The 57671-nt window shown below is 53.5% G+C and carries 55 protein-coding genes (1 of these 55 only partly in view); 29 read left to right on the top strand and 26 right to left on the bottom strand.

Annotation, left to right across the window (positions count from 1 at the left end; genetic code table 11):
* Positions 1-13: 13 nt before the first annotated feature.
* From pdxT to guaB, 4 genes are all read right to left on the bottom strand, one after another.
* Positions 14-601 (bottom strand): pyridoxal 5'-phosphate synthase glutaminase subunit PdxT, encoded by a 588-nt coding sequence (pdxT, locus tag JQC72_RS01460; RefSeq protein ID WP_205492348.1) that lies wholly within the window; start codon positions 599-601, stop codon positions 14-16.
* 16 nt (positions 602-617) lie between these two features.
* Positions 618-1514 (bottom strand): pyridoxal 5'-phosphate synthase lyase subunit PdxS, encoded by an 897-nt coding sequence (gene pdxS, locus JQC72_RS01455; protein WP_205492347.1) that lies wholly within the window; start codon positions 1512-1514, stop codon positions 618-620.
* Between the two features lie 245 nt (positions 1515-1759).
* Positions 1760-3004, bottom strand: coding sequence for a D-alanyl-D-alanine carboxypeptidase family protein (locus JQC72_RS01450; RefSeq protein WP_205492346.1), 1245 nt, complete (start codon positions 3002-3004; stop codon positions 1760-1762).
* A 137-nt stretch (positions 3005-3141) separates the two neighbouring features.
* Entirely contained in the window at positions 3142-4599 is a 1458-nt protein-coding gene (guaB, locus tag JQC72_RS01445; RefSeq protein WP_205492345.1) for an IMP dehydrogenase, read from the bottom strand.
* A 194-nt stretch (positions 4600-4793) separates the two neighbouring features.
* On the opposite strand from guaB, the gene JQC72_RS01440 reads away from it, so the two are divergent.
* Both JQC72_RS01440 and JQC72_RS01435 read left to right on the top strand, forming a co-directional pair.
* A complete protein-coding gene (locus tag JQC72_RS01440; RefSeq protein WP_205492344.1) occupies positions 4794-5831 on the top strand; it encodes a YaaC family protein in 1038 nt (345 codons plus the stop codon).
* A gap of 263 nt (positions 5832-6094) precedes the next feature.
* On the top strand, positions 6095-6709 hold the full coding sequence (locus JQC72_RS01435; RefSeq protein ID WP_205492343.1) for a PH domain-containing protein: 615 nt from the start codon (positions 6095-6097) through the stop codon (positions 6707-6709).
* Between the two features lie 445 nt (positions 6710-7154).
* Here JQC72_RS01435 and gyrA read toward each other — a convergent pair whose 3' ends face one another.
* The 7 genes from gyrA to dnaA form a co-directional block, all read right to left on the bottom strand.
* A complete protein-coding gene (gyrA, locus tag JQC72_RS01430; RefSeq protein ID WP_205492342.1) occupies positions 7155-9605 on the bottom strand; it encodes a DNA gyrase subunit A in 2451 nt (816 codons plus the stop codon).
* A gap of 28 nt (positions 9606-9633) precedes the next feature.
* Positions 9634-11547, bottom strand: a complete 1914-nt coding sequence (gene gyrB / locus JQC72_RS01425) for a DNA topoisomerase (ATP-hydrolyzing) subunit B (RefSeq protein ID WP_205492376.1) — start codon at positions 11545-11547, stop codon at positions 9634-9636.
* Positions 11548-11600: 53 nt separating this feature from the next.
* The gene (gene remB / locus JQC72_RS01420) at positions 11601-11879 is read right to left on the bottom strand and encodes an extracellular matrix regulator RemB (RefSeq protein ID WP_302104396.1); all 279 of its coding nucleotides are present in this window, start codon (positions 11877-11879) and stop codon (positions 11601-11603) included.
* Positions 11870-12985, bottom strand: coding sequence for a DNA replication/repair protein RecF (gene recF, locus JQC72_RS01415; protein WP_205492341.1), 1116 nt, complete (start codon positions 12983-12985; stop codon positions 11870-11872). Before recF ends, remB begins: the two co-directional genes overlap by 10 nt.
* A 14-nt stretch (positions 12986-12999) precedes the next feature.
* Positions 13000-13248 carry a S4 domain-containing protein YaaA gene (gene yaaA, locus JQC72_RS01410; RefSeq protein ID WP_205492340.1) on the bottom strand — a complete coding sequence of 83 codons (249 nt, stop codon included), beginning with the start codon at positions 13246-13248 and terminating at the stop codon, positions 13000-13002.
* A gap of 217 nt (positions 13249-13465) precedes the next feature.
* Positions 13466-14599 (bottom strand): DNA polymerase III subunit beta, encoded by a 1134-nt coding sequence (dnaN, locus tag JQC72_RS01405; protein ID WP_205492339.1) that lies wholly within the window; start codon positions 14597-14599, stop codon positions 13466-13468.
* A gap of 371 nt (positions 14600-14970) precedes the next feature.
* The gene (gene dnaA, locus JQC72_RS01400; protein ID WP_205492338.1) at positions 14971-16320 is read right to left on the bottom strand and encodes a chromosomal replication initiator protein DnaA; all 1350 of its coding nucleotides are present in this window, start codon (positions 16318-16320) and stop codon (positions 14971-14973) included.
* Positions 16321-16931: 611 nt separating this feature from the next.
* On the opposite strand from dnaA, the gene rpmH reads away from it, so the two are divergent.
* The 8 genes from rpmH to rsmG all read left to right on the top strand — a co-directional run bounded on the left by rpmH (position 16932) and on the right by rsmG (position 23717).
* Positions 16932-17066, top strand: a complete 135-nt coding sequence (gene rpmH, locus JQC72_RS01395; RefSeq protein WP_205492374.1) for a 50S ribosomal protein L34 — start codon at positions 16932-16934, stop codon at positions 17064-17066.
* Positions 17067-17181: 115 nt separating this feature from the next.
* A complete protein-coding gene (gene rnpA, locus JQC72_RS01390) occupies positions 17182-17559 on the top strand; it encodes a ribonuclease P protein component (protein ID WP_205492337.1) in 378 nt (125 codons plus the stop codon).
* On the top strand, positions 17556-17765 hold the full coding sequence (gene yidD, locus JQC72_RS01385) for a membrane protein insertion efficiency factor YidD (RefSeq protein WP_205492336.1): 210 nt from the start codon (positions 17556-17558) through the stop codon (positions 17763-17765). The genes rnpA and yidD overlap by 4 nt, the downstream gene beginning before the upstream one ends.
* Before the next feature lie 91 nt (positions 17766-17856).
* On the top strand, positions 17857-18561 hold the full coding sequence (locus JQC72_RS01380; RefSeq protein WP_205492373.1) for a YidC/Oxa1 family membrane protein insertase: 705 nt from the start codon (positions 17857-17859) through the stop codon (positions 18559-18561).
* On the top strand, positions 18558-19184 hold the full coding sequence (gene jag, locus JQC72_RS01375; protein WP_205492335.1) for an RNA-binding cell elongation regulator Jag/EloR: 627 nt from the start codon (positions 18558-18560) through the stop codon (positions 19182-19184). Before JQC72_RS01380 ends, jag begins: the two co-directional genes overlap by 4 nt.
* Before the next feature lie 202 nt (positions 19185-19386).
* Entirely contained in the window at positions 19387-20763 is a 1377-nt protein-coding gene (gene mnmE / locus JQC72_RS01370) for a tRNA uridine-5-carboxymethylaminomethyl(34) synthesis GTPase MnmE (protein WP_205492334.1), read from the top strand.
* A 14-nt stretch (positions 20764-20777) separates the two neighbouring features.
* Positions 20778-22667, top strand: a complete 1890-nt coding sequence (gene mnmG, locus JQC72_RS01365) for a tRNA uridine-5-carboxymethylaminomethyl(34) synthesis enzyme MnmG (protein ID WP_205492333.1) — start codon at positions 20778-20780, stop codon at positions 22665-22667.
* Positions 22668-22997: 330 nt separating this feature from the next.
* A complete protein-coding gene (gene rsmG / locus JQC72_RS01360) occupies positions 22998-23717 on the top strand; it encodes a 16S rRNA (guanine(527)-N(7))-methyltransferase RsmG (RefSeq protein ID WP_205492332.1) in 720 nt (239 codons plus the stop codon).
* A gap of 44 nt (positions 23718-23761) precedes the next feature.
* Here the strand turns inward: rsmG and JQC72_RS01355 are convergent, their stop codons facing one another.
* The 3 genes from JQC72_RS01355 to JQC72_RS01345 form a co-directional block, all read right to left on the bottom strand.
* Positions 23762-25177 (bottom strand): UDP-N-acetylmuramoyl-tripeptide--D-alanyl-D-alanine ligase, encoded by a 1416-nt coding sequence (locus JQC72_RS01355; protein ID WP_205492331.1) that lies wholly within the window; start codon positions 25175-25177, stop codon positions 23762-23764.
* A gap of 221 nt (positions 25178-25398) precedes the next feature.
* Positions 25399-26763 (bottom strand): FAD-dependent oxidoreductase, encoded by a 1365-nt coding sequence (locus JQC72_RS01350; RefSeq protein WP_205492330.1) that lies wholly within the window; start codon positions 26761-26763, stop codon positions 25399-25401.
* A gap of 209 nt (positions 26764-26972) precedes the next feature.
* Entirely contained in the window at positions 26973-28148 is a 1176-nt protein-coding gene (locus tag JQC72_RS01345; protein ID WP_205492329.1) for a ParM/StbA family protein, read from the bottom strand.
* Between the two features lie 662 nt (positions 28149-28810).
* On the opposite strand from JQC72_RS01345, the gene noc reads away from it, so the two are divergent.
* The 6 genes from noc (at position 28811) to JQC72_RS01315 (ending at position 33429) form a co-directional block, all read left to right on the top strand.
* Complete coding sequence (noc, locus tag JQC72_RS01340) at positions 28811-29638, top strand: nucleoid occlusion protein (RefSeq protein ID WP_205492328.1); 828 nt, start codon at positions 28811-28813, stop codon at positions 29636-29638.
* An 89-nt stretch (positions 29639-29727) separates the two neighbouring features.
* The gene (locus tag JQC72_RS01335; protein WP_205492327.1) at positions 29728-30492 is read left to right on the top strand and encodes a ParA family protein; all 765 of its coding nucleotides are present in this window, start codon (positions 29728-29730) and stop codon (positions 30490-30492) included.
* Entirely contained in the window at positions 30482-31339 is an 858-nt protein-coding gene (locus tag JQC72_RS01330; protein WP_205492326.1) for a ParB/RepB/Spo0J family partition protein, read from the top strand. The genes JQC72_RS01335 and JQC72_RS01330 overlap by 11 nt, the downstream gene beginning before the upstream one ends.
* 69 nt (positions 31340-31408) lie before the next feature.
* Positions 31409-31654 carry a hypothetical protein gene (locus JQC72_RS01325; protein WP_205492325.1) on the top strand — a complete coding sequence of 82 codons (246 nt, stop codon included), beginning with the start codon at positions 31409-31411 and terminating at the stop codon, positions 31652-31654.
* A 36-nt stretch (positions 31655-31690) separates the two neighbouring features.
* A complete protein-coding gene (locus tag JQC72_RS01320; protein WP_205492324.1) occupies positions 31691-32833 on the top strand; it encodes an aminotransferase class V-fold PLP-dependent enzyme in 1143 nt (380 codons plus the stop codon).
* A gap of 56 nt (positions 32834-32889) precedes the next feature.
* The gene (locus JQC72_RS01315; RefSeq protein ID WP_205492323.1) at positions 32890-33429 is read left to right on the top strand and encodes a DUF4446 family protein; all 540 of its coding nucleotides are present in this window, start codon (positions 32890-32892) and stop codon (positions 33427-33429) included.
* 571 nt (positions 33430-34000) lie between these two features.
* On the opposite strand, the gene JQC72_RS01310 is transcribed toward JQC72_RS01315, so the two are convergent.
* Together JQC72_RS01310 and yyaC are read right to left on the bottom strand one after the other, a co-directional pair.
* Positions 34001-34750 (bottom strand): alpha/beta fold hydrolase, encoded by a 750-nt coding sequence (locus JQC72_RS01310; protein WP_205492322.1) that lies wholly within the window; start codon positions 34748-34750, stop codon positions 34001-34003.
* Between the two features lie 985 nt (positions 34751-35735).
* Positions 35736-36323, bottom strand: coding sequence for a spore protease YyaC (yyaC, locus tag JQC72_RS01305; protein WP_205492321.1), 588 nt, complete (start codon positions 36321-36323; stop codon positions 35736-35738).
* Between the two features lie 103 nt (positions 36324-36426).
* Here yyaC and JQC72_RS01300 point away from each other — a divergent pair, with 103 nt between their 5' ends.
* Positions 36427-37476 carry a YkvI family membrane protein gene (locus tag JQC72_RS01300; RefSeq protein ID WP_205492320.1) on the top strand — a complete coding sequence of 350 codons (1050 nt, stop codon included), beginning with the start codon at positions 36427-36429 and terminating at the stop codon, positions 37474-37476.
* A 155-nt stretch (positions 37477-37631) separates the two neighbouring features.
* Here the strand turns inward: JQC72_RS01300 and JQC72_RS01295 are convergent, their stop codons facing one another.
* Together JQC72_RS01295 and JQC72_RS01290 are read right to left on the bottom strand one after the other, a co-directional pair.
* On the bottom strand, positions 37632-37787 hold the full coding sequence (locus JQC72_RS01295; protein ID WP_205492319.1) for a hypothetical protein: 156 nt from the start codon (positions 37785-37787) through the stop codon (positions 37632-37634).
* A 15-nt stretch (positions 37788-37802) separates the two neighbouring features.
* On the bottom strand, positions 37803-38768 hold the full coding sequence (locus JQC72_RS01290) for a hypothetical protein (protein ID WP_205492318.1): 966 nt from the start codon (positions 38766-38768) through the stop codon (positions 37803-37805).
* Between the two features lie 967 nt (positions 38769-39735).
* Here JQC72_RS01290 and JQC72_RS01285 point away from each other — a divergent pair.
* The 11 genes from JQC72_RS01285 (at position 39736) to JQC72_RS01235 (ending at position 49474) form a co-directional block, all read left to right on the top strand.
* Positions 39736-39948, top strand: coding sequence for a DUF951 domain-containing protein (locus tag JQC72_RS01285; protein WP_205492372.1), 213 nt, complete (start codon positions 39736-39738; stop codon positions 39946-39948).
* A gap of 81 nt (positions 39949-40029) precedes the next feature.
* On the top strand, positions 40030-41133 hold the full coding sequence (gene ychF, locus JQC72_RS01280) for a redox-regulated ATPase YchF (RefSeq protein WP_205492317.1): 1104 nt from the start codon (positions 40030-40032) through the stop codon (positions 41131-41133).
* Between the two features lie 199 nt (positions 41134-41332).
* Entirely contained in the window at positions 41333-41623 is a 291-nt protein-coding gene (gene rpsF / locus JQC72_RS01275; RefSeq protein ID WP_205492316.1) for a 30S ribosomal protein S6, read from the top strand.
* Between the two features lie 48 nt (positions 41624-41671).
* A complete protein-coding gene (gene ssb, locus JQC72_RS01270; protein WP_205492315.1) occupies positions 41672-42124 on the top strand; it encodes a single-stranded DNA-binding protein in 453 nt (150 codons plus the stop codon).
* Between the two features lie 48 nt (positions 42125-42172).
* Positions 42173-42400 (top strand): 30S ribosomal protein S18, encoded by a 228-nt coding sequence (rpsR, locus tag JQC72_RS01265; protein WP_205492314.1) that lies wholly within the window; start codon positions 42173-42175, stop codon positions 42398-42400.
* Positions 42401-42522: 122 nt separating this feature from the next.
* Complete coding sequence (locus JQC72_RS01260) at positions 42523-42834, top strand: MazG-like family protein (RefSeq protein WP_205492313.1); 312 nt, start codon at positions 42523-42525, stop codon at positions 42832-42834.
* 7 nt (positions 42835-42841) lie between these two features.
* Positions 42842-43741, top strand: coding sequence for a DUF2232 domain-containing protein (locus tag JQC72_RS01255; RefSeq protein WP_205492312.1), 900 nt, complete (start codon positions 42842-42844; stop codon positions 43739-43741).
* Between the two features lie 239 nt (positions 43742-43980).
* A complete protein-coding gene (locus tag JQC72_RS01250; protein ID WP_205492311.1) occupies positions 43981-45954 on the top strand; it encodes a DHH family phosphoesterase in 1974 nt (657 codons plus the stop codon).
* Complete coding sequence (rplI, locus tag JQC72_RS01245) at positions 45951-46397, top strand: 50S ribosomal protein L9 (RefSeq protein WP_205492310.1); 447 nt, start codon at positions 45951-45953, stop codon at positions 46395-46397. The genes JQC72_RS01250 and rplI overlap by 4 nt, the downstream gene beginning before the upstream one ends.
* A 70-nt stretch (positions 46398-46467) precedes the next feature.
* Positions 46468-47814 carry a replicative DNA helicase gene (dnaB, locus tag JQC72_RS01240; protein WP_205492309.1) on the top strand — a complete coding sequence of 449 codons (1347 nt, stop codon included), beginning with the start codon at positions 46468-46470 and terminating at the stop codon, positions 47812-47814.
* Positions 47815-48187: 373 nt separating this feature from the next.
* Complete coding sequence (locus JQC72_RS01235) at positions 48188-49474, top strand: adenylosuccinate synthase (protein ID WP_205492308.1); 1287 nt, start codon at positions 48188-48190, stop codon at positions 49472-49474.
* 21 nt (positions 49475-49495) lie between these two features.
* On the opposite strand, the gene rlmH is transcribed toward JQC72_RS01235, so the two are convergent.
* The 3 genes from rlmH to JQC72_RS01220 form a co-directional block, all read right to left on the bottom strand.
* Positions 49496-49975: a 23S rRNA (pseudouridine(1915)-N(3))-methyltransferase RlmH gene (rlmH, locus tag JQC72_RS01230; RefSeq protein ID WP_205492307.1), complete on the bottom strand. Its 480-nt coding sequence runs from the start codon at positions 49973-49975 to the stop codon at positions 49496-49498.
* A gap of 271 nt (positions 49976-50246) precedes the next feature.
* Complete coding sequence (locus JQC72_RS01225; RefSeq protein WP_205492306.1) at positions 50247-50456, bottom strand: CxxH/CxxC protein; 210 nt, start codon at positions 50454-50456, stop codon at positions 50247-50249.
* Between the two features lie 97 nt (positions 50457-50553).
* Positions 50554-51780, bottom strand: coding sequence for a S1C family serine protease (locus JQC72_RS01220; protein ID WP_205492305.1), 1227 nt, complete (start codon positions 51778-51780; stop codon positions 50554-50556).
* Positions 51781-52213: 433 nt separating this feature from the next.
* On the opposite strand from JQC72_RS01220, the gene JQC72_RS01215 reads away from it, so the two are divergent.
* Positions 52214-52450: a hypothetical protein gene (locus tag JQC72_RS01215; protein ID WP_205492304.1), complete on the top strand. Its 237-nt coding sequence runs from the start codon at positions 52214-52216 to the stop codon at positions 52448-52450.
* Between the two features lie 10 nt (positions 52451-52460).
* Here JQC72_RS01215 and JQC72_RS01210 read toward each other — a convergent pair whose 3' ends face one another.
* The 5 genes from JQC72_RS01210 to yycF all read right to left on the bottom strand — a co-directional run.
* A complete protein-coding gene (locus JQC72_RS01210) occupies positions 52461-53264 on the bottom strand; it encodes an MBL fold metallo-hydrolase (RefSeq protein WP_205492303.1) in 804 nt (267 codons plus the stop codon).
* A gap of 231 nt (positions 53265-53495) precedes the next feature.
* Positions 53496-54239: a two-component system regulatory protein YycI gene (gene yycI / locus JQC72_RS01205; RefSeq protein WP_205492302.1), complete on the bottom strand. Its 744-nt coding sequence runs from the start codon at positions 54237-54239 to the stop codon at positions 53496-53498.
* 6 nt (positions 54240-54245) lie between these two features.
* Positions 54246-55595, bottom strand: coding sequence for a YycH family regulatory protein (locus JQC72_RS01200; protein WP_205492301.1), 1350 nt, complete (start codon positions 55593-55595; stop codon positions 54246-54248).
* A complete protein-coding gene (locus JQC72_RS01195; protein WP_205492300.1) occupies positions 55592-57409 on the bottom strand; it encodes an ATP-binding protein in 1818 nt (605 codons plus the stop codon). The genes JQC72_RS01200 and JQC72_RS01195 overlap by 4 nt, the downstream gene beginning before the upstream one ends.
* Positions 57410-57413: 4 nt before the next feature.
* Positions 57414-57671, bottom strand: the end of a protein-coding gene (yycF, locus tag JQC72_RS01190; RefSeq protein WP_205492299.1) for a response regulator YycF. Its footprint extends 456 nt past the window's final position; only the last 258 of its 714 coding nucleotides appear in the window; the start codon falls outside the window, past its right edge; its stop codon occupies positions 57414-57416.

The raw sequence follows: 57671 nt of genomic DNA, 5'->3' as shown, positions 1-57671 counted from the left end.
CAACATCCCGCATTTAAACCGTCGGGACTTGCAGGGATTCCTTGACCATGTCCACGAAATAGGCGTGTACCCGTACGTCATCAGTCAGCTCAGGATGGAATGCGGCACCGAGCAGGTGACCTTGGCGGGCCGCCACGATTTTTCCGTCAATCTCGGACAATACTTCCACTCCGTCACCCACTTGTGTGATGTACGGCGCCCGGATGAACACCGCACGGAAGTCATCGGCCACCCCGCGAATGCTCAGATCGGCTTCAAAACTTTCACGCTGACGGCCGAATGCATTCCGTTCCACGGCGATATCCATTAAACCCAAATGGTGGGTATCCGTCCCTTCGATGCGTTTGGCCAGCAGGATCAGACCGGCGCAGGTACCGAACATCGGTTTCCCCGCTTCGGCCATCCGTTTGACCGGCTCCACAAGGTCGTATTTGTGCATCAGCTTGCTGATGGTGGTGGATTCCCCGCCCGGAATGACCAAGCCGTCCAGATCGGCCAGCTGGTCGGACCGTTTCACCGGCACCGCGTCGGCGCCGGCCATTTCCAACAGACGCAGATGCTCCCGAACGGCTCCCTGCAAAGCGAGCACCCCGATTTTCATCGTGCCATTCCTCCCATTACCAGCCGCGTTCCTGCATGCGGTCTTCTTTGGCGAGGCGGGAAATTTCGATTCCCGTCATCGCGCCGCCCAACCCTTTGGAAAGATGGGCGATCAGCTCAAAATCTTCGTAGTGCGCCGTCGCTTCCACGATCGCACGGGCATATTTTTCCGGATTCTCCGATTTGAAAATCCCCGAACCGACGAAGACGCCGTCGGCACCCAGGTGCATCATCAACGCCGCGTCCGCCGGTGTCGCCACACCGCCTGCGGCGAAGTTGACGACCGGCAGGCGCCCGGTTTCGTGCACTTGCAACAACAGCTCATACGGCGCCCCCAGCTGTTTGGCTTCCGCCATCAGCTCATCGCGGGACATCGATTGCACCTTGCGGATCTGGCTCTGCATCATCCGCATATGGCGGACGGCTTCGACGATATTGCCGGTGCCGGGTTCCCCTTTGGTCCGGATCATTGAAGCGCCTTCTCCGATCCGGCGCAGCGCTTCGCCCAAATCCCGCGCTCCGCAGACGAATGGCACGGTAAACTGCGTTTTATCGATATGGTACACGTCGTCCGCCGGCGTGAGCACTTCACTCTCGTCGATGTAGTCCACGCCCAGCGCTTCCAACAGACGTGCCTCCACGAAGTGTCCGATGCGCGCTTTGGCCATGACCGGAATGCTCACCGCATTCATCACTTCTTCGATGACGGTCGGGTCCGCCATCCGCGCCACGCCGCCCGCGGCCCGAATATCTGCCGGGACGCGCTCCAGCGCCATGACGGCCACCGCGCCGGCGGCTTCCGCGATTTTGGCCTGTTCGGCATTGACGACATCCATGATGACGCCGCCTTTTTGCATTTCGGCCATGCCGCGCTTGACACGGTCCGTACCTGTGATCACGGTTTTCTCAGCCATTGCTTCTCCCCCTGCTCTTTCCGATCCCGATGGGTCTCCATCCAATGCATGTATGCTTGATCGTTGATTGTATTCTCGCACTCAGTATATTTATTATACCAAATAACCGTGGAGCTGTGAGAGACCAACCCCCGGGATGACTGATCAACCCATCCCCACAAAGAGAAGTTACTTGCCGGGAAAAGGCTGTTTGATCAGACACATCCTGACGATAGTCGACAAATCGGTTTCACCGGTTGTCATCATCAGGAAAACAGACCACTGACTTCCTCACCGATTTTCCGGAAAAACAGCTCCCACCAGCTGGCTTTTTCCACATCCTGAAGAACCTTGACGGGAATGGGATCTGGATTTTTCATCTCTTTCCCATCATACAAAATTCGCAGTGTACCGACTACCTCTCCGGCACGAAGCGGTGCTTCCAGTTTTTTTATGTAATGCACTTGCAAGTCGAACCGGCCCTCTTGGCCTTTTTCAACCGGAAACACGACAGGACGATCTGTCACCAGTGGAATCTCGGGCACCGCACCGTCCGTTACCGGCACACGTTCGTATCCTGGTATCACTTGCCCGCCCGCAAGAATCGTTTTCAGGGTGAATTGGCCGAAACCGTAATCCAACAGTTGCTTCGTGGCTGTAAATCGGGTGCTTTCGGCCGGTGTATCCATCACAACGGTGATCAACCGCATCCCATTTTTCACGGCGGTTCCGGTAAAACAATATCCCGCGTTTCTGGTGTGACCGGTTTTCAATCCGTCCACGCCGGGGTAATAAAATTTGAGTCCCGGCAACATAAGATTCCAGTTGGTCAGACGTTGTTGGCGCGATTCCCCTTTTCGAAACACGATACGCGGTTGGGAAATGATCTTGGTCACTTCCGGATAATCTTTCAACAACCGACGTGCCAAAAGCGCACAGTCACGGGCGGACATGACATGGGAGCCCGGCACGTTGGGCGGATCGTCATACAAATGGTTGTCCAGCCCCGTCGCATTGTGGTAATGCGTCCGGGTCATTCCCAATTCCCGGGCCTTGCGGTTCATCAATTCCACAAACGCTTCTTCGCTCCCGCCGATTTTTTCGGCCAAGGCAACGGTCGCGTCGTTGGCCGAATAGACCGACATGGCCGTAAACAGCTCCAATACGGTCCGCTTTTCACCTTGCACCAAATTCACTTGGGCCTCGTTCACACCCGCGGCGTGCTTGCTTACCGTCACCTGATCTTCCCAATGAAGTTCCCCTCGCCGAACCTTTTCCATGACGATGTATTCCACCATCATCTTGGTCATGCTGGCCGGCGGACGAGGTACATCCGCTTCTTTCTCCGCCAGCACCCGGCCGGATTGGAACTCCATCACGATGTAGGAAGCAGCGCGAACCTGAGGCGGTTTTGAAGCGGCCTGTGCCGGTACGAGGGAGGGAAGCAGACAAAAGATCAGTAGGAGTGCGGCGATTTTTCTCTTTGGAGCACTCCGAAACCAGCGACGCAAACGGGTCACCTCCGGCGACAATTGGAAAAATTGAACACAAGCATATCTCCATTTTACGTTCGCGATTGTGCAGAATCAATGACAGAAAAAAGACAAGAAAAAAGCAGGGATAATTCCCTGCCGAATTTCGCCATATCTCACAGATGGTAGTTGGGTGCTTCTTTGGTAATCTGGATGTCGTGCGGATGGCTTTCGCGCAACGATGCATTGGTGATCCGGATGAACCGTGTGTTTTCACGCAGCTCGTCCAGATTTTTCGCCCCGCAGTAACCCATGCCGGCCCGAAGTCCGCCGATCAGCTGGTACACCGTGTCTGCCACCGGTCCTTTGTATGGCACGCGACCTTCGATGCCTTCAGGTACCAGCTTGCGTTCATTTTCCTGGAAGTAGCGGTCTTTGCTGCCCGCCTGCATCGCGCCGAGCGAACCCATGCCACGGTACACCTTAAACCGGCGCCCTTGGTAAATCTCCGATTCACCCGGGGATTCCTCACAACCAGCGAACAGACTGCCCAACATGACCGCGTGCGCGCCTGCGGCGATCGCTTTGACGATGTCGCCGGAATAACGGATTCCTCCGTCGGCGATAATCGGGACACCGTATTCGCGTGCCGCCGTGGCACAATCGTAGATGGCCGTGATTTGCGGTACGCCGATACCCGCCACGATGCGCGTGGTACAGATCGAACCGGGACCGATCCCCACTTTGACAATGCTGGCACCGGCCTCGATCAGATCGCGGGTCCCCTCAGCCGTCGCCACATTTCCGGCGATGATGACCAGATCGGGGAACATCTCCCGCAACTTGGCCACCGTCTCCAGCACACCTTTGGAATGGCCATGCGCGGTATCCACCACCAACACGTCCACTTCCGCTTCCACAAGCGCTGCCGCCCGCTTAAACGTATCCTGCGATACACCGACCGCCGCACCGGCCAACAGGCGGCCTTGGTCATCCTTGGCGGCATGGGGGAACAATGTGGCTTTTTCAATATCCTTGATGGTGATGAGTCCTTTGAGTACACCGTTTTCGTCCACCAAGGGCAATTTTTCGATCTTGTGTTTTTGCAGGATGCCTTCCGCTTCTTTCAGCGTGGTGCCGACCGGCGCCGTGACCAGATTCTCTTTGGTCATCACTTCGCTGATCGGCGTCGAATAATCGTGGACAAAGCGCAAATCCCGGTTGGTGATGATCCCTACCAGTTTCCGCTTTTCATCCACAATCGGCACACCGGAAATCCGGTATTTCGACATCAATTCTTCCGCTTCATACACTTTGTGATCGGGATGGAGATAAAACGGATTGGTGATGACCCCGCTCTCGGAACGCTTGACGCGATCCACTTCTTCTGCCTGTTCCTCGATTTTCATGTTCTTGTGGATGATACCGATACCGCCTTGCCGGGCCAACGCGATGGCCATCGGCGCTTCCGTCACCGTATCCATGCCGGCACTGATCAACGGGATGTTCAACCTGATCTTGTCCGCCAGCTTGGTGGAAACATCCACGTCGCGCGGCAACACGTCCGTCTTGTTGGGTATCAGCAATACGTCGTCAAACGTGAGACCTTCCTTGGCAAATTTGTCATCCCACATGGGTACATCCGATCCCCTTTTTTGTTTAAGTTTCCGAATGACAGTTTGTGCAAGTGTAACAGACACTTACTCGGTCCGTCAAGACAAACCCCCTTATTTTCATGGAGTTTTGCAAGGTTGAATTTTCTAAACAAAGCATGACTTTCCACGAAACGGGCAGACTAACGAAACCCTGACATTCGAGGTGTATCCCAGTGATCCAACCGACGGAGGAAACCGTCTGGTCGTTGTTTTTGCGGTTGGAAAACGAACCGGCGGCCAAGCGGTTTTTGACCGAACGCTACCGGGAACAGGGAGTGGAAAATGCGGAAAGGGCGGCATTTCTCAGTTCCCAACCATTCCGCTATTACCTCAAATTGGGCCGGGAGACCATCTACTCCATACGGACATGTGACCCGCTGATTCAACCACTTCCCGCCTACTATGGCATGATGCATTTGATGAAGGCGCTCGTACTGTCACGGGTGCCCGATTATCCCCAAAACACTTCGGTCCTGCGGCACGGACTCTCCACACGCAAACGGAAAAAAAGCCTGTTCCGCTTTCGGGACGAAGAAGTTCGTGTGCAAAAGGAGGGTTTGTTTCCGTTACTGCTTGGCCTGTTTGGAATATGGGGACTGACTGGCGAAGTATTGCCCCTGAAGGAATTGTGGGGGTTGATTCCGGAATTGCAGGAAACGTACCGGTTTCTCTATGGGCGGACCACGCTGTACCCGATCGTCTGTCACGATAAGGATGTGACAACCCCTTTTTCCTTCTCGGTTTCCGAAACATTGCTCGATGCGTTGCACTTGACACCTGCCGGCTGGATTCGACGTTTGAACGAACCACGGGCAGCAGGGAACCATACCTTTATCCTCTTATCCGCCGACAACGGCCGCGTTTCCTTTCAACTGCAATCCGATCATGGCAAACCGGCCCGGCCGGAAGGGGTTCACCCCTGGTTTCGAACTTCCCTGGCGAATCAAACTTTCGTATATTCAGGTGAAAACACCGTATGCGGACTCCTCCCCGAGCTGTTGGTCCACTATGCCATCCTGTTTGCGCTCAGTATGCTCTGCCGCTATGAAACACCGTTGTGGGCGGAGATGAATCTCGAAGGTACGGCCGAAGAGACGGCGTTGATCCGTTCGTTTTTATTTCTGGTACGGGTCAAGACGCCGTTGTTGGTATGGGAAGCCCTGTGGGGCCGGAACGGATGTTTCCACAGTTCCTCCACGGGTTGTGGATAACTCTGTGGATAACCTGTGGGAAACCCGATATGAGGCTGGGTTTCAACCTCCATATCACCTTCCAAGGGCAAGAATCTCATTTAAAGTTCTTATCACAACCAATATGCTAACATAAGCCGGGGACACAGAACTTCGTCAGGACCCAATACTTCCTGTATAAAATCCTTTCTCTCGTATATGACAATTCTTCCATTCATGTTATAATCATGGTTGAATAGAGCGAAAAATATGACGATCATCCTCAAAAAGAAAGGTTGGGAATCATGTTCGGAAAAGTGGCAGCCGACGTATTGGGATTGAGCGATATCGGGTCTGTGATCTATCCGAAGGATTACGACAAGGTGGACGCCGATGATTATTTGATGCATGAAGACGGCGAGAAAATCTATTTTCTGATCAAGTCGAAATCGGATGAGTACTGCTTTACCAACAAGGCGTTGATCCACCTGGACGGCACCAGCGCGACCAGCAAAAAGCGGGTGCTCCGCCGCTTTGATTACGTGACGCACAAAATCTCCAATGTTGTGCTTGAAACCGCCGGTACGATGGACATGGACGTGGAAATCAAATTCAATATCGGTTCCCAACACTACTCCATCGATGTACACAAAAAGCATCTGGAAGAGTTGAAGGATTTATACAAGGCGTTGATCAAAATCGCGGAAATTACCCACGAAAATGAAGTGTTGCTGTCCTATGCCAAACAAAGCCTGGAGCTGGCTTCCCAAACGCTGAGCCGGGTAGCGAGCACGGAAAGCGGATTGGTCAATCAGTTCAAAGAGTTGAACCAGGCTTCCTTCCAATGGCTGGTGGACACCACCAAGCAATATCGCGTCAAGGATTTCGGTTTCGTCTTTGAGCGTTATATCAATAACTGACGGATGTCGACAAAAAGGAGGTCTCCCATCAAAGGGAGGCCTCCTTTCATGCCAAAGGCCGCAAGTTCCAATCCGGGTCCATATCACGTGACTTGCCCCACACGCTGAGCACCATAGGCACTCCCCCCGGTCGCCTTGTGCTTCTCGCTTCATCCGGCGCGGCAACCCACATCCTTCCACGATGGCTTCGTCCAGGCCCCGGGATTTTTCATTTCACGAGTTCTTGCTCGCATAGCCGTTTCCAGTGTTTGTGTACTTCTCGGCTTGGTTGCACCCAAATGCTGTCGGACTTGCGACAGGGACCAATCCCTCCCGCGTCCGACGCTCGCGTTCATCCCAACCTTGAAGGGAGGGGTTTCCCGCTCGCTCTTTATCAATGGCCAGACACGCCCTCAGCTTGCCATCAGTCACGGAGCCTCCCATCAAAGGGAGGCTCCGATCGTTCCTACTCATTTGTCTCTTCTCCGTTTTCCTCTTCTTTGTGAACCGGGGCGACGGTGGCCACTTCCTCGCCCTCTTTCAGGTGAATCAGCTTGACACCCTGGGCATAGCGTCCCTGCGTGGAGATACCCGCGATTTTCTGCCGGTTCACGACGCCGCCTGTGGTGACGATCATGAGGTCTTCTTCCGGCGATACCACTTTATGTCCGACAACATATCCCTTTCGCTTGTTCAGACTGAGCGTCTTGATTCCCTTGCCGCCACGGGATTGTACGCGATACTCTTCCAGCGGGGTCCGTTTGCCGTACCCTTTGGAAGTGACGATCATCACGTCCAGTCCATCCGTGGCGATGTCCATGTCGATTACTTCATCCCCTTCGGCCAGGGTGATCCCTTTCACTCCGGTTGCCGCCCGGCCCATTTCCCTGACTTCCTGCTCGGGGAAACGGATGGACATACCGTGCTTGGTTCCCAGCACGATCTCCTGGTTGCCGTCGGTCAGGTGGACGCCGACCAGCTCGTCACCTTCACGCAGGTTAATGGCGAACAAGCCGTTGCGCCGGATGTTCTCAAACTCCTGCAACGCCGTCTTTTTCACGACACCGTGTCGGGTGGCGAAGAAGAGGAATTTGTCTTGAGCGAACTCCTTGACCGGGATGACCGCATGGATGTATTCATCCTGATCAATCTGGATCAGGTTGATGATCGGCGTTCCCCGGGCCGTCCGCCCCAGCTCCGGCACTTCATACGCTTTGAGCCGATAGACTTTCCCCTTGTTGGAGAAGAACAAGAGGTGGTTGTGTGAATGGGTGACGAACAGGTGCTGGACGAAATCGTCTTCCCGCGTGCCCATGCCAGTGACACCGCGCCCTCCACGCTTTTGCGCGCGGTAGGTGGACAGCGGCATCCGCTTGATGTACCCGCGGTGGGTGAGCAGGATCGCCACCTCTTCTTCCGGAATCAGATCTTCCTCATCGATCTCGTCCGCCTTGGCGCGAATCCGCGTCCGCCGGTTGTCCCCGTATTTCTCGCGGATTTCCAGCAGTTCCTCGCGTACCACCCCGCGAATCTTTTCTTCACTGGACAAGATGTCGCGCAAGTGAGCGATCAATTTTTGCAGTTCCTGGTACTCGTCTTCAATTTTTTCCCGCTCCAAACCGGTCAAACGTTGCAGACGCATGTCCAGGATCGCCTGTGCCTGCTTCTCGGACAAACCGAACCGTCCCATCAGCCCGTCGCGCGCTTCCTGTGCGGTGCGCGAGCCGCGAATCAGGGCGATCACTTCGTCGATGTGATCCAGCGCGATGCGCAGCCCTTCGAGGATGTGAGCCCGCTCTTCCGCTTTGCGCAGATCGTAAGCCGTGCGGCGGCGGATCACCTCGATCTGATGCTCCAGATAGTGATGGAGCAGTTGCTTGAGGTTGAGAATCCGCGGCTGGCCGTCCACCAAGGCCAGCATGATCACACCGAAGCTGGTTTGCAAAGCGGTGTGTTTGAACAAGTTGTTCAAGATGATTTGCGGGTTGACATCCCGGCGCAATTCGATGACGACACGCATGCCGTTGCGGTCGGATTCATCGCGCAGGTCGGTAATGCCTTCGATCTTTTTGTCCCGCACCAGTTCGGCGATTTTCTCCACCAGTTTCGCCTTGTTCACCTGGTACGGCAACTCTTCGACCACGATGCGCATCTTGCCGTTGTTGGCTTCTTCGATCCTTGTTTTGGCCCGGATCTGAATGCTTCCCCGGCCGGTCCGGTAGGCCTTCTTGATGCCATCCTTGCCCATGATGATGCCGCCGGTGGGAAAGTCCGGTCCTTTGATCTTTTTCATCAATTCATCGATCGTCACATCGGGATTGTCAATCATCAGGATCAGGCCATCAATTGCTTCCCGCAAGTTGTGCGGGGGAATGTTGGTGGCCATCCCGACGGCGATGCCCGATGCCCCGTTGACCAGCAGGTTGGGGAAACGAGCGGGCAACACCAGCGGTTCTTCCTGTTGACCGTCGTAGTTGGGACCGAAGTCGATCGTGTCTTTGTGGATGTCCCGCAGCAACTCCAAAGTGATCGGCGCCATCCGGGCTTCGGTGTAACGCATCGCGGCGGGCGCGTCCCCGTCAACGGAACCAAAGTTGCCATGGCCGTCCACCAGCATGTAACGGTAGGAGAAATCCTGTGCCATGCGAACCATCGCGTCGTACACGGCCGCATCACCGTGCGGGTGGAACTGAGCAGTCACGTTCCCGACGACACGGGACGATTTTTTGTACGGTTTGTCCGGGGTCATCCCCAAATCAAACATGGTGTAGAGAATCCGGCGGTGCACCGGCTTCAATCCGTCTCGGACGTCCGGCAGGGCCCGGCTGACGATGACGCTCATCGCATAGTCCAAAAACGAGTTGCGCATCTCCTGGCTGATATTCACTTCGTGTATACGCTCGGTTCCCTCAGGCATATCTCTATTCCCTCCGATTCACGCCGTATCAGACATCCAGGTTGCGTACCTGTTTGGCGTATTCCTGGATGAATTCGCGGCGCGGCTCTACTTTGTCTCCCATCAGCGTTTCAAAGACCGTATCCGCATCCATCGCGTCTTCCAGTGACACTTTGAGCAAGGTGCGGCTTTCGGGGTCCATTGTCGTCTCCCAAAGCTGGGTGGCGTTCATTTCGCCCAACCCTTTGTACCGCTGAATTTCGATTTTGCCCTTGCCTTCCATATCGCGGACCATTTGCTCTTTCTCCCGGTCGTTGTAGGCATAGCGAATCGTTTTGCCCTGCGTGATTTTGTACAGGGGCGGCTGGGCGATATAGACGTACCCCGCCTCGATGAGCGGCCGCATGTAACGGTAGAAGAACGTCAAGAGCAAGGTACGGATGTGTGCACCGTCCACGTCTGCGTCCGTCATGATGATGATCTTGTGGTACCGGGCCTTGTCCAATTGGAAGTCTTCACCGATCCCCGTGCCCAACGCCGTGATGATCGTACGAATCTCTTCGTTGGACAAGGCTTTGTCAAGACGCGCCTTTTCGACGTTGAGGATTTTTCCGCGCAAAGGCAAAATCGCCTGGAACATGCGGTCGCGCCCTTGCTTGGCGGTACCGCCCGCGGAATCCCCCTCAACCAGGTACAACTCGCTGATGGAAGCATCCCGGGACGTGCAATCAGCCAGTTTCCCCGGCAGAGAACTCACTTCCAACGCGTTTTTGCGCCGGGTCAACTCGCGCGCCTTCCGGGCGGCCTCCCGTGCCCGTGCCGCCATCACCGCCTTGTTGATGATCTTTTTCGCTTCGGTCGGATGCTCATCCAGATACATCCCAAAATGCTCAGCAAACAGGGTTTCCGTCACCGTCCGGGCTTCACTGTTGCCCAGTTTGGTCTTGGTTTGCCCCTCAAATTGCGGATCGGGGATCTTCACACTGACGATGGCGGTCAGGCCTTCACGCACGTCGTCCCCGGTCAGGTTGCTGTCGTTGTCTTTGAGCAGATTGTTCCGCCGGGCGTAATCGTTGATCACCCGGGTGAGCGCGGATTTGAAACCGGCTTCGTGCGTCCCGCCCTCATGCGTGTGAATGTTGTTGGCGAACGAGTAGATGTTGGACGAGTAGGAATCGTTGTATTGCAGGGCGATTTGCACCTCGAGACCTTCCTTTTGCCCCTCAATGTAAATCGGGGGTTGATGCAGCACTTCCCGGTTGCGGTTCAAATGCTCGACAAACTGGATAATCCCCCCGTCGTACTTGAACGTCTCGGCCTTGCCTTCGCCCCGCTCGTCCCGCAAGGTGATCTTCACGCCGCGGTTCAAAAACGCCAGCTCCCGAAGCCGCTTTTGCAGGACGTCATAATCGTAAACGGTCGTCTCTGTAAAAATTTCCGGATCGGGTTTGAACGTCACGGTTGTACCGGTCTCATTCGTTTCCCCGATGACCTGCAGGTCGAATTCCGGCACGCCGCGACGGTAACGCTGCCGGTGCACCTTGCCGTCCCGCTTGACGATGACCTCCAGCCATTCGGACAGGGCGTTGACGACGGAAACACCCACCCCGTGCAATCCGCCGGAGATTTTGTATCCGTCGCCGCCGAATTTCCCGCCGGCATGGAGGACGGTCATCACCACTTCCACCGCGGGCCTGCCCATTTTGGGATGGATCCCGACCGGAATCCCGCTCCCGTTATCCTCCACGGTAACGCTGTTGTCTTCGTGCACCGTCACTTCGATTGTATCGCATCGTCCGGCCAATGCTTCGTCGATACTGTTGTCCACCACTTCCCACACCAAGTGGTGCAGCCCGCGGCTGCTGGTGGAGCCGATGTACATCCCCGGACGCTTGCGAACAGCTTCCAAACCTTCAAGTACCTGAATCTGTGTTTCGTCATAGTTGGTTTTTTGTGCTGACACCAACTTCACCTACTCTCTCCTATGTGAAAACTTGCCGTCGGCTTGCGGAAAATTCAAGATGATCGATGAGAACTGTTTCGGGGCGGTTGTGCCCGTTTCATCAGCGTGGTCGATGAGATCGGCGAGGGATAGATCGCCTCTTTCGTCACCACGTAGGACTTAACCTCTTCATGCGAAATGGTTTCCATGCGCCCGCTCGCCTGTGCCGCCTCCAAAAACGGCGCGAGCGAATGGGGTGCTCGACGCGTTCCTGCATCCAAGATGGCCACCACCTCGGTGGAACGAATCATCTTGTTGCCACCCAAGTGAATATACACCCGGATCACCTCCATTCGGAAAGGGTCCCCTGCTTGACCGCGTACACTTGCGCCCGTGCCAACGTGTCGGAGCCGATTCCTTCCAAGCCGGTCGCGGTGACAAACGTCTGCACCTTTCCACGGATCGCTTCCAACAGGTGCGTTTTGCGGTGATCGTCCAATTCGGACAGGACATCATCCAAAAGAAGAATGGGATAATGACCGGTTTCCTGTCGAATCAGTTCAATCTCCGCCAATTTGAGCGAAAGTGCGGCCGTTCGCTGTTGTCCTTGGGAACCGTATGTATGAAGGTCCGTTTCACCGACCGCAAGCTGCAGATCATCCCGGTGCGGTCCGATCGATGTGCTGCCCCGGGCGATTTCCTTTTCACGCACCCTTTCCAACTGACGGACCAAACGTTCGGCCAACACGGGTTCCTCCTCTTCGGACCCGACGGGAATGGAGGGGCGATACCGGAGTTGCAGCCGTTCCTGCCCTTGGGTGATGGCCCGGTGGATCTCTTCTGCCCAAACGGCCAACCGCCCAATGAACGCGGCCCGCTTCTTCCATACAACGGCAGCGGCTTGCGCGAGCTGATGGTCCAACACTTCCAACAGGGTGAATTGGCGACGGTTGCGGAACAATTCTTTGAGCAGATGGTTCCGCTGGACCATCAGTTTGTTGTATTGCGACAGATGATGCACATAGGCGGGGCTGACCTGGCCGATTTCCATGTCCAGAAACCGGCGACGAACCTGCGGGCTTCCCTTGACCAGCGCCAAATCCTCCGGGGCGAACAACACCGCCGTCAGCGTGCCGATGTATTCGGACAGCCGGCGCTGCTCCAACCCGTTTCGGCTGGCCTTTTTCCCCTGTTCCGTCAAACGGATTTCCAGCCGTTCTGTTCCTTCGCCGCGCATGACGCGCGCATTCAGTTGGGCAAACGGTTGATCCCACTGGATCAATTCCTTGTGGGAACGCGCGCGGTGCGACTTGCCCAAAGCCAGTACGTACAGGGATTCCAGGATATTGGTTTTCCCTTGTGCATTGGGACCGATGAAGAGGTGGAGTTCCCCCGGACACGTCAAGTCGAGGTGGTCGATGTTGCGATAATGGCGAAGTTGCAAACGTTGTACACGCAAAACGGTCCCTCCTGTCAGTCCGCCACCACGCGCACCGGCTCCAACCCGTCGATCTCCACGATGTCCTGTGGATAAATTTTGCGTCCGCGGCGGTCCTCCTCTTCGCCGTTCACTCTCACGACGTGTTCGGCGAGAAACCATTTGGCCTGCCCGCCGGTCTGGATCACATCCAGCACTTTTAGCAATTGACCAAGCGTAATATAGGGGGTGTCGATCTTGACGATTTCCACGGGGTCTTCACTCCAACTCCTTCTTTTCCTCATCCGCAACCGTTCGCTTGTGGCGTGTTCGGTGAATATCGTCCGTTATCCCGGCTCGCTCCACCTTTGTCCTGTGAGGAAGAAATGCAGGACGCGGGCAAAGTAGGCTTCACTTACAGAATTTTGCCCGCGACCCCATCCCTGCTTTTCGGTTCTCGTTCGGTCGGGCTTCGTTTTCACCCGCCCGGAAACACGTGCCGCCTCATGGACATCACACACCCTAGCGCGTGCGGATCGGAACAATCAAGTGAAGGGCGTCCTCACGGTCGGCCGGTTGGATGACGAACGGCGTCATCGTCCCCGTGAAGGTGATGCGGATCTCTTCGCTGTCCACGGCCCGAAGGGCCTCCATCATGTATCGGGCGTTAAACGAGATGGTCAGTTCTTCACCGCTCACCTTGGCGGGAACCTCTTCGGTCGCCACACCGACATCCTGTGCGGCCGAAGTGACTTCCACATGCCCTTCGGCTTTCACAGTCCATTTTATCACATTATCACGTCCATCCCGACTAATTAATGAGGCACGCTCCACCGATTCCAGCATTTCGCGCGTGGACGTGACCATCTCCGAGATGCCGCCTTGGGGAATGACCCGGTTGGTGTCCGGATAATTCCCTTCCAGCAGTCGGGAGAAGAACATCAGGTTGTCCGCTTTGACCAGGATTTGGTTGTCCGCGACGACCACGTCCACCCAACCGTCCTGATCCGCCAAAATCTTGGCCAGCTCTGACAAGCTTTTGCCGGGGATGATGACATTGTGCAAATCCAGTTCCGGATTGGCTTCCACCTCGGCTTCCCGGCGGGAGAGTCGGTGACTGTCGGTGGCGACGAAGATCAGGCGTCCCTGTTTCAGCTGGCACAACACCCCCGTCAGCACGCCCCGTGCTTCTTGTGTTGAAACGGCAAAACCGGTTTGCCGGATCATGGATTTCAACAGGTCCGCCTGCATGCTGAACGTTTGATGTTCCTCCAGTTGCGGCAGACGCGGATATTCCTCGGCATCCAGCCCGTTCAGCTGGAACCGGGCCTGACCCGAGCGAATCGTGGTGATCAGACGCTCTGCCGTCCACTCCACTTCATCACCCGGCAATTTGCGTACGATGTCTCCCAAGATGCGTCCGGGCAAGACGATATTTCCTATTCTTTCCACATTTACTTGTTCTTTATCATCCGCCCGGTGTGGAATTCGCACTTGAATCGTCAGATCGGAGTTCATCCCGGTCAACGTCAAACCTGCGTCGTCAGCCGAGACTTTGATCCCCGTCAATATGGGGATCGTCGTTTTTTGCGATACCGCTTTGGACACTTGGGACACGGCTTCCACCAATGCCGCGCGTTTTACGCGAAATTTCATGGGAATCCTCCTTTTTTCGACTTTTCCTCTGTTGATGTGAAAGTTTTGGGGATCACCGGGTTTGTTGGCGTATCTCAAAGAAGCGGTCGGTGAAAACGGAGAGGATGTTCTCGGGCGGTTCCGGTTCTGTTTTCTATATTGGATTAATATAAATAAAAGCAGAAGTACTAGTAATAGGGCCTGTGGATAATGTGTATAAGTGGCGTAAACCCAGATGTGACGGTATTTTTGGATGTGGATAACGTGTGTACAAGCTGGGGATAAACACCAATGGTTATCCACATTCATCCACAGCCCTGTTTCCGCGGTGACAGCGGACACTCAGAAAAGAAAAGTGATCCACAGGTTTTCTGTGAATAACATGTGAATCACTAGGTCGTCCGCTGACGGATACGGTTTTTCAAATCTTCGATCGCCTGTTGCAGATGGGGATCGTTTTCGACGATCTTGGCAATTTTTTCATGAGCGTGAATCACCGTTGTATGATCCCTTCCACCGAACTCTTCCCCGATTTTCGGCAGGGAATAGTCGGTCATTTCCCTGGACAGATACATGGCGATCTGTCGGGGGAACGCAACGCTTTTCGTTCGTTTTTTTCCTTTGAGATCCTCCAATTCCAACCGGTAATAGTCGCTGACCACTTGTTGGATGTCCCGAATCGTGATCGCCCGCGGTCCCGATTGGGTGACCAAGTCCTTGAGCGCTTCTTCCGCCAGTTCGGCCGTAATCGGTTTGCTCATCAATGCCGAATATGCGACGACGCGGATCAGTGCCCCTTCCAGCTCCCGAATGTTGGTGTCGACACGGTTAGCGATGAAAATCAACACTTCATTGGGAATGTTGAGGTTGTCCGCAATCGCTTTTTTGCGCAGAATGGCGATTCGCGTCTCCAGATCGGGAGGCTGGATGTCCGTGATGAGTCCCCATTCAAATCGGGAGCGGAGCCGGTCTTCCAATGTGGGAATCTCCTTGGGCGGCCGATCGCTGGAGATGACGATCTGTTTGCTTTCCTCATGCAACGCATTGAAAGTGTGGAAAAACTCTTCCTGTGTCTGTTCCTTGCCCGCGAGAAATTGGATGTCGTCGATCAGCAACACGTCCACATTGCGGTATTTGTTCCGGAAGTCCACCGTTTTGTTGTCTCGGATTGAATTGATGAATTCGTTGGTGAATTTCTCGGACGACAGATACACCACACTGCTGCTCGGATTATGACTCAATACATAATGCCCGATTGCGTGCATCAGGTGCGTTTTGCCCAACCCGACGCCACCGTAGATAAACAGGGGATTGTACGCTTTGGCGGGTGCTTCTGCCACTGCCAGCGAAGCCGCATGTGCAAAACGGTTGCCCGAGCCGATCACGAATGTGTCGAACGTATACCGGGGATTGAGCATCGTCTTGGGTGAATCGTCCATTTCCCCCGGTTCATCCGTCGACGAAACGGTTTCGTCGTCGTCGTTCGCCTTCGATGAGTGTGTGACGAACTGTACGCCGATCACCGACCCCGTTACTTCGCGCAAGGTTTCCCGCACCAAGTTGGAATAGCGGGATTCCAGCCAGTCACGGGCAAATTCGTTGGGCGCCGCGATGATCAGCGTCTCATCCCGGTAATCCACCGCCTCTGTGGATTTCAACCATGTTTCATAACTGGGTTTGCTCAGTTTCTCCTGGATATACTGCAAAGCACGATCCCATAACTGTTGATAGTGGGTTTCCATCTTCTCCCCCCTTCCGACACTGTCCACAGGTTTATCCACAAAAATGGGAAGCGGTTTGCTCGATCATATCAACAAAAAAAGAGAGTTACCCACAGTATCCACAGCCTGTGGATAACTTTTTCCACACCTGTGGATAAACACCCACAGAGTTATCCACAATCTGTGGATAAAAGGAGTGAGAGCAGGAGTTATCCACTGTGGAAAACATCAATATGATATCAAAAGATCCCAGTAATGACAATGGAGTGGGGATAAGATATCCACAATCCACAGGGGTGTGGATAACAGTTATCCACAAGTGTGGATTTGTGGATAACCCGGGTGTGAGCGGTGGATAACTTCGCATTGGGGCATGACGAATTATCCACAGCTGAGCAACGGCGTCAGCAGTTATCCACATGTGAACAACCGGAGAGTGTCGGCCCTTGGATTCCTTGACAATCTTTTATCCATCTAGCTATAATGAGAAAGAATGTCGTCGGAAACTCGCATCCACATTTGTGGAAAGAATATAGAGGAAGGGAGGAAACCCGGTTCGGGTGGCGGATCGGAGCGCCACCGCTGCGCTGTGGGTTCGTCTTCACAGTGTCAGTCATGATCGGGGAAATGCCATGAAACGGACCTATCAACCGAGCAAGCGGAAACGGAAAAACGTGCACGGCTTCCGCAAGCGCATGAGCACGAAAAACGGCCGCAAAGTGCTGCGCAACCGCCGTCGCAAAGGCAGAAAAGTACTGTCTGCGTAAGGCCACCGTCTCAGCGTGGCCTTTTTTCCTATCAAAAAGGCCACGGGGTGTTTATTTTTCCGCCACTTCGCCACATAATGGGACTAGCGGCTCACTCCAGGAAGGAGGGGCTACGTTGCAGAAACGATACCGCTTGAAACGGCGAAATGATTTCCGGCGCGTGTTTCGCGCGGGAACATCGGTGGCCAACCGGCAGTTTGTCCTGTATGTATACGACCGTGGCAACGACGAACCGGTTCGCGTGGGCGTGTCGGTCAGTCGCAAGGTGGGAAACGCGGTGACGCGCAACCGGATTCGGCGGCTGGTCAAGGAAGTGGTCCGACGGTGGGTCGACCGTCTGCCGAACGGCGTGGACCTGATCATCATCGCCCGTGCCCCGGCGGCAAAGATGGATTACCATCAGGTGAAATCCAGTTTGCGTCACGTCTTTTCCCGGGCCAAGGTATTGTCCAAACCGGTCGTTACCGAAAAGGAGCGTGGTGCATCGGGATGAGGACAATCGCATTGTGGCTGATCCGGTTTTACCGTCGGTTTCTCTCCCCGCTGAAACCGCCTACATGCCGTTTTTATCCCACGTGTTCGGCGTACGGCTACGAGGCGATCCGAAAGTATGGCGTCATCAAGGGCGGATGGTTGACGGCGAAACGGATCGGCAAATGTCATCCCTTTCACCCCGGTGGTTACGATCCGGTGCCATGACGAACCAAATACCGCGATAACCGTTTAGATTGACAAGGAGGAATCTCCCTTGCAGGGACGTCGCATACTTACGTTGATTCTGATCGCTGCAATGGTGTTGACCGTTGCCGGTTGTGCTCCCAATACCAATGCCAAATACCATATCGATACGAAGAACAGCCTGTGGGACCGATTTTTGGTCTATCCGCTCACGGTGTTGATGGAACAAGCCAAAGATTTGCTGGGTAACTACGGTTGGGCGATTCTGGTGCTGACCGTGCTGATCCGCCTGTTGATCCTGCCTCTGACGATCAAACAGATGAAGAGTTCCCAGGCGATGCAGAAGCTGCAACCGGAGATCAACCGGCTGCGGGAGAAGTACAAGGACAATCCGCAAAAACTGCAGGAAGAAACCGTCAAACTGTTCCAGAAACACAATGTCAATCCGATGGCCGGATGCCTGCCGTTATTGATCCAATTACCGATTCTGATCGGCTTTTACCAGTCGCTCATGGGTAACCCTCATATCAGTAACTCGGATTTCTTGTGGATGCATCTGGGTTCTGCGGACCCGTACTACGTCCTGCCCGTGCTGGCAGGGATCACCACATACCTGCAATCGATCATGATGGGAATGGGCAACAACCCGCAAGCGCGCGTCTTCCTGTTCGTGATGCCGGTCATGATCTTCGTGCTGGCGCTCAGCTTCCCGTCGGCACTGGCATTGTACTGGGTGTACAGCAACTTGTTCACTATGGTGCAGTATTACTTCATAGGAGATAAATATAAAGTGAAGCGGGAGGGTGCGGCCCGTTGAAAAAGGTAATTGTGACGGCGAAGACAGTGGAGGCGGCGATCGAGGAAGCGTTGCGCCAATTGAACACCTCGCGCGACAAGATCCGCGTGACCGTCCTGGAGGAGCCCAGCCGAGGTTTCTTCGGTTTGTTCGGCGTGCGCCCCGCCAAAGTGGAGGCGGAGCTTGTCACCACGCCTGTCGATGATGCCGTGCAATTCCTTGAAAATGTCCTTGCGACGATGGGAGTGTCCGCCACGGTGGAGGCGCGGACCGATTCCCGTCCGGTGGTGATTGACATTCGCGGTGACGATCTTGGGATGGTGATCGGACGTCACGGTCAGACGTTGAATGCGTTGCAATATCTGGTCAATATCGTGGCCAACCGTCATCACTCAGGTTTTACCCGCTTTCAACTGGATGCACAGGGGTATCGCAAACGGCGGGAGGAATCCCTCCAACATCTGGCTGATCGAATTGCCAAACAAGTACTGAAATCGGGCAAGGCCGTGGCGTTGGAACCGATGACGCCAATGGAGCGAAAGGTGATACACACCCACATTCAAAAGTATGACAGGCTGACCACTTACAGCGAGGGGGAGGAACCCCGCCGACGTGTCGTCGTTGCCTTGGCCGCCAAAGCGTGACGTCCGTTTCACCCAACTCTCCGTATGGGGAGTTTTTTGTTTATCGGATGAATCCGGGAGATACTATGTATCTGATTGCGGAAAAAGTACTCATCGGGTACATGTCGAGGAGATACGGGGCTTCGGGCGATTCAGTGTCAAGCGCTGTTCCGGTGTGGTATCCTAATGCTAGTTGATGGTTTCAGATATGAGGTGAACAGAGATGGAAAATGATACGATCGCGGCCATCTCCACACCTGTCGGAGAAGGTGGGATCGCCGTGATCCGGGTGAGCGGCCCGGAGGCGATTCCGATCGTGGATTCGGTCTATCGTGGAAAACAATCGCTGAAAGAAGCGGATTCCCATACGGTACATTACGGACATATCGTTCATCCGGAGACGGGAGAACGAATTGACGAGGTATTGGTCACGGTGATGCGGGCACCCCGTACGTTTACGCGGGAAGACGTGGTGGAAGTGAGTTGCCACGGCGGGATGGTCCCCGTCCAAAACACCCTGGAAGTCCTGTTGTCTGCCGGGGCACGGCTGGCGGAACCGGGCGAATTCACCAAACGCGCGTTTTTGAACGGACGGATCGACTTGTCGCAGGCAGAGGCGGTGATTGACCTGATCCGCGCCAAAACGGACCGGGCGGCCCGGGTCGCCATGCACCAGGCGGAAGGACGATTGTCCAAGATGATCCGGCGCCTGCGCCAGAAAATCATCGAATCGCTGGCCCATCTGGCGGTCAATGTGGACTATCCCGAATACGACGCGGAAGAGATGACAGCCAACAAGCTGCTCAAGGAATGCCGCGAGGTGGAAGCGGAAATTGACCGGCTGCTGCAAACGGCCCGTCAGGGCAAAATTTTGCGCGAAGGGATCGCCACAGTGATCGTCGGCCGTCCCAATGTGGGCAAATCTTCTTTGTTGAACGCGCTCACGCATGAAAACAAAGCGATCGTCACCGACATCCCCGGTACGACCCGGGACGTGATCGAGGAATACGTCAACGTACGGGGAGTGCCTTTGCGGCTGATCGACACCGCCGGTATCCGGGAAACGGAGGACGTGGTGGAACGGATCGGGGTGGAGCGTTCCCATCGTGCACTGGAACAGGCGGATCTGGTCATTTTGGTACTCAATCACAATGAGCCTTTGACTGAGGACGATCATCGGCTGATTGAACTCATCCGTGAACAAACCGCCATCGTGATGGTGAATAAAACGGACCTGCCCCGGCGCATCGATTTGGATGAAGTAAAACGGCTGATCGGCGACAAACCGCTCATCACCACGTCGCTGAAGGAAGAGCGGGGGATCGACGATTTGGAGCAAGCGATTGCGGATCTCTTTTTCACCGGCAAAATGGAAGCGGGGGAAACTGCCATCGTCAGCAATGCCCGCCACATTCACCTGTTGGAACGGGCCAAGCGAAGTGTCCGGGAAGTGATTGACGGCATTGAATCGGGCATGCCGCTGGATATGGTGGAGATCGATTTGAAAAACGCCTGGCAAGCCTTGGGTGAAATTATCGGTGATGCGGTGGCGGAAGACTTGATTGACCAGATCTTTTCCCAGTTCTGCTTGGGAAAATAAAGGAGGGATGAAAGATGACGTATCGAGCGGGTGAATACGATGTCATCGTGATTGGTGCCGGACATGCCGGTTGTGAAGCGGCATTGGCTGCCGCGCGCATGGGTTGTAAAACCCTGTTGTTGACGCTGAGTCTCGATACGATCGCCTACATGCCGTGCAACCCGTCGATCGGCGGACCGGCCAAAGGGCACGTCGTACGCGAAATCGACGCCTTGGGTGGGGAAATGGCGCGCAACATCGACAAAACCCACATTCAGATGCGGATGCTCAATACGGGTAAAGGCCCGGCCGTGTACGCTCTGCGGGCGCAAGCGGACAAGGTGCTGTATCAACAGGAGATGAAACGGACGATTGAGAAACAGCCCAATCTCGACCTCCACCAGAACATGGTGGAAAAATTGATCGTGGAAAACGGCGTCTGTCGCGGCGTCATCACCCGGACCGGAGCGGAATACCGCGCCAAGGCGGTGGTGCTGACCACGGGAACGTACCTGCGCGGCAAGATCATCATCGGGGATTTGGCTTACGAAAGCGGCCCCAACAACCAGCAACCATCCATCAATCTGGCGTATCAATTGCAGGATCTCGGATTTGAGATGGTCCGGTTCAAAACGGGGACGCCTCCGCGGGTGAACAAAGACACGATTGACACAAGTGTGATGGAGGAACAGCCGGGTGATGATGTACCGAGGGCCTTTTCCTACGAAACGACCGAGTACATTACCGACCAGCTTTCGTGCTGGCTGACGTATACCAACGAAAAGACGCATGAATACATCCGCAGCAATCTGCATAGGGCCCCGATGTATTCCGGTGTGATCGAAGGGCGGGGGCCGCGGTACTGCCCGTCAATCGAAGACAAGATCGTCCGCTTCGCAGACAAGAATCGGCATCAGATCTTCCTGGAACCCGAAGGACGCAACACGCTGGAGATGTATGTGCAGGGATTGTCCACCAGTTTGCCGGAAGACGTTCAGCTGGCCATTTTGCGGACGATCAACGGGTTGGAAAACGTGGAGATGATGCGGACCGGCTATGCGATCGAGTATGATGCGATCGTGCCGACACAGCTGTGGCCCAGCTTGGAGACCAAGTTGGTGGGAAACCTGTTCACTGCCGGACAGATCAATGGTACATCCGGTTACGAAGAAGCCGCAGGGCAGGGAATTATGGCCGGGATCAACGCGGCACGAAAAGTGCAGGGCAAGGAACCGGTCATTTTGGATCGTTCACAGGCTTATATCGGTGTGCTGATCGATGATCTGGTCACCAAAGGAACGGACGAACCGTACCGTCTGCTGACTTCCCGAGCCGAGTACCGGTTGCTGTTGCGTCACGACAATGCTGATCTCCGGCTGACGGAGATCGGGTATCGGATCGGCCTGATTCCGGAGGAACGCTATCGCCGTTTTGTCGCCAAAAAAGAAGCGATCGAGCGGGAAATGGCACGTCTGCGTGAAACCAAAGTGAAACCCACACCGGAAGTACAGGCGATCCTACGGGAAGCCGGTTCCAGCGAACTGAACAATGCGATCGACCTGGCCAGCCTGATCAAGCGTCCGGAACTGACATACGCCCACATCGCACAAATCTCCCCCGCACCGGAACCGATCGCGCCGGAAGTGGCGGAACAAGTGGAGATTCAACTGAAATACGAGGGCTACATCAAAAAGTCGCTGCAACAAGTGGAAAAAATGAAAAAGATGGAGAACAAGCGGATTCCGGATTGGGTGGACTACGACCGGATTCAGGGCATCTCCTCCGAGGCACGGGAAAAGTTGAAAAAGGTACGCCCGTTGTCGTTGGGGCAGGCCTCCCGGATTTCCGGTGTCAACCCCGCCGACATCTCGATCCTGATGGTGTATATCGAGCAGGGCGGCAAATCGCACGCCAAAGCGGAATGACGAGAATTCAAGCGGCTTGGGAAAAAAGACGGTTCGGGGAACTGCGCCAAAGCGGTTCCCCACTCGCATTCCCATGTTTCTGTCGAGTGACTCCGGGGCGCGTTTGGTGATTCAATCAGGCGGCAACGTTTTGCCCGTGTTTGCACCCTCGGTTCTCAGCAGTTTGGTTCTGCTTCTTTGCAGGGCGCAGATGAAGCGAGGCGGGAAAGCGATGCGGACGATATTGAGACACTTGCCTGTCAGCTGCCCTGAGAAGCGAAGATGGGAAATCGAATCCCGTGTCGCTTCGGCAAGAGCCGGGCCGACAGGTTTTTCTCATGGGAGGTTGCAATGGACATCAGTCAGTGGTTACGTGAACAAGCAGCACCGTTGGGCATCACATTAACCGATGAACAGTTGGATCAGTTCGCGCTGTATTATGAACGGTTGGTCGAAAAAAACCGGGTGATGAACCTGACGGCGATCACAGAACGGGACGACGTGTACATCAAGCATTTTTATGACTCCTTGCTGTTGGCCGCCGTCGTTCCCATCGATCAGATCAACTCCTTGATCGATGTGGGAACCGGAGCCGGTTTCCCGGGTATTCCGCTGAAAATCGCCTTTCCTCATTTGCGGGTGGTGTTGCTGGATTCCCTGAACAAACGCGTTTCGTTCCTGTCGGAGTTGGTACGGGAATTGCGGTTGGACAAAGTGGAAACGATCCATGGGCGCGCGGAGGAATGGGGGCGTCGGCCAGGGTATCGCGAATCCTTCGATTTGGCCACTGCGCGTGCGGTGGCACGGCTCAACGTATTGGCCGAATACTGTCTCCCGTTCGTTCATGTGGGCGGCTCCTTCGTTGCCATGAAAGGGCCGGACGTGATCGAGGAACAGCGGGAGGCGAAAACGGCATTGCAGCGATTGGGCGGTGGGGAAATAGCGAATCATATATTTACGTTGCCCGAAGGAAGAGGAACCCGCCACCTCCTGGTGATCCCCAAACGGGCGAGCACGCCGAAAGCATATCCCCGAAAGCCGGGGACGCCCGCCAAACAGCCGATTGTGTAATTCGCACAAACGACATTCATCAACATTTCCCGGGAAATGTCGAATCAAAAATGAATCAAGCGGCCGCAACAGCGATGCGAGCCGCTTTTCTTTTTTTGCAGTTGAAAAATAAGACGGTTTAAGTTTATTTTCCGGGAGGCTTTGAAATAGACCACGGAACCGGGAACGATCATCTTGGGGAGAGAGACTGCCGCCGCTTGGAGATTGGAAAATGAGCGGATTCGTTCCGGAGGCATGCCCTTCATCCTGGCGGCCTCTGCGATGGTACGGGCATGGGATCCGACGGTGATCAATTGAGAAATCCCCAGTTTTGCGACCGTATGTCCCACTCTTTGATGGCCGCTTGCGGTGTATGGCCCCAATTCCAGCATATTGCCCAAGACGGCGATGGACGGTCGTGACCCGGCTATTTGTTTTAGTACCTTTAGCCCCGCAATCATGGCGGAAGGGTTGGCATTGTAGGCATCATGGATCAACGTGCTGCCGTTGATCCCGGGTAGCGGTTGCAGTCTGCCGGGAGGGACGGCGTATCTGCTTAATCCTCGCTGAATGAGCGAGGCGGGAATGCCCAGTTTTCGTGCGGCGGCGATGGCAGCCAATGCATTGTAGACGTGGTGTTTGCCCCAGGTGGGAATAAAATAGGGAATCCCGTCTACCCGAAACTGCATACCGTTGGTTTTGAATCGGATATGGGTGGCGCGAAGATCGGCTGGTCGGTCGATTCCAATCCGGATGATGTTCCCTTGGAACAGCTGCAGATTGAGTCTTTTGGTGCCAGGATCATCCGCATTGATGATCAGCGTTCCCTTGGGATGGATTCCCTGGATCAGTTGTTGTTTGGACCGAACCAAGGTATCAAGTGATCCGAAACTACCGATATGAGCTTCGCCGATATTGGTCATAATCCCGATGTGGGGCTGAGCGTATTGGCATTGGACATGGAGGTGTGGGGGGCTTACCTCCAGCACAACGACGCGGTGAAGATTGCTCATCCGAAACAGATGGGAAGGAAGCGAATACAGCATATTTTGATTGCCCAATGTCTTCAGAGTGGGGTATTTTTGCATGGCGATGGAAGCGAGCATTTCTTTGGTCGTCGTCTTACCCGCACTGCCGGTGATCGCGATTACTTTGGCGCGGGATTGACTTCGTTGCCAACGGACCAGTCTCCATAATGCCTCTGTGACATTGGGAACCGTGATCAGCGGATGATGACTGGGAATCTGTCGCTCACTCCCAAACAGTGCCACCACACCCGAACTTTTTTTGTGTCTCAAAAAAGAGGCCGAACTGAAGCGTTTTGGGTCTAAGAAACAGATCACTCCCGGTTGAAGATATTCACCGCCCCGGTATACCACACCGCGGATGGGTTGTTGTTGGGGACCTCGTACGATTCGCCCCCCGATGATATCGGCCAGTTGTTTGAAAGTGAGGGGAAACAAAGAGGATTCACCTTCCATCTTTCGATAGTCTCTTGCAGTATATGTACAACCATAGGGATGAGAAGGGTATACTTGTATATGTCAAAGAAAAACCGGCTTCTGTGCGGATAGGAACGCGGCTTCAATTTTTTTTGATAGGACGGTTCAATAAAAAAACACCGCATCGAAGAATGCGGCGTGTTGGCGATATCGCATAACGGGGACAAAGTCCCCTTTTTTGTCTCAACCGGATACGGTCATCACCCCAAGTTGTTGATCAAATTATGCAAGCCGCGCAAAGCCAGCTTTCGCTTCTCGATCTGTTGGATTTCCTGTCGTTTGGAGCTATTGGAAAACGGCGTGAACAGATCGTCCCACGAGCTGTATCCGTAGGCGTCTTCGAAATCGATCGAATCGCGTTTGAGCGTGTTTTTGGGGGCGCTTTGCTCCAATACTTGCCGTGCGGCATCCTGTTGTAAAAATGATGTGCGTTCCTTTGACTGGATGGGTGGATTGACCATTTTCGGTTTAGGTTTGATGGGAATTTCCGAACGTTTGGGCGGTGCCGTCTCTCGGGATCCGGCAGGAGACGGGGAATGCACCTGCGGCTTGGCTTCTTTGGTCGGAAGGGACGGTTTTTTCGCAATGGCGGGTTTTCGTTTTTTCTGTTTTTCCGCTTCCAAATAGGAAACCTGATCAAACGATTTTGATTGAGGCCTTGCCGTCCGGGATTCCGGTTGTGTTTCGCTATCCTGCCAGACCAAGGATTCCGACGTCGCAGAGGATGAACTCCAACTGGATGCTTGAGTATCAAAGGTACGGACTTTTCGTCCCGAACGCGACGGGTCCAGACGAATCAAATGTTGTTTTGTTTTTTTCCGTTGCGATGTGTCCGGTTTCTTTTCCTCCTTGGAGGTGGTCAACGAAGGGTATCCTGTCCAAATTTCCTCTACCCTGTAGAGGGATTCCTTCGGTTCTGCTCCGGACTCCTTCGCTGGTACCGGTGTCTCCGGTGCAGGTGGTTGCGTGTCGGGAATCGGCTCCGGATCGGCCGGTTTGTCGTTCCAAATGTTCCGGTATCCCATCATCTTTTTCCGCAGGTGAACCTCACGTTCCCGATAGACAGGTTCGGAAGGGTAAACATACTGCTCGGATTCGGGGACGGATGGTTCCACCGTTTCCACCGGTTTTTCCGATGTATCGACTGGTTCTGCCGATTTCCCATTCATTCGAAGCAGACCGTGACGACGGACCATTTTTTCGCGTACAAATCGTTCCCGTTCCTGGACCACATGATCTTCCGGCAACGTTTTCCTTGACGATATGAGCGGTTTGTCTACATAAGCTTGAATGGCCCAACCGTTACCTTCTCCCGGTGTGAAAAAACTTTGTACCTGCATAATGGGAGACATGGCATCATTCAGCTGTTCTGGCTTCCATTCCTGAACGGTTTGAGCGGGTTGTCCCACGTGGGAGGATTGATACATCATCGAAAACATCGATCCCGGGTTTGCCGGCACATAAAGGACGGAATATCCCTTTTCAGCAACGGTGCGTGCTGCTTCTTGTCCCGCTTGACCGGCTCCAATCACGATCACATGATATTCACCGCCTGTTGGTTGCATGTTGCCTCCTCCTTCGTTGATTCGCTTACCGAACACGTATCACCTTTGCACGATCCGATCCAATCCAACCCAATCCATTCCATCCGTTATTTTCGACGATCTGACATACGTTCGACGGTTTTTTTCGACAAATACTGCGGTTGAAATGAGAAGAAAATAGCCAATCCCCCAGGTCTCCCTGGGGGTGGCGAAATGCGTTTGTGGAGAGATTAATCGTTGTCGTGGGACAACTGTTCTTGAACGGAGGCCGGCACCGAAAATTCTTCTTGAATGGTGGCGGCGGCTTCTTGAATGTTTTCGGTCGGGACGGTACGCGATTTGGATTGCGAGAACTTGCACAGGCCGAAAGCGTTGGCAAACTGTGCTTCGATTCCGTAGTCTTGGGCAAAAATCAATTTGTCTCCAAACCGTTCGCGGTAAAACGGTTTGAAGGGGATGGAGGCACCACCGGTCAGGATGATGTAGGTGATGTCGTCACCGTAGTCCAGACGATGCCATACTTCGTCCACCAGTGCGTTCCCCACTTCGGAAATGCTTTTTTGTACGATTTCGGAGACGTCGTACACTTTTCCTTTGAAGCTGATTTCACCGGATCGAATCACCCGGTTCAGGCTCCAGATCGGGTACTCTTTACCGTTTCCGTCCGGGTCCACGTCACGGGTAAACTCAAGAAGGCGTTTGGACAACAGGTGGTACACGTTCAACATCGCATGACGAGAAGTGAAGCTTTGCCGTTTGATGATCGTTTCGCCATGCAGGGTTTCAATGTCCGAAGTGCCGAAGCCGAGGTCGTTGATGCTCACTTTTTGGATAAAAAGATCCTCGTTCAGCAGTTGACCGTCGCGGTCCAATGCGATGTGGAACAGCGTCGCCATCGGCTGGCTGATCACATAGAGGTTTTCCCGTTTCACTTCAAATTCGATCCGACGGAAGGGGAGGTTACCTTGCTTGATTTCAAAACTGTGTTTTCCAATCAACCGGCGTTTCAATTCCTCTTTGTAGTCAATATAGCTGTCGGTGGGCAGCGCTACCGAGATGATCGGCTCCGTGTTCCCTTGCAGCATCAAACCGGTGCTGACACGGAACATAATCAGGTATTCTTTTTCCCGGAACCAGGTCGGACTGAACAAACGCCGTTCATGTGAGTCAAACAATTCGTCATCGCCAGACTGTTCGATGGCCAATTTGCCGCAGAACCATTCACGATCCCCGTCTTTTTCGCGATAAATGATGTTGTGTGGATCGTTGTTGTATGTAATTTCTCCGACCCGGTTGGGTACCACCATGTTGCGAATAAAGAGTTTGTAGAACTTGTCTCCTTGCCGACTCACTACTTTGGTGCCGTAATAACCTTGGTCATTCCCGATATATACCGGTGCGCTCATAAAGTCTCCTCCCATAATAGAAAGAAAAATTCCTATAATCGATTCTATCAATCAGGATGGATGAGGGTCAACTGAGTTTGGGAACAAATCGATGAATGAGATCGCGTGTATTTTCGGAATGTTCCACGTGAAACATTTTGGCCGTGAACCCTGGCATCCCCTGCGCGGCAAGTATGTTTTTCCAGGGCGTGTCTGTTCATTCTCTAAGGGAGAAATGTTTTCCCAGGAGAGTGACTTACCAAGCCCTGACTGAGCGAAGGCTCGGGAAGCGCAGGATTGAAATCGCGGGCAATTTCCTCAAAGCGAAGCGTACTTTGCCCGCGTCCTGCGCTGACCGGGTCGGAGTGGTCATCATCTGCTTCCCTGCAGGGCGGAGGTGGAACGAGCCGGGAAAGCAATGTGGACAGTATTCACCAGACATGCCCTGGAGAAAATTGCTCGCGTCTTTCAGTTCTTCCGCTCATCCAGGAAATCATCCCCCTTTGATGGAATGAACGGCCACACCTGGAGTATGTATGGTTATGCAATAAACCGCTCCGAGAAAGGGAGCCGTTTACGTCAATCGGGATTTGTCAAGAAGGGGGACAGCGTTGAATCCTCGAATAGAAACATAGTGGCCCTTCGGCAAGTTTATGAGTTGATGCTAGGTGGTGTTCAACGAAATGAGAGAACCTTTCTCTCGCTTATTCGGTTTGGTGGACAAAGAGGAACAGGAAGAGGTCAAGCAAATTCCCGTTGATACGATTCAGCCCAGTCCTTATCAACCGCGTGCGGTTTTTGACGACGAACGGATCGACGAGTTGTGCCAAACCATTCAAACCCATGGTGTGATTCAACCTGTGGTGTTACGGCGGGTGAAAAACGGTTATGAGCTGATCGCCGGGGAACGCCGGTGGCGGGCGGTAAAAAAGTTGGGCATGCGGACCATCCCCGCCATCGTAAGGGAAATGAGCGATGCACAGGCGGCATCAGCCTCCCTCATCGAAAACCTGCAACGGGAAGGGTTGACGGTGATCGAGGAGGCGATGGCCTATCAAAAGTTGATCGAGCTGCATGGTCTCACACAGGAAAGTCTGGCACAGCGTTTGGGGAAAGGGCAATCCACAATCGCCAATAAATTGCGCCTGTTGCAGTTGCCGGAACAAGTGAAAGATGCGTTGCTCAAGAGAAAAGTAACGGAACGGCATGCCCGTGCGCTGTTAGCATTGCGGGATGAAGAAATGCAGGTTCGCCTGTTGCGGGAGATCATTGAAAAAGAATGGAACGTCAAGCAAACGGAAGAACGTGTGAAAAAGTTGCTGGAAAAGGAGAATCCCCCCAAAAAGCCCCGTAAGCGGGCCGTCTCGCGGGATGTCCGGATCGCACTGAACACCATTCGTCAATCGTTGGACATGGTGAAACAAACCGGGATGACCGTTCTGGCAGACGAGAACGACACTGAGCACTACTACGAGTTGGTGATTCGGATTCCCAAGGGAGGCCAGAAGTAATGTTCACTTGATCAAAGGAAAGAAAGGGTGTTACATAAAAGAGGAAGGTACCCGCGCGATGAGTACAACGGAGCAAATGAGGTGAAAACATGGGGAGAATCATCGCGATTGCCAATCAAAAAGGGGGAGTCGGGAAGACGACGACATCGATCAACTTGGGTGCGGGGCTGGCAATGGCGGGGAAAAAAGTGTTAATCATTGATATCGATCCGCAGGGAAACACAACGAGCGGGTTGGGGATCAACAAGGCTGATCTCAAACATTGCATCTACGACGTGTTGATCAACGATGTTCCACCGGCCGATGCGATCCGCTCCACCGCGATCAAAGGACTGCATGTGTTGCCGGCCACGATTCAGTTGGCAGGTGCGGAAATCGAGCTGGTGCAGGTGATCTCCAGGGAGATGCGCTTGAAGCGGGCATTGCAGCAGGTACGGGAACAATATGATTATCTGTTGATCGACTGTCCGCCGTCTCTGGGGGTTCTAACGGTCAATTCCTTGACGGCGGCCGATTCGGTACTGATCCCGATCCAATGTGAATATTACGCACTGGAAGGTTTGGGGCAACTGCTGAACACGATCCGCATCGTTCAGAAACACCTGAACAAGCAATTGGAGATCGAAGGGGTGTTGCTGACGATGTTTGACGGTCGGACCAATTTGTCCGTTCAAGTGATGGAGGAAGTGAAGAAATATTTTCAGCACAAAGTGTATGACGTGGTCATCCCGCGAAATGTACGGGTAAGTGAAGCGCCCAGTCACGGGAAACCGATCGTTACATACGATCCGCGTTCCAAAGGGGCGGAGTGTTACATTCAGTTGGCAAAGGAAGTGATCGGACGTGAGCGGTAAACGTCTGGGAAAGGGGCTGGGAGCATTATTACCAGACATTGATGTCCAGGAATCCGATGCGGTCAATGAAGTACCGTTGGAGGAGTTGCGTCCCAATCCCTATCAACCGCGCAAACATTTTGATCCAGAAGCATTGCAGGAGTTGGTTTCCTCGATCAAGGAACACGGCATCGTTCAACCGATTGTCGTACGTAAAAGCATTCGAGGGTATGAAATCGTAGCAGGCGAACGGCGATTTCGTGCCGCGAAAGAAGCGGGATTAAGCAAAGTTCCCGTAGTGGTCCGCGAGTTTTCCGATGATCGAATGATGGAGATTGCGCTGATCGAGAACTTACAGCGGGAGGATTTGAACCCGCTGGAAGTGGCGATGGCATACCAGAAATTGATGACGCATTTTTCACTGACACAGGAAGAGCTGGCCGCGAGGGTTGGGAAGAGTCGTCCGCATGTGACCAACTTTCTCCGGTTACTGCAATTGCCCCCAGAAATTCAAGAGGATGTTTCACGTGGAACATTGACCATGGGTCACGCACGGGCGTTATTGGGATTGAAAGACCGGGAGCTGCAGAAGAAATTGGCCGAAAAGGTGAAAAAGGAAGGAGCCAGTGTACGACAGCTGGAGGAATGGGTACAACACGTTCAACAGGTAAAGCCGAAAAAGAAAAAAGAAAAGACGGAATTTCATTCCCCATACAAGCGTTATGAAGAACTGTTGCGGGAATCGTTGAACACGCCCGTTCGGATCCGGCAGGGAAAACGAAAAGGCAAAATTGAGATTGAGTATTATTCGGAACGGGAACTGGAACGGTTGATTGAATTCCTTCAAGGAGAATCATGGCAAGATTGAGGATCAAAAAGGACAAACCTGTCTTTCGTAAGGGTGAAAGTCCGTAAAGAGAAGGGTGATCATTTTCCTGTGGGCAACCTTAGGGAAAGATCATCCCGCCGGCATGAGCGGGATACGGATTTCGCCCGCAACACGGGCAGACTTTTCCAACTGGATGAAGGTACCGATCGTTTGAGCAACGGATTGACTCGTATCACGGATGGACAAATTCAATTGGCTCACGGATTGGAAGAGGGGATGGACAAAGCCCGCAACCAGTTGCGGGGGGTGACGCCAAAAGGCAAGCGGGACCGACTTCCCCCGGACATAGTATAATGAGAATAGGGTTCATCGGCATTGGAGTGGTGGGAAATGATTTATCTGGATAATGCCGCCACGACTTGGCCGAAACCTGAAGGGGTTTCGGAGGCGGTAAAAGATTGCATTGATCGGCTGGGTGCCAATCCCGGCAGAGGAGGGCACCGGCTGTCGGTGCAGGCGGGAGCAGTGTTGGCCAAAGCCCGCAGAGCCTTGGCTGATTTGTTTGGGATTCGGGACCCGCGAAACCTGTTTTTTTACGCAAATGCAACGCAAGCGATCAATCAAGCGCTGAAAGGTTTGCTGCAACCGGGGGATCATGTGGTGACCTCTCCCTGGGAGCATAACGCGATGGCACGTCCGTTGGAGGCACTGAAAAAGGAACGCGGGATTCGTGTCACCGTTGTCCCACCCTCTCGACAAGGAACGGTGGAGCCGCTTTCAGTGGAAGAAGCATTGACGCCGGATACCCGTCTGATCGCGATGACACACGGTTCCAATGTGACCGGTGCCGTCCTGCCTATCGAAGAGATTGGTGCCATCGCCGTCAAACACGGCGTTCTTCTTTTGGTGGATGCGGCACAAACAGCGGGTGTGCTGCCCATTGACGTGGAAGCGATGAACATCCATCTGTTGGCGTTTCCCGGTCATAAAGGATTGTTTGGCCCACAGGGAACGGGAGGATTGTACGTACATCCCGATGTCAGGATGGTACCTTGGATTCAGGGAGGAACAGGCAGTCGTTCCGAATCGTTGGAACACCCTTCGGCTCGCCCGGAGGGGTTTGAGAGCGGAACACCCAATACACCCGGGATCGCAGGATTGGAGGCCGGGGTTCGTTTTGTCACGCAAACCGGCTTGGACACCATTCACCGCCGGGAGATGGCGTTGAACGATCGGTTGCGGTCGGGCTTACGGGAAATGGACGGGGTCCAGGTTTACGGACCCGAAGATTCCTTATTACCGGTTACCTCTTTTAATATAGAAGGTGTGGACAGTTTGACGGTGGCCGGTATCCTGGATCAACATTTCGAAATCGCCGTACGTGCGGGTTTTCATTGTGCGGCATTGGCTCACCGTAGTTTGGGAACGGATAAAACCGGAACAGTTCGCGTCAGCCCGGGTTACTTCAACCGCGAGAAGGATATCGACGACCTGCTGGCGGCACTTCGTGAGATCCGAGAGACATTGTTGTAAAATGGTTATCATTGCTGATGTTCATGATGGAAAGGGAAAGACAGGAGGATTCAACCATGTTGGAACAATGGATCAGGTGGATACATCAGGATCCTGCCACCTGGATCATGGGTGTATTGATTGGACAAGTGGTATTGTTCCTTCTTTTGTTGATCGGATGGATTCGTTTCTCACTTCAAAAGCGCAGATGGCGTAAGTTGTACCGTTATTTCCAGCATGCCGATTCCATTTCCGCCCTGTTGGAATCCGGCAAGGTAGATGGGGAACAGTTGCTGTTCTATCTCAAACGGATTGATCAGACACTCGCTTCCCTCAAAGGACGTATGGGATTGGTACGTTACAATGCCATGGGAGAGAGTGCGACTGACATGAGTTTTTCATTGGCCATGCTGGATGAACAGGGGAACGGTGTGGTGATCAGCAGTTTGTTCAGCCATCATAATCCGTCCTATATTTACGCGAAGCCAATCGTAGAAGGGGAGTCTTCTTATCCACTTTCTTCCGAAGAACGACAAGCAATCCATCGTGCGCTAAACGGGAATAAAGAGGAAGACACCGCTGTGTTGACAGGAAAAAAAGTGAACGATGGAAAATGAGGATCAAGGGAAAAACCATCTGTACTTCCGTCACCTGACGGGGTACAGATGGTTTTTTACAAAAACGCAAAGTGGTTATTCGATATGGTTACTGGACCGAAGGATAGAAACCAAGAATTCCTATATTTCAAGATAAGAAATGAAAGCAATTGTTTTTGGAGGACCGGTTTTATTGGAGGTCATGTTGTTGAATGATCACATTTGGATGGACATCACGTAACGGCAGCTGTCACGATACGAGCGACACAACATTTTTGGAGAGTTTGGGGGTTAAAGTCGTTAGGATCGGCTTTTCTCATTCGACTGCGATTGGAAAAATGGCCAAAGGTTATGAAGTTGTTTATCATTGCACAGCAGATGCGATGCTTCATACCCAAATCAGATTGATGCTCCAATAGTGATTGATTACCTGATTACGCTTCGCCCCATGATCCACGAGCCGGTTGGCATTACGAAGATACGGGTTGATCAGGACCGGTGGCTTGGCAATTTGATTTGAGACCCGTCAGAGGCCGAAATTCCGGGGCGGTTTCGGAAATCCAAGAGACGTTATGCCGTGCCGTGGCAGGCTTCATTCCTCCATAAAACGGGTGATATGGCGATACAGCTCCTCGGGGTGGGTAAGCGTAACTTTGTGATCTGCACCGGCGATCTCAACGAAACGGATATTTGGCACTTGTTGAAAGCAATCTGCAACACGATGGAGATCCGGCAGGTCCTCTGTGCCGATAATAAATAGTGTCTTGACAGTCAATCCTTCCAATCTTTCGATTGCTGGCGGCTGTGGCCAAACCGATTCGAAAGTGGCCCACTCAAATGTCCGCTGTATATGATGTTGAAGCATTTGGATCATCAGATCCCGGTTTGGACCAGCCATGATCACGCGATACGAAGGAGAGTTGAGCGAAAGCTCGACCATCTTTTCCGTATCTGGAGCGGCCGCATTGATTTGTTGCATCCATTCTTCAAACTCCTGAGAAAATCTAAAACCTGACAATGAGGGTGAGACCAACACAAGTTCGGATACCCTTTTGGGGTAAGTCAGGGCGAAATCCGTCGCGATCTGACCGCCCAAGGAGTGACCTACAAGCGCGGTCTTATCGATCTCCAGATGATCAAGTAGTGCGCGCAAATCTTCAACATAGTTGGCCGGTTCCACAGGAGATGGTGACTTTCCAGCCCCGCGTCCATCAAAAGCAACCACCTTATAGTTTCTGGCCAGAAGAGGTACAACAAACGTCCAATCTCGCAAATCAGCACCGCCGCCGTGAAGGAGAATGACAGGTTTTCCGTTACCGTAAACCTCGTAATACAAGTCCATTTGCAATCCCTCCATTCGGTCTGTCCAACGGATCTTTGAAAAACGGAAGTATTGCCCGCATGCCCCGGCAGGATAATCCGATGCCCTGTTCATAGCTTGTGGTCGCGATCCAACCACTTCATTAGATAATATGGAAATATATGGTTTTGAATGTGTGAAAAGCCGGCATCTTTTGAACAGGGGGATGGTGAGAAAGTCGCTCAATCTTTTTCCGCTTCCTCGTTTGCAACCGTCTGATAACCGCTTCAAAAACCGGTCGACCCCCGTCACCAGTCACGATCCATTCGCCGCTAACACTGTTCCCTGTGGCACTGACAACAGAATCAGTTCGGGGTAATGATCCGTCACGTCGTTTCCATATTGCGTATATGCACGTGTACCGTCTACTGTCGAAAGGAGGAGCCGAAACCCGCTCATTTTTGGCTCCGCGGTATACTCCTCACTGCCCAAAGGCCGAGCAGATGATGTACGAACATTGGTTACGGTGATTTCTGCTTGTCGGTCTATCGTCCCTGCAGTTGAAAACAGGCACGACCATTGGTTAACACTTCGGCGGCAGCGCGGATAACGGGGTTTGGTCGTTTCCGTTCTTTCATCCAGGAGTTGCCTGATTGGGGGATTTCCAAGGAATCAAGGAAGGGGGCTTCGCACTTTTGAATGACGAAGATGATGATGATTCAGGTAACACAGGGCGGTTGCTTCGAAAAAGGGGAAAAGCGTCATACATGAACGGCGAATGAGGGGCTTGATGAATGGAACAAGGAATAGAACATACCGGATCAGGTGTTGAAGTGGCAGTTCCCCCCATTTGGGGCCGGTTAGTCCGCTACGCCCGAACTTGCCCAGACGAATGCCAATCCGATCGCAAAAAAATAATTGCGGGAACAAAGATCATCTAAGATGGGATGATGGACAAAAAAAGGGATCAGGACACTGGATCCGATCCCTTGACAACGTCGGTCTGACGAATGTGTTTGGATGTGCTTCAACGCGGCAAGGTGTGGTATTGACGAACGGCCAACTGCACTGCATCGGCGATGACTTCCGCCATTTTCATAACGACGCCCAATCGGGTGTTTTGTAAAACGAAATATTCCATAAATCCGGCCACATTGACAATTCCCGTGACATGAACTTGACCTACCTCCGGAAGGTTTTTGTTCACCCCTGCACCGGGCTTTAACGGCCCCAAACCCAATTGAATCCATCCGACACTTTTCAATTGTCCCAAACAGGCGTCCACCGCGATGATGAACGGATGAGGCAGTTCCTGATGGATGCGGAACAGCGTGGAACGCAGATTGACAGCATGAACAGGCTCGTCCAATGTACCGAAAATATGCAGGGAAGGTGGTGCGTGCTTCTCCAATAACGTTCCGACCAGCGGACCGAGCGCATCCCCGGTGGAGCGGTCGGTTCCGATACAAACGCAAGCCAAATGGGTGAATGATCCACTTGTGCGAAGGACTTGATGCAACCGCTCCGCGCATTCCTGTGCGGCATAAGGCTGTGTGTACTGTACGCGATACGGATAGGAGTAAGGTGATCCGGGTCTGGGAACCAGCTCGCGCATGGCAGTCGACCTCCGATATTTTTGGTCCTTACCAGTATACGGATTCACAGGTTGAAATATACATATACGGACAACCCGCGACGAGCCTGGGGAGGCGGTTGGTGTGTGGGCATCTGTTTGGCGATCGGTCAAAATCAGCATGACCATTGTGGGTACGACCATTGGCGCGGGTTTTGCGTCCGGTCGGGAAATATGGGAATTTTTTGGCACTTACGGCGATAACAGCAGGTGGGGGATTGTATTGTCCATGGCATTGTTTTTTTTGGCCACCGTTACGATGCTTCAAATCAGTTGGTATCGCCGAACCCAGCATTACTCGGAAATGTTGATGCAATTGATGGATGGCCGGCTCGCCCGTTTTTTTGACGGAGTGATTCTGTTGTTTTTGTTGACCGGGACTTTGGTGATGGTGGCGGGGAGTGGTGCGACGTTTGAGCAGTGGAACGGATCCTACATATTAGGCGGATTTGTGTTGTGTGCGATCGTATTTTGGGTGCTGTTGTTTGATCTGCGAGGGGTGATGACGGTCAATGCGCTGCTGATGCCGGTTTTAACCCTCATTCTGTTGTTGGTGTGCAGCCACTTTCTGCAAACGGATGCCAAGGAGCCGGTGTCGGTTTGGCATCTGTCCAACGTGACTCAGCAAACCCCGTTATGGTCGTCAGCGATCACTTATGCGGCGTTCAACATCATTTCTTTGTTGGCGGTATTGTCCACGTTGGGGACGGAAATTCGCCGCTCATCGGAAATTTGGTTCGCCGCCGTGATCAGTTCGGTTTGCCTGGGCGCAGTGGCGTATCTGTACAATATGGCCTTGCTTCGCGTGGCGCATTTGGTGCCTCAGTATGATATTCCCCTTTTTGCCTTGATGCGTCACTATTCTCCATGGTGGGTAGGAGTGGTTTCTCTGGTGCTGTGGTTGGCCATTTTCACCACCGCCGTCAGTAATGTGCATGGTCTGGTCTCTCGCTTGTCCCATTGGCTTCCATTGCCGCGCTGGATGATTGCGGCGATGGTCCTAATCGTGATGATCCCGCTCAGCCGTCTGGGTTTTGCCGCCTTGATCCACATTCTGTATCCTTTGTATGGTGTATTGAATCTGTTTATTTTAATGATATTGCTGTTGCATCCGATCCGGCAACGGTTGATTTGATGCAGGCGGGTGTCGGAAACAAAAAAAAGACCGGTTCTTTCTGCCATGGGGCACAGAAAACGGTCCCTTTCTTCAGATTTCCGATATGGGAAATATGTATCAGTCCTTGCATGTATAAAAGAAAAAATCGATAAGCCGGTTTCTTCAACCCATACTCACTTGATTACCCATTGCGGCTGTGGGTGGCCGATGATCGCGGAAAAATCGGGGGTTCTTTTTTTGTTGCCCTTTGGTTCCACCCTGATCCCCATCCGTTTGAGCCGCTCGATAATCATCTGCTCCCGCTGTTTGTCCAGCTCGCCGCGCTCCATGCGCTTGTCCCCCTTTTAGTCGATCTCACCATTATTATACGTGATTTGCTCCGCTTGGTGCATCTCCTGGGCAAATGCTTGTGACAGTTTTTCGAAGTGCTCGGCGTGGTTTTCCTCTTCCAGGATATCCGGGCTCAGTGTGAGCAAGAAAACATAATTCCCGCCTTTGATGCGGATGGTTTTGGTTAAATATACTCGTCCCTGCTTGTCGCTATTCCCATCGTGCAAAAACGTGTAAAACCGGTCTTTCATCATGATGCCCCTTAAAATACCGGTTCGCTTTCGGGTGTTGATTTTCCTTCTGGTTTCGGGGTCGACAAACAGATCGAAGTTGATTTTGGTCTCCAGGAGGTCGAGGGCGAGTTGCACGAATGCATACCGAATGGCCGTGCGGTCGTCGATGTCGTCCTTTCCTTCGATCTCCGGTTGATACTGCTGGATGAAATCCAACAGCGGATCAAGAAAGTCCGCTTCAAATGCCCGTACCGCCTGCTCAAATTGCTGGAACAATCGTGCGTCCACCTCGTAGTATGCCTGCACCATCGCGTTGAGGTCGATGTTTTCCCATACATACCCGTCCAAGTGGTTGATTTTGAAGACGACTTTCCGCCTTTCCCGCTTGACGGTGTATTCGTACAACTGGACGGCGAGCACGTACGGTTCGTTTTGGGTGAACCGTTTCATGGCATGCAACAGGCGCGCCCGCCATTTGAAATCCTTCAGCTCGTCATAAGCCTGCAGCAACATGCGGGCGTTGTCCGCCAAATCTTCCTTGTATTCGCGGATTTGCTCACGGAAATAGATATAAAAGGATGAAAAAAGCAGTGCCACGATGATGATCGGCAGTTTCCATTTGAAGATGAAGGCGAAATACCGGTCGTACAATGTCTGGGAATCATTTTCCGTCCACAAGTTGATCAGGAACGCAAAAACGGCGATGAAGGTAATCTCCGCCGGCACTCTGAGACTTTTACGTTTCATGCGATACTTCTCCTTTTTCACTCCCGGCGGTTTGCCGAAGCTTACCGGATCTGCTCAACAGTGAATCATGAGGTCGGGGCCCGTTATCAAAATCCATAAGGCCCATCCTCTTTGTCGCGGAACGCCAATGGATCATTCCGCAAAAATCAAGGTCGCCTATGGATTGATCATGATTGGAACGGGGAATATAACGGAGACAAGGAAAGCGTGCTAGCAAGGCCCCACTTGCCTGGGCCGGCGGCTCCCAATGATAACGTTGGGAGCCCTTTATGACACAAACCACAGGAACGGCTGTAGTGCTGTTCTTTTTCGAGCCTGTTGCCAGTCAAGGAAAAGACGAACGACTTGGACATGGCGCAAGCCGATCATTGAATCGGTTATTTCTTGCCAGGTTTTCGAGTATTTCTGCCGAGTGGACAAAGCCCGCTCGCGCTGTACGGGCGGGACCGGTTTCGGATATGCAGGCACATGGCGGGTAATCGGGATTGACAGCAAATACCGGCGCGGAACCGCCGTTTCCTTTTCTCTCCCGCTCTGCGAACCCGAGGCGGTGCGATAAAAGAGCATGTCAAAACGGCGTTGTTGACTTCAGCTCTGCCCGAGAGTGAGGTTCAACGCTTTTCCTTGTATCCTCGTAATATTCTATCATTTCCAAATAGCAGAATCCACGCAGATATCCGGGCGATGACCGGTTTTTTATCTTCCGCGGACTTGTTCATGCCATGATGGACCCAACGAATACTTCGGAGCGGTTAAGGGAGTAGATATCGCTTTTTGCTTGGCGTGAGACCAGATCGCAAGCCGGTTCGGACAAGAGCGGCTCATATTTCAAGAATCATTTCATCGCCAACTCCACCGGCGAACAAGGTTGGGTTTGTTTTGTTGCAGGATTGATCAGATCGGTTATACTGGAATACGAGCAGATGACCGAGTTGACAGGCCATGAGCAGGAGCGTGATGGATGGTGTTGCAACGGAAATTGTTCGCTTTGGGGGACATCGTAGAGATGAAAAAGCCCCACCCCTGCGGAACCAATGCGTGGAAAGTGATTCGCATGGGGATGGATATTCGGATCAAGTGTACCGGTTGCGGCCACAGCGTGCTCTTGCCCCGGTCGCAGTTTGAAAAGAAAATGAAAAAAGTGCTGATACAAGCGGCCGATCAAGAAGGCAATGAATGAACGTTCCGCCTGAAAAAGGCGGATTTTCATGTGAACAAAAGATGGGAGCGATTTTGATCCCGGTCGGGGGGAGATGACAGTATGCCATTGACGACGGGCATTGTAGGTTTGCCCAATGTGGGGAAATCAACACTGTTTAACGCCATCACGCGGGCGGGGGCCGAATCGGCCAACTACCCGTTTTGTACCATTGATCCCAATGTGGGCGTAGTGGATGTGCCAGACGAACGGCTGGACCGTCTGGCCGAGATGGTGAAGCCCCAGCGGGTGGTGCCGACGCATTTTCAGTTTACGGACATCGCCGGTTTGGTAAAGGGGGCCAGCAAGGGGGAAGGGTTGGGAAACCAGTTTTTGTCCCATATTCGCGAAGTGGACGCGATCATTCACGTCGTCCGCTGTTTTGAGGATGAAAACATCACCCATGTGGCGGGCAAAGTGGATCCGGCCAGCGACATCGAAACGATCAATCTGGAATTGATTCTTGCTGATCTGGAGTCGGTGGAGCGTCGGTTGGAGCGTGTCAGCCGGCAGAAAAAAAGCGGAGACAAGATGGCCATGTTGCAACATGCGGCACTGGTCAAGTTGAAGGAGGCCCTGACGGAGGGGATTCCGGCCCGACGGGTGGAGCTGTCCGATGAGGAACGCGAGGCCGTCAGGGGAACGCTCAATTTGTTGACTGCGAAAAAAGTGTTGTATGCCGCCAATGTGGGAGAAGAAGATGCGGCTGATCCGTGGTCCAATCCGTATGTGCAGGAAGTGAAGCGGATCGCGGACGAAGAAGGAGCCGAGGTGGTCCCGATCAGTGCCCAGCTGGAAGCGGAGATTGCCGAATTGGAAGGAGAGGAACGGCGGCAATTCCTTGCGGATTTGGGTTTGGAACAGTCCGGATTGGACCGGTTGGTGGCGGCGGCGTATCAATTGTTGGGGCTGATCACCTATTTTACCGCAGGGGAAAAAGAGGTGCGGGCCTGGACGATTCGCCGGGGGACCAAAGCACCGCAGGCGGCCGGTGTCATTCACAGCGACTTTGAACGGGGTTTCATCCGCGCCGAGGTGATCGGTTATGAGGACCTCATGGCGGCAGGTTCACTCGCGGCGGCTCGGGAAAAAGGGTTGTTGCGCTTGGAAGGCAAGGATTACGTCGTGCGTGACGGTGATGTAATGCATTTCCGGTTCAATGTATAAGAGAAAGAGCTGTGGACGCAGGTGAAGTGAACGGAAAACGATGCTGGCACCGTTGCCCGACAAGCTCGTGACGTTTTGAAATGACTTCTTGCCACCGTTCTTGGATTCTGTTAGAATATAGAATTGTGGTTTTGTGTATATCCACTCCTTGTTCCTGCCGACGGGCAGGGACCGCAAAGTCCAAAAGGAGGTGTAAAGGATGCGGAAATACGAGCTGATGTACATCGTGCGTCCGGATCTGGACGATGAGAACCTTCGCGCAACGCGGGAAAAGGTGCATTCGGTGATCACCAACAACGGCGGTGAAATCATCGAAGTGAACGAAATGGGCAAACGTCGTCTTGCCTATGAGATCAAGAAGTTCCGTGACGGCGTGTACACCGTGGTGACGTTCAACGCCACCCCGGAAGTCGTCAATGAACTGGATCGCACCATCAAGATCAACGACAACGTGATCCGTCACATGATCATCAACCTGGAAGAGAAATAAGGGTAGGTCGTTTGAGAGAGGAATCGGCGAAAAAAGGAGAGTTGTTACATGCTGAATCGGGTGGTTCTGATCGGTCGGTTGACCCGGGATCCCGAACTCCGTTACACGCCGAGCGGTGTCGCTGTGGCTTCCTTCACCATCGCTGTGGACCGTCGGTTCACCAATCAGCAAGGGGAACGGGAGACTGACTTCATCCCGATTGTCACATGGCGCCAGTTGGCGGAGAACTGCGCCAACTACCTGAAAAAAGGCCGCCTGGTCGGGGTGGACGGTCGATTGCAGGTCCGCAGTTACGAAAACAATGAAGGACGCAGGGTTTGGGTGACGGAAGTAGTGGCTGAAGATGTCCGTTTCCTCGAACCGGCTGGAGGTGCGTCCCGGAATCCCGGCATGGAGGGGGATTCCCAGCGCTTCTCGCCGAAGAGCAACAACGATTTCGACGACCCGTTTGCGGATGATGGAAAGCCGATCGACATCTCTGACGACGATCTGCCCTTCTGATACGGAATCACTGATTGAAATCCCGCTTATGCGAAAGGAGGATGGAACATGGCTCGCCGTCGTGGACACAAACGCCGCAAAGTGTGCTACTTTACGGTGAACAAAATCGATTACATCGATTATAAAGACGTGGACCTGCTGAAGAAGTTCATCAGCGAGCGCGGGAAAATCCTGCCGCGTCGGGTAACCGGAACTTCTTCCAAATACCAGCGGCAATTGACCCGTGCGATCAAACGGGCACGCCAAATGGCGTTGTTGCCGTACACGACCGACTAAAGCGACAGGGGCACAGGCAGCCCCTGTTTTTTTGCAATGGGCGGTGGAGAAGGATGGAAAAGCAGGAAAAGGCGCGCGGCATGTTGAAATCACTCCTCAAAGTTTCCTAAGGAGTGTTTGCCATGAGCCGGCCGGAGCAACATGTACAGATAGCCAAAAGTGTGAAAGTGATCGATTGGTTGAAGACGGAGATGCTGGATCAGCAGGCCAATCTGTTCAAAGGGTTGCATCATGCCAATCAGCATATCATCCTTGACAGTCTGGCCAGTCTGGTTATGGCGACATATGTCATGGCGCGCCGTTTGGGTTATTCCTACAGGGAAATTGATCAGGTTGTCAAACATAAATTGCGCGAGCACATTCGCGAAGGACATCAATTGGAAGAATGGTACGGGGATCTCTCCGCACTGGACGACTATATCAACAAGAGGTGACGCGGTTTTGACGGGACCAACTGATCGGGTACGGGACGGGTTTTGGTTGTGCGCGGCATTCATCCCGCTGTTCGCCTCGCTCTTTACCCCGTTCTCCCTTTTCACCATCTGGCTTTTTCCCCTTCCATTTTTCATTCACACCGCCAAACGCTCGTGGGTTTCCGCCGTTGGATTTGCGTCAGTGTTGGGATTGCTTCTTTTGCTGCTCTTTCATCCGGTTGTGCTTTCACTGGCGCTGTTCGGCATGGCCGCAGGAATCGTGATGGGAGAGCTGTACCGGCTGCCGCGTATGCGCGCTGTGGACGTCGTGCTGGGTGGCTGGATCGTCTCCGTGTTGCTCCTGTTGTTGACATTGGTTATCGCGGAGCAATCATTCCACATCATGGAAGCGTTTCAGTCCGAATGGCAAAAGCAACTGGCGGAAACCGAGCGGATGATGCAGGGATATGATATGGACTACGTGATGCCGAAACTGCCACTTTCGCTCTTCCTGCCTGTCACCTTGGGCACTGTGACGTTCGGTGTCGTGTCGGTCAGTTTCCTCATCGGCAGAAAGTGGTTAATCAAACGGGGGTTCCCTGGTAAATACCTTCCGTCTTTTGATCGGTGGCGGTTTCCCCGGTCTTTCTTTGTCGTTTATTTGGCACTGATCTTGTTCACGCTGTTGAGCAAGGACGGTGCTGGTGGCTTGGCTCCGGCGTTACCCGTCTTTACATTGCTGATTCTGATCCAGGGTTTCAGCTTCCTGGCGTTCGTCTTTCGTCGCCGCGGTTGGAGTCGGGGATGGGTTGTTGCCGTCGCCGTCCTGTCCTTTCCGTTTCCGCTTCTGTTGATGGGGATTCACCTGATCGGCATGATGGATATGGCCTTTGATTTACGTGGAAAATGGAAAGAGAACGGTGAGTAAACCGGTGAGTCCGGTCATTTCAACAGGGGGAAATGTTTTTCCGGGTGTGCGAACCTGAACCCAAGCGAGAGGAGAACGGATTCGCGCGAGGAAATTCCCCCTGGGCAGTGTACTTTGCCAGCGTGCTGCGCCCGGTTTCAACCGTTTTTTGCTTTTCCGGCGCTTTTGGTAAAATAGAACCAAACTGCGCGGAATAAGGTTAAGAACATACAGGAAGAGCGGGTCGAGGGGATGTGACGATGCCGAAATTTATCACTCAGCGCTGGCACGGGTTACACATGGTGCTGTCCATGTGTTTCAGCCTGATGTTGATCGCGCTTCTCTCCATCTACCGTTGGGAATACGGCATAATGGGACTCACTCTCTTTTTTTTCATCGCGTTGATGTTGGTGCGGGCGGAACGTGCGTTCCGCCAAGAGTTTTCGCAATATGTGCTGACATTGTCGAAACGGGTGAAAGGAGCCACCCAGGAAGCGATCGACCATTTGCCGGTGGGTATTTTGCTGTATGATCGCGAACGTCGCATTGAGTGGCACAATCCGTTTGTGCGGCACATGATCCAAAAAGAGGAATTGATTGGGACGTCATTGGACGAGTTGCTGCCTGTACTGAAGTCAGCCGAGAAAAAAGAAGGGGAGTCTTTCAACGTCGGGATCGGCGACCGGACGTACGAGGTCATTCACCACCGGAAAGAGAGACTCTATTATTTCCGTGACGTGACACGATTGGTGCGACTGCAGGAACAATACGAACAGGAACGGGTTGTCATCGGGTTGATGCATCTGGACAACTTCGATGAAGCGGGGCAGGGGATGAACGATCAGGAGCGGAACCTGATGCTGACGGAAGTGACAGGGGCCATTTCCCAATGGGCGATCAAGCACGACATCAGCTTACGCCGTTATGATACCGACCGGTTTTTGCTCATCTTGGAGCAGCGCGAATTAAATCGCCTGATGAAAAGCAGGTTTGACATTCTGGATGTAGTGCGGGAGAAGACGCGAAAAAACAAGATCCCCATCACGCTCAGCATCGGGCTGGCCGCCACGGGCGACACGATGATCGAACGGACGCAAAACGCCCAAGCCGCGCTGGATATCGCATTGGCGCGCGGAGGCGACCAAGCGGCCGTGCACAACGGTGAACGCATCGTCTTTTTCGGCGGCAAAACCAATGCCGTGGAAAAACGGACCCGGGTCCGTGCGCGGGTGATTGCACATGCGCTCGGCAATTTGATCCGCGACAGCGAACAGGTGTTGATCATGGGACACATGGAGCCGGACATGGACGCCTTGGGGGCGGCGATCGGCGTCTTGCGCGCAGTCCGAAAGAATGACCGCCCCGGTTACATCGTATTGGATGAGGATGACCACAACCTGGGGATCGAACGGTTGTTGGAGGCGATTGAGAAACACGACTATCTGCGTGAACGGATCGTCACACCCGAGCGGGCGCTGCAAATGGTGGACGATACCACACTCGTCATATTGGTGGACACCCACAAACCCTCACTCGCAATCGAACCACGTCTGTTGGACAAAGCGGAGCGGGTGGTGGTGATTGACCATCACCGGCGCGGGGAAGAGTTCGTGCGCGATCCGGTATTGGTTTACCTGGAGCCGTATGCATCCTCCACTTGCGAGTTGGTGACCGAGCTTCTGCAGTACCAAAAAGACCGGATCGTCATGGATACGCTGGAAGCGACGGCGTTGTTCGCCGGCATCGTCGTCGACACCAAAAGCTTCGCATTCCGGTCCGGTTCGCGTACGTTTGAGGCCGCTTCATTCCTTCGGCAGCATGGAGCGGACCTGGCAATGGTGCAGACATTGCTCAAGGAGGACTTGGACCGCTTTGTCAAACGGGCGGAGATTGTCAAAAATACGGAAGTGGTATACGATAAAATTGCGATTGCAACGGGCGAGGAAGGTGAACGGTACGACCAGATCCTGATTGCCCAGTCGGCCGACACCCTGCTCAACATGCACGGAATTCGCGCCGCATTCGTCGTATGCGAGCGGGATGATGGAAAAGTGTCCATCAGCGCCCGGTCGCAGGGAGATATCAATGTGCAGGTCGTCATGGAAGAGATGGGTGGCGGCGGCCATTTGACCAATGCCGCCGTTCAACTGGATAACCTGACGGTATCGGAAGCGCGCGAGCGTTTGCTCAAGATTTTGGAGAAGGTGCACGAAGAAGGGAGCGACGCTGAATGAAAGTCATATTCCAGCAAGATGTCAAAGGACAAGGAAAAAAAGGGGAGATCAAGGAAGTCTCCGAAGGATATGCGCGCAATTTCTTGTTTCCACGGAAGCTGGCCGTGGAAGCGACCGAGGGCAATCTGAACGCCTGGAAGGATCAGAAACGGCGGGAAGAAGCCCGACAACAACAAGAACGGCAACAGGCCCAAGCAATGGCTGAGAAATTGAAGGACCTTCAAGTCACCATCCGCGCCAAAGCAGGTGAAGGCGGCCGGTTATTCGGTGCCGTGACTTCCAAGCAAATCAGCGAACAATTGAAACAGGCACACGGGCTGAAAGTAGATAAGAAAAAGATCCTGTTGGAAGAACCGATCCGTTCGCTCGGCGTCACACGGGTTCCGGTGAAACTGCATCCGGAAGTGACGGCGACCGTGGCAGTCCACGTGGTGGAAGAATGAACCGTGCCGATCAGCGCTCCACGCGCGGGTGGGGCGTTTTTTTATGGCAACGGGTGGAGGATGATGGAACATGAGTGAGTTGTTCGCAGACCGTCTCCCTCCTCACAATCTTGAGGCGGAACAGGCTGTTCTGGGTGCCATCTTGATTGATCCATCCTCGTTGGTGACGGTGACCGAGCGGCTTCGGCCCGAGGATTTTTACCGACAGGGGCATCAGCGGTTGTTTCAGGTGATGATCGAACTGTCGGAACGCGGGGAACCGCTCGATCTGGTGACGATCACATCCGAGCTGCAGGACCGGAAGCTGTTGGAAGAGGTGGGGGGCGTCAGTTATTTGGCCGAGCTGGCTGAAGTCGTTCCCACTTCTGCCAACGTGGAATACTATGCTCGTATCGTGGAGGAAAAATCGATTCTGCGCCGACTGATTCGGACGGCGACACAGATCGCTTCCGCAGGGTATTCGGGTGGTGCGGAAGTGGCCGAGATTCTGGATGAGGCGGAAAAACAGATCCTGGACATCTCCCAAAGGCGTCACCGCAACGGATTCGTGCCGATCCGCGACATTCTGATGGAGACGTACGAACACATTGAGAAATTGCATTACAAAAAGGGGGAATTAACCGGGATTCCCACCGGATTTACTGATTTAGACCGAATGACGTCCGGTTTGCAACCATCCGATCTGATTATCATCGCCGCCCGACCCAGTATGGGAAAGACAGCGTTTGCCCTCAACCTGGCGCAAAACGTGGCCATCCGCTCGAAACTGCCCGTCGCCATTTTCAACCTGGAGATGTCGGCGCCGCAATTGGTGATGCGGATGCTGGCGGCAGAGGGCAATATCGACGCCCAGGCATTCCGGACGGGCAATCTGACTGAGGAGGATTGGGAAAAGCTGACGATGGCGATCAGCACGTTATCGGAAGCGCCCATCTTCATCGACGATACGCCCGGGGTGACGGTGTTCGATATCCGTTCCAAATTGCGTCGGTTGCAGGCGGAACATGGACTGGGCCTGGTGCTGATCGACTATTTGCAGTTGATCTCCGGTCGCGGCGGGGAAAGCCGGCAACAGGAAATCTCCGAAATCTCCCGCTCTCTCAAGTTGATGGCACGGGAATTGAATGTGCCGGTCATTGCGCTGTCCCAGTTGTCGCGTGCGGTGGAACAGCGTCAGGACAAGCGACCGATGCTGTCGGACCTCAGGGAATCCGGTTCGATCGAGCAGGATGCGGACGTGGTGGCGTTTTTGTACCGGGACGATTATTACAACGAGGACTCGGAGAAGAAAAACATCTTGGAAGTCATTATCGGCAAGCAACGGAACGGCCCCGTCGGCAAGGTCGAATTGCTGTTCCTCAAAAACTATAACAAATTTCTCAGCTTGGATCTGCGCCATGGGGAGCCGTCGATCTAGAATGAGGCGCTGGTCGCGCCAACCTGAAGCGCTGGACGAGGGCAAATGACGCTTGTTTGGAGGAAGTTGTCCGCAATTTCATCCCTGTGCTTTCCGGGGCTTCGCTCAGCCGTGCTCAGGTATTTGTTTGCCCTGGGAAAGCATTTGCTCCTTCGTGGATTTTCCGGACACGTCCTTGAGAAATTGCCCGCGTTTCACTCGCTTGGAAAATGTGAAATGATAAACGATGGTGTGTGAATCTATTTATCCGAATATATTACATTTATTCAGGTAGAATGTTCGGTTTTGACATTGACACTCTGGCTTGTATTGGGATAGACTATGTAATGTGTTCGGAAAACTGGTGGAAACCGCCGCGAAGGAGGAATGACCCATGTCGACGGTGGTCGTGGTCGGCACGCAGTGGGGAGATGAAGGGAAAGGAAAAATCACCGATTTCCTCGCTGAGAAAGCCGAAGTTGTGGCACGATACCAAGGCGGTAACAATGCGGGACACACCATTGTGTTCGGAGGAAAACGTTACAAACTGCACTTGATCCCTTCCGGCATTTTTTACTCGGACAAAATTTGTGTATTGGGTAACGGAATGGTGCTCCATCCCGAAGCATTGGTGGAAGAGCTGGATTACCTGCACCAGAATGGCGTGTCCACGGACAATTTGCGCATCTCCGATCGAGCGCACGTCATCATGCCGTATCATCTCAAATTGGATAAGGCTGAGGAAACGCGCAAGGGTGCGGGGAAAATCGGCACCACCGGCAAAGGGATCGGTCCCGCTTACATGGACAAAGCGGCGCGGATCGGTATTCGCGTGGCTGATCTTTTGGACAAAGACATTTTTGCCGAGAAGCTGAAACGGAATTTGGAAGAGAAAAACCGCTTGCTGGAGCGGTTCTATGATATGACCGGATTTGATTTTGATGAGGTGTACGAACGGTATCTCGCCTGCGCGGAACGGATTCGTCCGTATGTAACGGATACATCGGTGGTATTGAATGATGCGATCGATCAGGGGCGCCGTGTGCTGTTTGAAGGGGCGCAAGGCGTCATGCTGGATATCGACCAGGGGACGTATCCTTTCGTCACCTCGTCCAACCCTGTGGCAGGCGGTGTCTGCATCGGCTCCGGAGTGGGTCCGACCAAGATCCATCAGGTGATCGGGGTAGCCAAGGCGTATACCACCCGGGTGGGTGACGGCCCGTTCCCGACGGAACTGCACAATGAAATCGGGGATCGCATCCGGGAGATCGGGCGCGAATACGGCACCACAACCGGGCGTCCGCGTCGGGTGGGCTGGTTTGACAGCGTTGTGGTTCGTCATGCGCGCCGCGTCAGCGGCATTACCGGATTGTCGCTCAACTCGATCGACGTGCTGACCGGTTTGGATACGGTGAAAATCTGCAAAGCATATCGGTACAAAGGGAAAATCATCGAAAACTATCCGGCCAATCTGGAAGTGTTGAAGGATTGCGAACCGGTCTATGAGGAATTGCCCGGATGGAAAGAGGATATCACCAAAGTGCGCAGTTACCATGAACTGCCGTTGGCCGCTCAACACTACGTGGAACGGATTACCCAATTGACCGGCATTCCGCTGGCGATCTTCTCGGTGGGACCGGACCGGGACCAGACGATTCAGATGCGGCCCGTATATGCGTGAACGCCTTCGGGCGTTCTTTTTTCATTTGTGATACGTCTCTCCCCGGCTGATTTTGAACGCGCGGTAAATCTGCTCCAATAAAATCAAGCGCATGAGTTGATGGGGAAAGGTCATCTTGGAAAAGGAAAGGAGCATGTCGGCGCGCCGGAGCACCTCACCGGACAACCCGTAAGAACCGCCGATGAGAAAAGCAATCCGGTTCGTTCCGTAGGTACCCAATCGGTCGAGATGAGCGGACAATTGCTCGGAGGACATCGATTTCCCGTCGATGGCCAGCGCAACCACGTAGGCATCGGGATGAATCCGTTTCAGAATGCGCTCTCCTTCCTTGTTCTTGATGATTTCCGCTTCCGCTTCACTGACCGGATCGCGGGCTTGTTCCTCCGCCACTTCCACCATGTCCAGTTTGGCGTAGGCGGACAGGCGTTTTGCATACTCGTCGATCCCTTGTTTGAGGTAACGTTCTTTCAGTTTCCCTACGGCGATGATTTGAATGTTCATCTCTGTATCTCCTCACTTGAAAACATTCCCCCTTCTCTTATGAGGGGTTAGACTGCTGACAAAGTTCCGCAAGCCGTATCCCATCTCTGCATGTAGCTGGCATCTCAAGTTGGTCGGGAAACGGCTTCAGCTATTTACTACAGTTTATCATCTGAAAACCTTCCTTTTGGGGGTTCGCCTATAAACAACGGGTAAATAAATGATTTACTGCTTTGTCAACAAAAGCGCGGTGAGCGCTGATCTGCCACCTTCGTCAACATTCCCCCCCGTCTCATGTAGAGGGGGTTTCCGCTTCCGTCGTCCAAGTCAGTACATAATCGGCCGTTTTGCCACACCAGTGGCACACAGCGGGGGATTCCGCACGGACAGTGGGGTCCGGCCAAGGCAATATGGTGGGGGCGACGGCAAAATCATCGACGATTCCGTCGATTACTACATCCATGTGTTCTTCACAGGCAAATCGATACGAGGATTCCGGCAAGGATTTCACCTCCAAGACATACTTATCCACAAGTTATCCACATTATCCACAGGCAAAACCCCTGCCGCCACACAGGGTTGACAGGGGTTGTTTGACATTACGATGCGGGTTGTTCTGACAAGCGGACCGTAGCTGACTGTTTGCTGCTGCCGCGGTAGTACGTGATGGTAATCGTGTCGCCCACTTTTTTGTTGTTGTAGAGGTATTTGCGGAATGCCGCGGCGGTGCGTACCGGTTTGCCATCCACGGCCACGATGACGTCGTGTGCTTCCAATCCCGCCTGATCGGCCGGTGTTCCCGGTTGCACGTCCCGGATGATGATGCCCGATTTCACGTTGTCGGGCAGTTGCAGTTCCGACCAATATTCCTGGGGCAAGGCCTCCAAATCCATGAGGTTGATCCCCAAGTATGGGCGAATCACCCGGCCGTGTTGGATCAGATCCTGAATGATCGGCTTGGCTTCATTGATCGGAATGGCGAAACCGAGACCTTCTACACCCTGTTCCGCGATTTTCAGTGTGTTGATGCCGATCACCTGTCCGGCTGCGTTGACGAGAGCGCCGCCACTGTTGCCGGGGTTGATGGCCGCATCGGTTTGAATGACGTCGATTGCCGTCGTTTCATTCACTTGAATCGAGCGTTTGGTGGAGCTGATGACACCCACGGTGACCGACTGGGAAAAGTCGAGTCCCAGGGGGTTGCCGATTGCAATGGCCGGTTCCCCGGGTTGTAACGTATCGGAGTTGCCCAGCGTTGCGATGGTTTTGATCCCGCGTGCCGGAATTTCCAACACCGCCAGATCCGTGACCGGATCGGCCCCCAGTATCTTGGCCGTCAATTTGGCGCCGCCGTTATCCTTGGGCAAAACCACCTGCACTTTTTCCGCACCGGCAATCACATGGTTGTTGGTGATAATGTGCACATTGCCGCCGACTTTTTCGAAGATGATCCCCGATCCCGTTCCTTTTTGCACGGTTCCCGGGTTGAATGGATCACCGGTTTCTTGCAGGTTGACCACACCCACCACCGCCGGGCGCACTTTTTTGGCGGCATTGATGATGTCTGAATTGACGCTTACGCTGACATTTTTCTGTGTCCCCGGCGCGTTTTGCAATTGCCTGTCATTTGCACCATACGGAGTCAGCCAACCGCTTTGCATCAGAACCGTCATCGGCAACAACACCAGCAAACCGCCGATCAACCCGGACACAAGGGCGATCAGCCAAACGGATGCCCGTCGCGGACCATTCTCCCCTTTCCCTGATCCACCGTTTCCGGCAGGGGGTGGCGGTCCCGGAGGTTGCGGCGCGCCACCGTGGTTCATCGGCTCGGATGACCTGTTCCCGCCTTGGGGTGGGGGATTGAACGAAAACTGCGGACGAAACGATGTTGGATCATTCGACTGACCCGGACCCTGTGAATGTTGTCGAAAGTCCAATGAAATCCCCGCCTCCTCACTGATTTCTCGCGATCGTTTTCATTATGCGAATGGTGCAATCATATTATACTAATCGGGAACTTGCGTCAGGAAGATGCCCGCGCGGTGGGTGCGAGATATTGCTTTTTTTGTCATATTGAGTTTATACCATATCGTCGGAGGTATAAACTGAAAAAATGATGAAACTGCAGACAAAAGGTTCTGACAGCCTGATCGTCTGCAGCCGGGCCTGTTTTGGTGAAGAAACAATCAACAGGCGGAACCGGTCATCGTATCCAGCATGGGTGGTAACGCATCAAGCAAAGGAGGGAAACGACGGATGTCTCAGGATCGACGACCGCCGTTGACGCCGGAAAATCGACGGTGGGCGGAATGGAGCGTAGGTGCGGAGCTGGCTGATGTCAAACAAATGATCTATCATGATTCTCTATTGATTACGGCATTGATTGAGGAACTGATCGACAAGCGGGTGATCACCCGGGAAGAACTGGTCGAGCGCGCTTGCCGTCTGGATCGGGAGATGATGTCTCCCCGGCAACAAAATGAGGACGGATGAACCGGGGAGATCAAGTCCGTTTTTTCAACACCGGGCGGAGCGGAGTGGGTTGATCATGACGGGTTTCCCACAGTCGCACATGACGCCCGACGGAAAAATCGGCTTCCTCCAACATTTGCTTCACTGTCATATGGGCCAATTCGGTCAAATTGTTGTCCCGGCTCAAATGCGCCAAATATACGTCCTCTCCGTTCCCCGTCAAAATGTCTGCCAACGCTTCGCCCGCGTCTTCGTTGGACAGATGGCCGACGTCACTCAAAATCCGGCGTTTCACATTCCAGGGATAAGCGCCCATCCGCAGCATTTCCACGTCGTGATTGCTTTCAAAGATCAGGACGTCCGCACCGGATACGACGTCTTTGATGCGCTGGTTGACATACCCCGTATCCGTCACCAGGGCCAATACGTGACCGGCATGCTCGAAACGAAAACCGACCGGTTCAGCGGCATCGTGGGACACGGGGAAGGTGTGGACGGTCAGGTTGCCGATTCCCCATGTGGTGCCGGTTTCGAACACGCGACGGTTACGTTCGTCGATGACCCCCACGCTGGAAGGCAACGCCTGCCAAGTGGGTTCGTTCATATATACGGGGATGTTGTATCGACGGGAAAACACACCCAGCCCTTTCACATGGTCGATGTGTTCATGTGAGACAAGCAAGGCTTGGATGGAAGCGGGGTCCACACCGATGGTTTTCAGGTGTTGTTCCAGTTGTTTTCCGCTGAGTCCCGCATCCACCAGCAAACGGATTTCATCCGTTTCCACATACACGGCGTTGCCGGTGCTCCCGCTGGCCAGTATGCTAAACCGCATATGTATTCCCCTTTTACGTTGTTTCAACTCGTTTGCATCTTTTCTTTGCTTGCTCCACTCGTTCTGAAAGGAAGCAGAGCAAGGCTGCTTGGAACCGGGGAGCGCAGGAACAGGAAACGCTCAAGAGAAATTGTCCGCGATGAAGTTCCTGCGCTGTCCGGATCAATACGCAGTCAGGCTTGGTCTTCGCTCATTTGAAAAACGTCTGTTTGATTGAATGATCCGATACGCCTAGACGGGAGATTCGACGGCTCCCGTCAACGCGTTGACGTAGTAGGTGTCGGGAGGGTTGTTTTTGTCCTGAACCACCACGCGCCATACGGGAGACAGCACCATCGATTCCGCATCGTATTGCTGCCCGTGATACCCCAATTCGATGGTGAGGATCCGTGCTTCCGCGGGCACCTTTCCACTTTCGATCAGATTGAGCAGGGCGACATATGCCGGTGTCACCCGTTGCCGGGTTTCTTCCGCACGGATGGACAGCGGCGTCCATCGAATGTCGGTCAACCGGCCGTTTTTCAGATTTGCTTCCACCTTTCCCTCAAACAGGGGGTATCCTTCCCACGTTTGATAATAAACGCGGTTGCCCGATTGCGGCAACACCGTGTCGGTGCGATAGGTGGAAAAGTTTTCGATCTCCCGTCGGAGCAATTGGTTCAAATCGTCAGGTCGGGATGCCGACGGAGGGGTATAAAAATGTTTGAGATAAGCCCCGTCCGTCCGTTCCCACCCGTCCCCCGGCTGCTCCAAGTGTGCCTCCAACAGCGGGATGGTGGGCTGTTCTTCAGGGATGGACCGCCGGAGTTGAATCTTCTTGTTGGCCAACAATTGTTTCAGGTCCTTCATCGTGGATTGTGCCACGTTCAGCAGACGGCTCCGTTCTTGTTGGATTTCCAACAACTGAACGGCCAAAAAAGCGTTCAAACAGAGGAAGGCGAGTATCAGCACCGTTTTGGCTCGGTTCCAATCCATGACGCGTCACCCCGTTGACAAGATGAGAGGATCGCCGTTGGCTGGCATGACGATCCACACCGGTTTCAGTTTGACGTGCCCGTCGCCCATCTTTGTCGTTTGGTAACCCAAAAAGAGGTCGCGGACGTTGGTTGGCGGGATGTGCTCCCGATTCAGCATGGCGAGCACGCCGTCCTTGTTGGGGAGGCGGACCGCATTCACTTCCTTCGGATCGGAAGACAGGTACAACAACGAACGCTGATACATCGACACTTCTTCTTCGGTGCTTTCCAACTCGATTCCAAACGGGTCGAGTTCCGGGTTTTTGGACTGGATTGCAGTCGGCCAGTAAACCGGCAAACCGTCGACGATCAGCCGGAAGTGATAATGATTGGTATTGTCATTGTTTTGTGTGAGGCGATCCAGCAAGTAATTTCCGGTCCATCCGCTGTGTTTTTTCACAAAACGGTTGATTCGATCCAGTTCCAGTGACGGAGATACAGGTTCGGTTGCCTTGGCGGAAGAGGTGTAGATCATCTCCTGTTTCTCTTTGTTATACTGCAAGATGCGCCCGGTGTCCGTGTAGACGTCCGAACCGTTTTGGGTCGTAAATCGGCGGACGAGTGTCGGATCGTTGAACAGCCAACTCTTCATGGCATCGATCTGAATCTTTTTCAACCCATACACGCTTTCCGTCGCCTGTACCGAGTCTTTCGGCAGATAAAAGGCATGCGGAAACTTGGAAGCCGGAGTGGCGGTGTCCAACGGAAACTTGCCGGTTGTATAAACCGGGTCGACGGGTTCCGTCTGCTGGTGAGCAATTTCGCCCAATATATTGTGAAAGCGTGCAATGGTGGTGTGTGCCTGCATCACTTTTTGTTCACTGTCAGAAATGATCCAAGTGATAACCTGATTGTTTTGGATGAACACCCAGATCCGGCTGACCCATTTCAGCCGGGACAAATCGATGTCATCCAGATAAAAGGCGCTGATCACTTCCGACGGCACATCGCGGAAATAGCGCAGTTCCACTCCCGTTCCCTGCTGATACAGTTGGTTCCACTGTTCGGCGGTGGGAGTGATGAGGTGCAGGTTTTCCAGTTTGCCGGCGTGCAGGCTTTCGATCAGATTGTCATAGCCGTTTCGCTCCGGCAGAATCCACGCCTTGGCACCGCTGTGGTGCCAGATGATCTGGTGGGGAGCGACCAGTTCATACATCTGTTTTTTGTTGTATTTCTCGCTTCCAATCTGCGGGCGGGTGACATACAGCTGTTTGTTGCCCTCATAAGAGGGGGAGCTGTACCACAACAACCCTGTCTGTACAAAACTGAGCAGGATGAGGAAAGTCAACAATGCCGTTTTGACATGCTCTTTCATCGCACCACCTCGGGTTCGCAGGGCGGGAGAGAAAAGTAAACGGTGGTTCCGCGCTGGTATTCGCTGTCAATTCCGATTTGCCCGCCGTGTGCCTGCACGATTTCCTTGGCGATGGACAAACCTAAACCGGTCCCGCCCATACTGCGCGAGCGGGCTTTGTCCACTCGGTAGAAACGCTCGAAAATCCGGGCAAGATCCTTTTTGGGGATGCCGATTCCGGTATCCGAAACCGACACTTCCGCCGAACCGTCTGAGCGCCGTCGTGCCCGTACCGTGATGGTTCCGCCTTCCGGCGTGTACTTCACGGCGTTGGACAGCAGGTTGTCCATCACTTGATCCATTTGGTCTCGGTCCACGTAAACCCGCGGCAACGGTTCGATTACATGGAAGTTGAGGCTGATCTCTTTTTGTTGGCATGGGATGGAGAAACGCTCGACCACCTTTTCCAGCATGCGGCGCAAATCGGTCGGTTTTTTGTTGAACCGGGTCTGTTTCGCATCCAGTCGGGACAGATGCAATAAGTCTTGGATCAGACGTGCCATTCGATCCGCTTCCTGCAGGGTGACGGAGAGAAACCGCTTGGCCAGTTCCGGTTCGTTCATCGCCCCGTCGTCCAGTGCCTCCAGATAGCTCTTGATGGTGGTGAGCGGTGTGCGCAATTCATGCGACACATTGGCGACGAATTCCTTGCGCCTGCGATCCAGTTTCTCCTCTTCGGTCACATCCTGCAAAACGGCGATCAACCCGACCATTTTTTGCCCGGAACGTTGAATGGGTGTCAGCGTGATCTTGATGATTTGCATTTCTTCCGTATCGTCAGGGTTCATCTCCAGATAAGTGACCCGTTCCTCTTCCAACGGCAATGCGATCGGGTCGGACAGCGGCAATACATCGTTGATCGGCTGTCCCAGCGGAATCGGTTTGCCGAGCATTTCCTCGGCGAGTTGGTTGGAGACGATCGTTTTACCTTCACGGTCAAAAGCCAACACACCGTCACTCATGTTGGCCAGTACGGATTCCAGTTTCTTTTTTTCTTCCTCGTTTTGCGACAGTGCATCGCGCAGATGTTGAGCCAGATGGTTAAAGGCGGTGGCCAGCTGTCCGATCTCATCGTTGCTTTTGACTTCCACCTGGCGGTTGAAATCCCCCTCGGCCATGGCGGTGGCTTGTTGGGTGATCGCCTTTACCGGACTGGTAATGGTTCGGGCAATGATAATCCACAACAAGGAGGTAACAGCCATTGTGGCGAGCGGAATTTTGATCAGCTTGATGCTGATTTTGTTGATCGTGTCGTACATTTCCTCCATGGAGACTTCCAGGTAAACGGCTCCCACAATCTGTCCGTTCCGCTGGATGGGGACGGCGACCACCTTCATTCGGTTTCCCGAGTCGGGATCGATGCGGACCCCTTCATACCGCACCCCGCTTTCCAGCGCTTGTGTCGCTTTGAGGTTCTTTTGACCGATCACACTGTGGTTGTCCCCCGTCGTGCTGATCACGATGCCGTCTTTGTCCACCACCTGGACGGTGGCCTGCCACTTTTTGTAGGTGAATAACTGTTGGACGAGCTGATTGAGTTCGTTGGCCTCCGTTGGGCTGTCCACTCCCTTGCTGAGTAACTCGGACAAATCGGATGGCGTGGTCAGTACGCTGATCTGGTTTTCCAGTGTCTTGTTAAAGTCGGTGAAATAATATGTTTCCAGCGATCGAAACAGGTAGACACCGGTCAATTGCATCGCGATGAGGATCAGCGAGAGATAGATGACAACCAGTTTCCATTGGATGCTTTGAAACATGCGGAACCAGTGTTTCATAGCCTCACCGCTCCACGGAGGGATCCCGCATCGTGTATCCGATGCCCCGACGCGTGATGATGTATTTCGGCTGGCTGGGATCATCCTCCACCTTTTCCCTCAGTCGACGGATGGTGACGTCCACGGTGCGCACGTCGCCAAAATAGTCGTACCCCCACACTGATTGCAGGAGGTGTTCGCGGGTGAGCACCTGATTGACATGTTTGGCCATATACAAAAGCAGCTCAAATTCCCGGTGTGTCAGGTCGATCGGTTTGGCATG

It is taken from the genome of Polycladomyces zharkentensis, assembly GCF_016938855.1.
Taxonomy (GTDB): domain Bacteria; phylum Bacillota; class Bacilli; order Thermoactinomycetales; family JIR-001; genus Polycladomyces; species Polycladomyces zharkentensis.
Note: the sequence above shows the minus strand (reverse complement) of the source record. Positions and strands in the feature narration are given on the sequence as shown.

What these genes read in the sequence shown, in the direction of transcription:
- pdxT (WP_205492348.1), bottom strand. Translation starts at nt 601, where the DNA reads ATGAAAATCGGGGTGCTCGCTTTGCAGGGAGCCGTTCGGGAGCATCTG.
- pdxS (WP_205492347.1), bottom strand. Translation starts at nt 1,514, where the DNA reads ATGGCTGAGAAAACCGTGATCACAGGTACGGACCGTGTCAAGCGCGGC.
- guaB (WP_205492345.1), bottom strand. Translation starts at nt 4,599, where the DNA reads ATGTGGGATGACAAATTTGCCAAGGAAGGTCTCACGTTTGACGACGTA.
- JQC72_RS01435 (WP_205492343.1), top strand. Translation starts at nt 6,095, where the DNA reads ATGTTCGGAAAAGTGGCAGCCGACGTATTGGGATTGAGCGATATCGGG.
- gyrA (WP_205492342.1), bottom strand. Translation starts at nt 9,605, where the DNA reads ATGCCTGAGGGAACCGAGCGTATACACGAAGTGAATATCAGCCAGGAG.
- remB (WP_302104396.1), bottom strand. Translation starts at nt 11,879, where the DNA reads ATGGAGGTGATCCGGGTGTATATTCACTTGGGTGGCAACAAGATGATT.
- yaaA (WP_205492340.1), bottom strand. Translation starts at nt 13,248, where the DNA reads ATGAGGAAAAGAAGGAGTTGGAGTGAAGACCCCGTGGAAATCGTCAAG.
- dnaN (WP_205492339.1), bottom strand. Translation starts at nt 14,599, where the DNA reads ATGAAATTTCGCGTAAAACGCGCGGCATTGGTGGAAGCCGTGTCCCAA.
- dnaA (WP_205492338.1), bottom strand. Translation starts at nt 16,320, where the DNA reads ATGGAAACCCACTATCAACAGTTATGGGATCGTGCTTTGCAGTATATC.
- rpmH (WP_205492374.1), top strand. Translation starts at nt 16,932, where the DNA reads ATGAAACGGACCTATCAACCGAGCAAGCGGAAACGGAAAAACGTGCAC.
- yidD (WP_205492336.1), top strand. Translation starts at nt 17,556, where the DNA reads ATGAGGACAATCGCATTGTGGCTGATCCGGTTTTACCGTCGGTTTCTC.
- JQC72_RS01380 (WP_205492373.1), top strand. Translation starts at nt 17,857, where the DNA reads ATGGTGTTGACCGTTGCCGGTTGTGCTCCCAATACCAATGCCAAATAC.
- mnmE (WP_205492334.1), top strand. Translation starts at nt 19,387, where the DNA reads ATGGAAAATGATACGATCGCGGCCATCTCCACACCTGTCGGAGAAGGT.
- mnmG (WP_205492333.1), top strand. Translation starts at nt 20,778, where the DNA reads ATGACGTATCGAGCGGGTGAATACGATGTCATCGTGATTGGTGCCGGA.
- rsmG (WP_205492332.1), top strand. Translation starts at nt 22,998, where the DNA reads ATGGACATCAGTCAGTGGTTACGTGAACAAGCAGCACCGTTGGGCATC.
- JQC72_RS01355 (WP_205492331.1), bottom strand. Translation starts at nt 25,177, where the DNA reads ATGGAAGGTGAATCCTCTTTGTTTCCCCTCACTTTCAAACAACTGGCC.
- JQC72_RS01350 (WP_205492330.1), bottom strand. Translation starts at nt 26,763, where the DNA reads ATGCAACCAACAGGCGGTGAATATCATGTGATCGTGATTGGAGCCGGT.
- JQC72_RS01345 (WP_205492329.1), bottom strand. Translation starts at nt 28,148, where the DNA reads ATGAGCGCACCGGTATATATCGGGAATGACCAAGGTTATTACGGCACC.
- noc (WP_205492328.1), top strand. Translation starts at nt 28,811, where the DNA reads ATGAGAGAACCTTTCTCTCGCTTATTCGGTTTGGTGGACAAAGAGGAA.
- JQC72_RS01335 (WP_205492327.1), top strand. Translation starts at nt 29,728, where the DNA reads ATGGGGAGAATCATCGCGATTGCCAATCAAAAAGGGGGAGTCGGGAAG.
- JQC72_RS01320 (WP_205492324.1), top strand. Translation starts at nt 31,691, where the DNA reads ATGATTTATCTGGATAATGCCGCCACGACTTGGCCGAAACCTGAAGGG.
- JQC72_RS01315 (WP_205492323.1), top strand. Translation starts at nt 32,890, where the DNA reads ATGTTGGAACAATGGATCAGGTGGATACATCAGGATCCTGCCACCTGG.
- JQC72_RS01310 (WP_205492322.1), bottom strand. Translation starts at nt 34,750, where the DNA reads ATGGACTTGTATTACGAGGTTTACGGTAACGGAAAACCTGTCATTCTC.
- yyaC (WP_205492321.1), bottom strand. Translation starts at nt 36,323, where the DNA reads ATGCGCGAGCTGGTTCCCAGACCCGGATCACCTTACTCCTATCCGTAT.
- JQC72_RS01295 (WP_205492319.1), bottom strand. Translation starts at nt 37,787, where the DNA reads ATGGAGCGCGGCGAGCTGGACAAACAGCGGGAGCAGATGATTATCGAG.
- JQC72_RS01290 (WP_205492318.1), bottom strand. Translation starts at nt 38,768, where the DNA reads ATGAAACGTAAAAGTCTCAGAGTGCCGGCGGAGATTACCTTCATCGCC.
- ychF (WP_205492317.1), top strand. Translation starts at nt 40,030, where the DNA reads ATGCCATTGACGACGGGCATTGTAGGTTTGCCCAATGTGGGGAAATCA.
- rpsF (WP_205492316.1), top strand. Translation starts at nt 41,333, where the DNA reads ATGCGGAAATACGAGCTGATGTACATCGTGCGTCCGGATCTGGACGAT.
- ssb (WP_205492315.1), top strand. Translation starts at nt 41,672, where the DNA reads ATGCTGAATCGGGTGGTTCTGATCGGTCGGTTGACCCGGGATCCCGAA.
- rpsR (WP_205492314.1), top strand. Translation starts at nt 42,173, where the DNA reads ATGGCTCGCCGTCGTGGACACAAACGCCGCAAAGTGTGCTACTTTACG.
- JQC72_RS01260 (WP_205492313.1), top strand. Translation starts at nt 42,523, where the DNA reads ATGAGCCGGCCGGAGCAACATGTACAGATAGCCAAAAGTGTGAAAGTG.
- JQC72_RS01250 (WP_205492311.1), top strand. Translation starts at nt 43,981, where the DNA reads ATGCCGAAATTTATCACTCAGCGCTGGCACGGGTTACACATGGTGCTG.
- rplI (WP_205492310.1), top strand. Translation starts at nt 45,951, where the DNA reads ATGAAAGTCATATTCCAGCAAGATGTCAAAGGACAAGGAAAAAAAGGG.
- dnaB (WP_205492309.1), top strand. Translation starts at nt 46,468, where the DNA reads ATGAGTGAGTTGTTCGCAGACCGTCTCCCTCCTCACAATCTTGAGGCG.
- JQC72_RS01235 (WP_205492308.1), top strand. Translation starts at nt 48,188, where the DNA reads ATGTCGACGGTGGTCGTGGTCGGCACGCAGTGGGGAGATGAAGGGAAA.
- rlmH (WP_205492307.1), bottom strand. Translation starts at nt 49,975, where the DNA reads ATGAACATTCAAATCATCGCCGTAGGGAAACTGAAAGAACGTTACCTC.
- JQC72_RS01220 (WP_205492305.1), bottom strand. Translation starts at nt 51,780, where the DNA reads ATGAACCACGGTGGCGCGCCGCAACCTCCGGGACCGCCACCCCCTGCC.
- JQC72_RS01215 (WP_205492304.1), top strand. Translation starts at nt 52,214, where the DNA reads ATGTCTCAGGATCGACGACCGCCGTTGACGCCGGAAAATCGACGGTGG.
- JQC72_RS01210 (WP_205492303.1), bottom strand. Translation starts at nt 53,264, where the DNA reads ATGCGGTTTAGCATACTGGCCAGCGGGAGCACCGGCAACGCCGTGTAT.
- yycI (WP_205492302.1), bottom strand. Translation starts at nt 54,239, where the DNA reads ATGGATTGGAACCGAGCCAAAACGGTGCTGATACTCGCCTTCCTCTGT.
- JQC72_RS01200 (WP_205492301.1), bottom strand. Translation starts at nt 55,595, where the DNA reads ATGAAAGAGCATGTCAAAACGGCATTGTTGACTTTCCTCATCCTGCTC.
- JQC72_RS01195 (WP_205492300.1), bottom strand. Translation starts at nt 57,409, where the DNA reads ATGAAACACTGGTTCCGCATGTTTCAAAGCATCCAATGGAAACTGGTT.